At 65.2% G+C, this 57,671-nt stretch carries 50 protein-coding genes (1 of these 50 running past the window's edge); 40 read left to right on the top strand and 10 right to left on the bottom strand.

Going from position 1 to position 57,671, the window contains the following annotated elements:
* Both A5791_RS20940 and A5791_RS20935 read left to right on the top strand, forming a co-directional pair.
* Positions 1–696 carry the 3' portion of a M15 family metallopeptidase gene (locus A5791_RS20940; RefSeq protein WP_067240913.1) on the top strand. Its footprint begins 18 nt before the window's first position, so 696 of the gene's 714 nt are visible here — the last part of the coding sequence; its start codon lies off the left edge, out of view; the stop codon is at positions 694–696.
* A 60-nt stretch (positions 697–756) separates the two neighbouring features.
* Positions 757–1,569, top strand: a complete 813-nt coding sequence (locus A5791_RS20935) for a class I SAM-dependent methyltransferase (protein WP_067240911.1) — start codon at positions 757–759, stop codon at positions 1,567–1,569.
* 401 nt (positions 1,570–1,970) lie between these two features.
* Here A5791_RS20935 and A5791_RS20930 read toward each other — a convergent pair whose 3' ends face one another.
* Positions 1,971–3,494, bottom strand: coding sequence for an amidase (locus tag A5791_RS20930; protein ID WP_067240910.1), 1,524 nt, complete (start codon positions 3,492–3,494; stop codon positions 1,971–1,973).
* A 120-nt stretch (positions 3,495–3,614) separates the two neighbouring features.
* On the opposite strand from A5791_RS20930, the gene A5791_RS20925 reads away from it, so the two are divergent.
* Genes A5791_RS20925 through A5791_RS20910 form a run of 4 tightly spaced genes read left to right on the top strand, consistent with a single transcriptional unit; the run spans position 3,615 to position 7,601 of the window.
* Positions 3,615–5,192 (top strand): methylmalonyl-CoA mutase family protein, encoded by a 1,578-nt coding sequence (locus A5791_RS20925; protein WP_067240908.1) that lies wholly within the window; start codon positions 3,615–3,617, stop codon positions 5,190–5,192.
* Complete coding sequence (locus A5791_RS20920) at positions 5,192–5,629, top strand: cobalamin-dependent protein (RefSeq protein ID WP_067240906.1); 438 nt, start codon at positions 5,192–5,194, stop codon at positions 5,627–5,629. The genes A5791_RS20925 and A5791_RS20920 overlap by 1 nt, the downstream gene beginning before the upstream one ends.
* Positions 5,614–6,570 (top strand): LLM class F420-dependent oxidoreductase, encoded by a 957-nt coding sequence (locus A5791_RS20915; protein WP_067240904.1) that lies wholly within the window; start codon positions 5,614–5,616, stop codon positions 6,568–6,570. Before A5791_RS20920 ends, A5791_RS20915 begins: the two co-directional genes overlap by 16 nt.
* A complete protein-coding gene (locus tag A5791_RS20910) occupies positions 6,567–7,601 on the top strand; it encodes a CaiB/BaiF CoA-transferase family protein (protein WP_082967053.1) in 1,035 nt (344 codons plus the stop codon). The genes A5791_RS20915 and A5791_RS20910 overlap by 4 nt, the downstream gene beginning before the upstream one ends.
* 172 nt (positions 7,602–7,773) lie before the next feature.
* Here A5791_RS20910 and A5791_RS20905 read toward each other — a convergent pair whose 3' ends face one another.
* Positions 7,774–8,088: a DUF4286 family protein gene (locus tag A5791_RS20905; protein WP_067240901.1), complete on the bottom strand. Its 315-nt coding sequence runs from the start codon at positions 8,086–8,088 to the stop codon at positions 7,774–7,776.
* Between the two features lie 29 nt (positions 8,089–8,117).
* A complete protein-coding gene (locus tag A5791_RS20900; RefSeq protein WP_067240938.1) occupies positions 8,118–8,441 on the bottom strand; it encodes a 2Fe-2S iron-sulfur cluster-binding protein in 324 nt (107 codons plus the stop codon).
* Between the two features lie 122 nt (positions 8,442–8,563).
* Between A5791_RS20900 and A5791_RS20895 the strand changes: the two genes are divergently transcribed.
* Genes A5791_RS20895 through A5791_RS20880 form a run of 4 tightly spaced genes read left to right on the top strand, consistent with a single transcriptional unit; the run spans position 8,564 to position 12,697 of the window.
* Complete coding sequence (locus A5791_RS20895; protein WP_067240899.1) at positions 8,564–9,967, top strand: class I adenylate-forming enzyme family protein; 1,404 nt, start codon at positions 8,564–8,566, stop codon at positions 9,965–9,967.
* Positions 9,945–10,853, top strand: coding sequence for an acyl-CoA dehydrogenase family protein (locus tag A5791_RS20890; RefSeq protein ID WP_067240897.1), 909 nt, complete (start codon positions 9,945–9,947; stop codon positions 10,851–10,853). Before A5791_RS20895 ends, A5791_RS20890 begins: the two co-directional genes overlap by 23 nt.
* Positions 10,840–11,928, top strand: coding sequence for an acyl-CoA dehydrogenase family protein (locus A5791_RS20885; RefSeq protein ID WP_067240895.1), 1,089 nt, complete (start codon positions 10,840–10,842; stop codon positions 11,926–11,928). Before A5791_RS20890 ends, A5791_RS20885 begins: the two co-directional genes overlap by 14 nt.
* Before the next feature lies 1 nt (position 11,929).
* Complete coding sequence (locus tag A5791_RS20880; protein WP_067240893.1) at positions 11,930–12,697, top strand: enoyl-CoA hydratase/isomerase family protein; 768 nt, start codon at positions 11,930–11,932, stop codon at positions 12,695–12,697.
* Positions 12,698–12,733: 36 nt separating this feature from the next.
* Here the strand turns inward: A5791_RS20880 and A5791_RS20875 are convergent, their stop codons facing one another.
* Complete coding sequence (locus tag A5791_RS20875; protein ID WP_067240891.1) at positions 12,734–13,603, bottom strand: proline iminopeptidase-family hydrolase; 870 nt, start codon at positions 13,601–13,603, stop codon at positions 12,734–12,736.
* A 197-nt stretch (positions 13,604–13,800) separates the two neighbouring features.
* Between A5791_RS20875 and A5791_RS20870 the strand changes: the two genes are divergently transcribed.
* Both A5791_RS20870 and meaB read left to right on the top strand, forming a co-directional pair.
* Positions 13,801–14,940: a thiolase family protein gene (locus A5791_RS20870; protein ID WP_067240889.1), complete on the top strand. Its 1,140-nt coding sequence runs from the start codon at positions 13,801–13,803 to the stop codon at positions 14,938–14,940.
* A 28-nt stretch (positions 14,941–14,968) separates the two neighbouring features.
* Positions 14,969–15,841, top strand: a complete 873-nt coding sequence (gene meaB / locus A5791_RS20865) for a methylmalonyl Co-A mutase-associated GTPase MeaB (protein ID WP_067240887.1) — start codon at positions 14,969–14,971, stop codon at positions 15,839–15,841.
* Positions 15,842–15,856: 15 nt separating this feature from the next.
* Here meaB and A5791_RS20860 read toward each other — a convergent pair whose 3' ends face one another.
* On the bottom strand, positions 15,857–17,464 hold the full coding sequence (locus A5791_RS20860) for an FAD-dependent oxidoreductase (RefSeq protein ID WP_067240884.1): 1,608 nt from the start codon (positions 17,462–17,464) through the stop codon (positions 15,857–15,859).
* Positions 17,465–17,477: 13 nt separating this feature from the next.
* Entirely contained in the window at positions 17,478–18,143 is a 666-nt protein-coding gene (locus tag A5791_RS20855) for an IclR family transcriptional regulator (RefSeq protein WP_067240881.1), read from the bottom strand.
* A 138-nt stretch (positions 18,144–18,281) separates the two neighbouring features.
* Here A5791_RS20855 and A5791_RS20850 point away from each other — a divergent pair, with 138 nt between their 5' ends.
* The 12 genes from A5791_RS20850 to A5791_RS20795 all read left to right on the top strand — a co-directional run bounded on the left by A5791_RS20850 (position 18,282) and on the right by A5791_RS20795 (position 32,838).
* Complete coding sequence (locus A5791_RS20850) at positions 18,282–19,139, top strand: alpha/beta fold hydrolase (RefSeq protein ID WP_369828113.1); 858 nt, start codon at positions 18,282–18,284, stop codon at positions 19,137–19,139.
* Positions 19,139–20,851: a bifunctional 3-(3-hydroxy-phenyl)propionate/3-hydroxycinnamic acid hydroxylase gene (locus A5791_RS20845; protein WP_067240877.1), complete on the top strand. Its 1,713-nt coding sequence runs from the start codon at positions 19,139–19,141 to the stop codon at positions 20,849–20,851. The genes A5791_RS20850 and A5791_RS20845 overlap by 1 nt, the downstream gene beginning before the upstream one ends.
* Positions 20,799–21,716, top strand: a complete 918-nt coding sequence (locus tag A5791_RS20840) for a 3-carboxyethylcatechol 2,3-dioxygenase (RefSeq protein WP_067240875.1) — start codon at positions 20,799–20,801, stop codon at positions 21,714–21,716. The genes A5791_RS20845 and A5791_RS20840 overlap by 53 nt, the downstream gene beginning before the upstream one ends.
* Positions 21,713–23,452, top strand: a complete 1,740-nt coding sequence (locus tag A5791_RS20835) for an FAD-binding protein (RefSeq protein WP_067240873.1) — start codon at positions 21,713–21,715, stop codon at positions 23,450–23,452. Before A5791_RS20840 ends, A5791_RS20835 begins: the two co-directional genes overlap by 4 nt.
* On the top strand, positions 23,452–24,771 hold the full coding sequence (locus A5791_RS20830) for an LLM class flavin-dependent oxidoreductase (protein ID WP_067240871.1): 1,320 nt from the start codon (positions 23,452–23,454) through the stop codon (positions 24,769–24,771). Before A5791_RS20835 ends, A5791_RS20830 begins: the two co-directional genes overlap by 1 nt.
* A 27-nt stretch (positions 24,772–24,798) precedes the next feature.
* Positions 24,799–25,626, top strand: a complete 828-nt coding sequence (locus A5791_RS20825; protein ID WP_067240868.1) for a coniferyl-alcohol dehydrogenase — start codon at positions 24,799–24,801, stop codon at positions 25,624–25,626.
* Positions 25,614–26,606: a cyclase family protein gene (locus A5791_RS20820; protein WP_067240865.1), complete on the top strand. Its 993-nt coding sequence runs from the start codon at positions 25,614–25,616 to the stop codon at positions 26,604–26,606. Before A5791_RS20825 ends, A5791_RS20820 begins: the two co-directional genes overlap by 13 nt.
* On the top strand, positions 26,603–27,424 hold the full coding sequence (locus tag A5791_RS20815; RefSeq protein WP_067240863.1) for an alpha/beta fold hydrolase: 822 nt from the start codon (positions 26,603–26,605) through the stop codon (positions 27,422–27,424). Before A5791_RS20820 ends, A5791_RS20815 begins: the two co-directional genes overlap by 4 nt.
* Positions 27,425–27,633: 209 nt before the next feature.
* A complete protein-coding gene (locus tag A5791_RS20810) occupies positions 27,634–29,028 on the top strand; it encodes a wax ester/triacylglycerol synthase family O-acyltransferase (protein ID WP_067240936.1) in 1,395 nt (464 codons plus the stop codon).
* A gap of 46 nt (positions 29,029–29,074) precedes the next feature.
* Positions 29,075–29,626 carry a nuclear transport factor 2 family protein gene (locus A5791_RS20805; RefSeq protein WP_067240861.1) on the top strand — a complete coding sequence of 184 codons (552 nt, stop codon included), beginning with the start codon at positions 29,075–29,077 and terminating at the stop codon, positions 29,624–29,626.
* Between the two features lies 1 nt (position 29,627).
* On the top strand, positions 29,628–31,280 hold the full coding sequence (locus tag A5791_RS20800; protein ID WP_067240858.1) for an AMP-binding protein: 1,653 nt from the start codon (positions 29,628–29,630) through the stop codon (positions 31,278–31,280).
* 10 nt (positions 31,281–31,290) lie between these two features.
* Positions 31,291–32,838, top strand: a complete 1,548-nt coding sequence (locus tag A5791_RS20795; RefSeq protein WP_369828112.1) for an FAD-binding protein — start codon at positions 31,291–31,293, stop codon at positions 32,836–32,838.
* Between the two features lie 286 nt (positions 32,839–33,124).
* On the opposite strand, the gene A5791_RS20790 is transcribed toward A5791_RS20795, so the two are convergent.
* Positions 33,125–34,555: a wax ester/triacylglycerol synthase family O-acyltransferase gene (locus A5791_RS20790; protein ID WP_067240854.1), complete on the bottom strand. Its 1,431-nt coding sequence runs from the start codon at positions 34,553–34,555 to the stop codon at positions 33,125–33,127.
* A gap of 169 nt (positions 34,556–34,724) precedes the next feature.
* On the opposite strand from A5791_RS20790, the gene A5791_RS20785 reads away from it, so the two are divergent.
* The 4 genes from A5791_RS20785 to A5791_RS20770 all read left to right on the top strand — a co-directional run bounded on the left by A5791_RS20785 (position 34,725) and on the right by A5791_RS20770 (position 38,989).
* A complete protein-coding gene (locus A5791_RS20785) occupies positions 34,725–36,329 on the top strand; it encodes an acyl-CoA synthetase (protein WP_067240852.1) in 1,605 nt (534 codons plus the stop codon).
* Entirely contained in the window at positions 36,326–37,303 is a 978-nt protein-coding gene (locus tag A5791_RS20780; RefSeq protein WP_231995971.1) for an alpha/beta hydrolase, read from the top strand. The genes A5791_RS20785 and A5791_RS20780 overlap by 4 nt, the downstream gene beginning before the upstream one ends.
* On the top strand, positions 37,300–38,097 hold the full coding sequence (locus tag A5791_RS20775) for an SDR family oxidoreductase (RefSeq protein WP_067240849.1): 798 nt from the start codon (positions 37,300–37,302) through the stop codon (positions 38,095–38,097). Before A5791_RS20780 ends, A5791_RS20775 begins: the two co-directional genes overlap by 4 nt.
* A 121-nt stretch (positions 38,098–38,218) precedes the next feature.
* The gene (locus tag A5791_RS20770; RefSeq protein ID WP_067240847.1) at positions 38,219–38,989 is read left to right on the top strand and encodes a glucose 1-dehydrogenase; all 771 of its coding nucleotides are present in this window, start codon (positions 38,219–38,221) and stop codon (positions 38,987–38,989) included.
* A 238-nt stretch (positions 38,990–39,227) separates the two neighbouring features.
* Here the strand turns inward: A5791_RS20770 and A5791_RS20765 are convergent, their stop codons facing one another.
* Positions 39,228–40,409, bottom strand: a complete 1,182-nt coding sequence (locus tag A5791_RS20765) for a serine hydrolase domain-containing protein (RefSeq protein ID WP_067240845.1) — start codon at positions 40,407–40,409, stop codon at positions 39,228–39,230.
* A 193-nt stretch (positions 40,410–40,602) separates the two neighbouring features.
* Between A5791_RS20765 and A5791_RS20760 the strand changes: the two genes are divergently transcribed.
* Positions 40,603–43,875, top strand: a complete 3,273-nt coding sequence (locus A5791_RS20760) for a LuxR C-terminal-related transcriptional regulator (protein WP_369828114.1) — start codon at positions 40,603–40,605, stop codon at positions 43,873–43,875.
* 303 nt (positions 43,876–44,178) lie between these two features.
* Positions 44,179–45,057, top strand: a complete 879-nt coding sequence (locus A5791_RS20755; RefSeq protein ID WP_082967049.1) for a PPE family protein — start codon at positions 44,179–44,181, stop codon at positions 45,055–45,057.
* An 8-nt stretch (positions 45,058–45,065) separates the two neighbouring features.
* On the opposite strand, the gene A5791_RS20750 is transcribed toward A5791_RS20755, so the two are convergent.
* Positions 45,066–45,827 carry an SDR family oxidoreductase gene (locus A5791_RS20750; protein ID WP_067240931.1) on the bottom strand — a complete coding sequence of 254 codons (762 nt, stop codon included), beginning with the start codon at positions 45,825–45,827 and terminating at the stop codon, positions 45,066–45,068.
* A gap of 151 nt (positions 45,828–45,978) precedes the next feature.
* On the opposite strand from A5791_RS20750, the gene A5791_RS20745 reads away from it, so the two are divergent.
* Both A5791_RS20745 and A5791_RS20740 read left to right on the top strand, forming a co-directional pair.
* The gene (locus A5791_RS20745; protein ID WP_067240841.1) at positions 45,979–46,785 is read left to right on the top strand and encodes an SDR family NAD(P)-dependent oxidoreductase; all 807 of its coding nucleotides are present in this window, start codon (positions 45,979–45,981) and stop codon (positions 46,783–46,785) included.
* A gap of 130 nt (positions 46,786–46,915) precedes the next feature.
* The gene (locus A5791_RS20740; RefSeq protein WP_067240839.1) at positions 46,916–47,743 is read left to right on the top strand and encodes an SDR family oxidoreductase; all 828 of its coding nucleotides are present in this window, start codon (positions 46,916–46,918) and stop codon (positions 47,741–47,743) included.
* 68 nt (positions 47,744–47,811) lie between these two features.
* Here the strand turns inward: A5791_RS20740 and A5791_RS20735 are convergent, their stop codons facing one another.
* Complete coding sequence (locus tag A5791_RS20735; protein ID WP_067240836.1) at positions 47,812–48,204, bottom strand: nuclear transport factor 2 family protein; 393 nt, start codon at positions 48,202–48,204, stop codon at positions 47,812–47,814.
* Between the two features lie 261 nt (positions 48,205–48,465).
* On the opposite strand from A5791_RS20735, the gene A5791_RS20730 reads away from it, so the two are divergent.
* From A5791_RS20730 to A5791_RS20695, 8 genes are all read left to right on the top strand, one after another.
* Complete coding sequence (locus A5791_RS20730; RefSeq protein ID WP_067240833.1) at positions 48,466–49,122, top strand: TetR family transcriptional regulator; 657 nt, start codon at positions 48,466–48,468, stop codon at positions 49,120–49,122.
* A gap of 10 nt (positions 49,123–49,132) precedes the next feature.
* Positions 49,133–49,327: a ferredoxin gene (locus tag A5791_RS20725; protein ID WP_067240830.1), complete on the top strand. Its 195-nt coding sequence runs from the start codon at positions 49,133–49,135 to the stop codon at positions 49,325–49,327.
* A gap of 5 nt (positions 49,328–49,332) precedes the next feature.
* Positions 49,333–50,586 (top strand): cytochrome P450, encoded by a 1,254-nt coding sequence (locus A5791_RS20720; protein ID WP_067240929.1) that lies wholly within the window; start codon positions 49,333–49,335, stop codon positions 50,584–50,586.
* A gap of 161 nt (positions 50,587–50,747) precedes the next feature.
* A complete protein-coding gene (locus A5791_RS20715) occupies positions 50,748–51,809 on the top strand; it encodes an amidohydrolase family protein (protein WP_197504748.1) in 1,062 nt (353 codons plus the stop codon).
* Positions 51,810–51,874: 65 nt separating this feature from the next.
* Positions 51,875–53,053: a Xaa-Pro peptidase family protein gene (locus A5791_RS20710; RefSeq protein WP_197504747.1), complete on the top strand. Its 1,179-nt coding sequence runs from the start codon at positions 51,875–51,877 to the stop codon at positions 53,051–53,053.
* Positions 53,043–54,161, top strand: coding sequence for a Xaa-Pro peptidase family protein (locus A5791_RS20705; protein ID WP_067240823.1), 1,119 nt, complete (start codon positions 53,043–53,045; stop codon positions 54,159–54,161). Before A5791_RS20710 ends, A5791_RS20705 begins: the two co-directional genes overlap by 11 nt.
* Complete coding sequence (locus tag A5791_RS20700) at positions 54,162–56,585, top strand: CoA transferase (RefSeq protein ID WP_067240820.1); 2,424 nt, start codon at positions 54,162–54,164, stop codon at positions 56,583–56,585.
* A gap of 84 nt (positions 56,586–56,669) precedes the next feature.
* Entirely contained in the window at positions 56,670–57,476 is an 807-nt protein-coding gene (locus tag A5791_RS20695) for an SDR family NAD(P)-dependent oxidoreductase (RefSeq protein WP_067240818.1), read from the top strand.
* Positions 57,477–57,671: the final 195 nt, after the last annotated feature.

The raw sequence follows: 57,671 nt of genomic DNA, 5'->3' as shown, positions 1-57,671 counted from the left end.
GTGCTTCTGGTTTTGGTCTGCGTGGGACCGATTGCGCCGCTGGCTCTGTCGGTTGTCGCTGCTGATCCCTCGGGTCCCGGTGTACCGCCGGTGAGCGACGCGGCGCACGCTGCCGGGCTCGTCGACGTCCGCACTGTGGTTCCCGACGCCATCGTCGATTTGCGTTACGCCACCACGAACAATTTCACCCACACGCAGCTTTATCCCGCCGACGCAAGATGCCTCGTGCACGAATCGATGGCCCCCGGTCTGGCTGCCGCCGCGACGGCGCTTCGCCCGCAGGGGCAGAGGCTGGTGTTCTGGGACTGCTACCGGCCGCATGACGTCCAGATCAAGATGTTCAACGTCGTCCCCAACCCAGCCTGGGTGGCACGTCCCGGACCGTATGCGCACAGCCACGAAGCGGGCCGGTCAGTGGACGTGACATTCGCCTTCCCGCAGACACCATGCCCGCCGGAGCGTCAAGAGCCGGACGGGCCCTGCCTGGCCGACATGGGCACCGACTTCGACGACTTTTCCTCACGCGCAAACGCTTTCGCGACACAGGGTATGAGCGCAGCGGCCGTGGCGAACCGCAAGCGGCTGCGAGACGCGATGAACTACGGGGGACTGACCGTCTATCAGGGTGAGTGGTGGCATTTCGACGGGCCCGGCGCCGGCGTCGACCGGCCACATCTCAACGCGCCGGTGGACTAGCGATCTCATATAATAAGATAGCTATCCCAAGATACGGGTAAGAGGCGGTAAGCTCACGCCATGAACGAGCAGCCCCGGGCTACCTACACGCACGGACATCACGAGTCGGTGCTGCGTGGTCACCGGCAACGCACGGCAGAGAATTCCGCCGGCTACCTGCTCCCCTGCCTACGGCCGGGGATGTCCCTGCTCGACATCGGTTGTGGCCCTGGGACGATCACTGTCGACCTCGCCGACCGGGTCGCACCGGGATCGGTGACGGCCGTCGAGCCGACTGACGCCGCACTGAACCTCGCCCGCGCCGAGGCGCAGGCGCGAGGCGTATCGAACGTGTCGTTCGTGATCTCCGACGTGCACGCGCTCGATTTTCCGGACGACACTTTCGACGTCGTCCATGCTCACCAGGTGCTGCAGCACGTGGCCGACCCAGTGCAGGCGCTGCGCGAGATGCGACGGGTGTGCGGCCCGGGTGGAATCGTGGCCGCCCGCGACGCCGACTATGCGGGTTTCATCTGGTTTCCGCAGCTTCCGGCTCTCGATCGCTGGTTGGATTTTTATCGACGCGCGGCTCGCGCCAACGGCGGCGAACCGGACGCGGGCCGGCGACTGCTGTCCTGGGCGCGTGCGGCCGGCTTCGACGACATCACGCCCACCGGCAGCATGTGGTGCTACGCAACGGATGAAACCCGCGAATGGTGGGGCGGGATGTGGGCGGATCGCGTTCTTCAGTCCGACTTGTCGCGTCAACTGATCGAATCGGGTATGGCGTCTGTTGCTGACCTCGAAGAGATCTCCGCGGCGTGGCTGGCCTGGGCCGCTGCGCCAGACGGCTGGCTGGCGATTCCCAACGGCGAAATCCTGTGCCGGGCTTAGCGGCACGAGCTCGGCGCGTTTGAAGCGCTCGCGCCGCAGCAAACTCTGCACCGCGGCAGATTGGACAGCCCGAGCGTTCATTCCGTCGCACACAGCCAAAATTGCTTGCATTGAAGCGAAAACCGTTGCAGCAACAGCGATTAGTCGCTCAGAGGTGGACAGAGAAGTCACACACTCTCCTCCCGCGATTACAGTGACAGGTGAGGTTGGCGCTCGGCCGCGGCGCCAGTCGTAGTCTCGGGCTTTGGTTGTGAATCCACGGCTTCGGTTGTGAATCCACGGCTTCGGTTGTGAATCCTGGGCGGAAATCCGAGCCGAATCCCGTCCTACATTCACACTGAAAACCCTCAGTACACAATGAAAGCCTTCAGTGCACACTGGAATCGGCCGCGCGCCGTGCGCTACGGACTGGGGAAGCCGCCGCAAAGAGTTTCAAACGCATCGGCGACCGTCAGCAGGGTGGCGTCGTCGAATCTCTTGCCCACCAGCATCATTCCCACAGGAAGACCACCGACCAGGCCAGCGGGAACCGAAATCGCCGGATGCCCGGTGACATTAAACGGCGAGGTGTTGAACGCCTTGCCGAGCGCGCGTTCGAGCAGTGCGAAATCCGAAGGGCTGCCCTCGGGCAACGTGTCGGCCGTACCGGGAACGGTGGGCATCATCAGTACGTCGTGTTGCGTCAGCGCCGCGTCGTAGGCGGCACGCAAGTGCGGCAACAGATTACGCGCCTTCGCATAGGACACACCGCCAAGCTGGTTCAGGCCGTAATAACCGGCCACCGCTGTTGCCTTGATCGTGACTGCGCATTGATCGGACATACTGGCCCGCCGGCTTGCGAAGTGCGCCATCAGTTCTGGGTCGTAGAGTCCGTCTACGCCCAATCCGTAACCGTTGCCCTCGAGCATCTGGTAGGTGGCACCGTCGGTGAAGATTACCGCGAAGACGTGAAGTGCCTTCCGGTGCCACGGAACGCTGACTTCGCTTACCGTGCAGCCGATCTCGGTCAACCGGTGGGCCGCCGACCGGACCAGCTCGTCGACCTCCGGCAGCGCACCCGGCTGCCCGAAACCCTCGACGAGAAGGCCCACCCTCAACCCGGTCACATCGCCGGTCAGCGCGGCCCTGTAGTCGACCGCGGGCAGGTCAACCCCCTGACGTGGGTCGTGCCCGTCGGGACCGGCAAGCACCGTGAGCAGAAGGGCGGCGTCCGCCACCGTGCGAGTCATCGGGCCCAAGTGATCGAGCGTCCGCTCGATCGGAAACGCTCCCGTGTACGGCACCAGGCCATATGTGGGCTTGAGCCCGACGATGCCGCACAGCGACGCCGGAATCCGAACCGAGCCGCCCTGGTCACCTCCGAGAGCCAGCTCCACGGCACCGCTGGCCACCAGAGCGCCACTGCCGCTGGACGATCCGCCCGCCTCACGCTTGCGGTCCCAGGGGTTGCGCACCGGCCCGCTGGCCGAGGTGAAGCTGGATCCCGAGCAGCATAAATCCTCGCAGACGCTCTTGCCGGCAATCATCGCGCCGGCATCGAGCAGCCGTTCTACAACGGTCGCGTCGCGGCTGGGAATGAAGCCTTCCACCACGCGAGATCCGTTCATCATCGGAATCCCTGCGACGGCGATGTTGTCCTTGATCGCCACTGCTCGGCCGGACAGCGGGCCCTCGGCGCCCGAGGCGATCTCGGTGGTGACATACCAGGCTCCGAGCGGATTGTCGGCCGGCGCGGGGAATCGATAGCCACGCTCGGGGGGCTGGGGGCGGGCGACCTTGTCGTAGAGCTGGTCGACTACGTCGTACGACATCAACGTGGTCGCCATGACCGCTGCGTAGTTCCGTCGCCCGTCCGCGTCTAGGTGGAAACCGAAGTGCCTGACCGCGGCGTCGATGTCCGCTTCGGATGGGTGGGATACCGCCATGTCGACCTCCGTTGTCAAGAGCAGCCTAAAGGGGCGCTGGCGGCTGCTGCATTGTGGTGTTTGTCCAGGTCAGCGATACGGTATTGGCATTCTCTTTTTTTGCAAGTACGTTATCCACTGATGGATAATGCAGCCCAGACGGCGTCGGGCATTCCGCTGGCGCCGGTATACGGCCCGGAGGACCGCAGGACCGAGCCTCCACCGCCGGGGGAGTTCCCCTTCACCCGGGGTAACTTCGCGTCCGGGTACCGCGGCAAGCTCTGGACGTTCCGGCAGTACTCCGGCTTCGGGACCGCCGAGGAATCCAATCGCCGCTACCGCTACCTGCTGGAACAGGGCGGCACGGGGCTATCGGTGGCGCTCGACCTGCCCACCCAGTGCGGGTTCGACTCCGACGATCCCGAGGTGAGCGAGGAAGTCGGGCGCGTCGGCGTGGCGGTGGACACGCTGGCGGACTTCGAGATCCTCTTCGACGGCATTCCGCTGGACAAGCTCAGCACCAGTATGACGATCAACGGCACGGCGGCGATCCTGCTCGCGTTCTACGTGGCAGCCGCCGAACGCAAAGAGATCCCGCGGGCCAAGCTCACCGGCACCATTCAGAACGACATCCTCAAGGAGTACGCCTCGCGCGGTACCTGGATCTGGCCGCCGGAGCCGTCGCTGCGGTTGATCGCCGACACCATCGAGTTCTGCGCGGCCGAGGTGCCCAAATTCAACGCGATCTCGGTGGCCGGGGCGCACTTCCGCGACGCCGGGGCTACCGCGGTCCAGGAGATGGCGTTCACTCTGGCCGACGGCGTCACCTATTGCGACACCGTGGTGGAACGCGGTCGCATGACGATCGACCAGTTCGCCCCGCAGATCTCGTTCTTCTTCTACACGCATGGCGACTTCTTCGAAGAAGTCGCAAAATACCGTGCGGGACGGCGGCGTTGGGCAACCATCGTGCGAGAACGCTACGGCGCGACGACGGACAAGGCGTCGATGTTCCGCTTCGGTTGCGTATGCGGCGGCGCATCGCTGTATGCCCCGCAGGCACAGAACAACCTGGTGCGAGTGGCTTACGAGGCGATGGCGGCGGTACTGGGCGGCGTGCAGTCGATGTTCACCGCTGCCTGGGACGAACCGTTCGCGCTGCCCACCGAGGAGTCCACCACGCTGGCGCTGCGCACCCAACAGATCCTGGCCCACGAAACCGGTGTCGCGCGCGTCGCCGACCCGCTCGGCGGTTCGTATTTCGTCGAGGCGCTGACCGACGCCACCGAGGCCCGCATCATCGAGATCATGGATGACCTGGAACGCCACGGCGGGATGGTCAACGCGATCGAGGATGGCTACCTGCAGGGCCTGATCGCCGACGAAGCCTACCGAATGCATCAGGAGATCGAGGGCGGTACCCGGCCGGTGGTCGGAGTCAACCGGTTCGTCTCCGAGGAGCCTGAGCCCGACATCGTCACCTACGAACTCGACGCCGAAGGCCGCGACTTGCAGCTCAAGCGCCTCTCCAAGGTGAAGGCCGAAAGAAACAGCGGCGCAGTGCAATCCACCTTGGCAGCCCTGGCGCGCGGCGCCGAGGCAACCGACAATCTGATGCCCAAGCTGATCGACTGCGCCAACGCCTACTGCACGATCGGTGAGATGGTTTCCGCGCTGAAGGACGTGTGGGGCGAATTCCAGCAACCGGTGGTGTTTTGATGGCGGTTCGGATTCTGGTGGCCAAACCCGGACTCGACGGGCACGACCGTGGCGCCAAGATCGTCGCGCGCACCTTGCGCGATGCCGGGTTCGAGGTCATCTACACCGGTATCCGCCAGCGCATCGAAGACATCGCGTCGATCGCCGTTCAGGAAGACGTGGCCGTCGTGGGCCTGAGCATCCTGTCCGGCGCTCACCTCGCGCTCACCGCGCGCACCATCGAGGCGTTGCGCGCGGCCGACGCGGCAGACATAGCCGTCGTCGTCGGCGGGACCATCCCGCATGCCGACGTGCCCAAGCTGCTATCCGCCGGCGCCGCAGCGGTATTCCCCACCGGGACATCGCTGGACGACCTGGTGCGCGACATCCGCGCGTTGACCGGCACGGCAGAACCCGCTTCGCAATCAGCCCCGGAGGAATCGTGCGCATCGGAGTAATGGTCGGCCCGGAACGCGGTGATTCGGCGCGCAAGGTCACCCGGATGCTGGCAGACATTGACTGGGCCGAAACCGCGGGCCTGGACAGCGCCTGGATTCCGCAGATCCCCAACGACTTCGACGCGCTGGTGGCGGTGGCCCTGATGGGTGCCCGCACCAGCCGGATCGAACTGGGCACCGCCGTCGTACCGCTGCAGGCCCAGCATCCAATTGCCTTGGCTCGTCAGGCCTTATCGGTGCATGCCGCCACCGGCGGCCGTCTGGTGCTCGGCGTCGGGCCATCGCACCACTGGATCGTCGACGACATGCTCGGCATTCCCTACCAGCGGCCCGCCGCCTACACCCGGGATTATCTCCAGGTGCTGCACGCCGCCTTCGCAAATCCAGGTCCAGTCGACGTCGAGAACGACACCTTCAGGGTGCACAACCCGCTCGACCTCGCCCCGGTGGCGCCGCTGCCGGTCTTGGTTGCGGCGCTCGGGCCCGTGATGCTCACCATCGCCGGCGAGCATGCCGATGGCACCGTGCTGTGGATGGCCGACGAACGCGCCGTGGCCGAGCACGTGGTGCCACGCATCACCAAGGCCGCCGACAACGCGGGACGCCCGGCCCCACGCATCGTCGCCGGAATTCCCGTCTGCCTCTGCAGCGCAACCGAAGTCGACGCCGCCCGGGAGCGAGCCAACCGGATCCTGGGGGAGGCCGAGGTATCGCCGAACTATCAACGGTTGCTCGGCTACGGCGACGCGAAAGACGTCGGCGACATCTGCGCGGCTGGTGACTCGGAACAGATTCTGCGGCGATTCCGTTCGTTCGCCGACGCCGGCGTCACCGACCTGTCGGTGCGGCTCTTGCCGATCGGCGACAACCGTGACGAACTCGTCGCGTCCAAACGCCGGACGCGGGAGATGATCGCCGCGCTCGCAACGGAGTTGCGGTGACATCCAGCGCGCCGCTGGCGGGCATCCGGATCCTCGAGGTTGGCACCATGCTCGCCGGACCCTATGCCACCATGCTGCTCGCCGACCTCGGCGCAGAGGTGATCAAGATCGAGCCGCCCGGCGGCGAGATCTCCCGCAGCGTAGGAGACAGCTACTTCGCCAGCCTCAACCGCAACAAGTCCAGCATCTGCCTCGACCTGAATTCCGATGCGGGACAACAATGCCTGGGTGAGCTGGTGACCGATGCACAGGCGCTGCTGGTGAACCTCAAACCGTCCGCCATCCACCGACTGGGCCTCACCTACGAGGCGTTGCGGCGCTGGAACGAGCGGATCGTCTGTGTGGCGATCACCGGCTTCGGTCTGTACGGCGGCGACGATCCGGCATTCGACTATGTGGTTCAGGCGGCGGTCGGAACCGCCGCACTCACGGGAGAACCGGACGGTCCGCCGACGCTGCCTGGTTACTCCTCGGCCGACAACTCCACCGGAATGACCGCGGCGCTGGGGCTTTTGGCCAAGATTGTCTCCGGCCAGGGCGGCCAAGTGGACGTCTCACTGCGCGACGTCATGCTCTCGCAGCTCAACTACCATGCCGCCGCCTACCTCAACGACGGTACCGAGCCGCAGCGCCGGCCATACGGTGCGCATTCATATTATGTTCCGGCGCAGCTCTTCCCGACCGCTGACGGCTACCTGGCGCTGTTCATCACGCACGACGGGTTCTGGAAATCATTTGCCGCCGAGGCGAATATCGACGGCTTCCAAACGATGACCCAACGGGTGGCCAACCGCGACGAAGTCCTGGCGCTGGTCGCCGCGGCGCTGGCCACAGACACCGCCGTCGGCTGGGAGCGGCGCTTGCGTCCGCTCGGCGTGCCCGCGGCCGCCGTACGGACGCTGCCCGAAGCACTCAAAGCGACACCGGAAGTGGTTGTGCAGGCAGGTGATTTCCGGCTCGTCGGCAACCCGATCCACGTGGGCGGCTATCAGCCCGAGTATCGGCCGCCGCCACAGCTGGGCGTGGATTGAGCTGAACCCCCAGCTTTGATTGTGAGGCCCCGGCTTTGATTGTGAGGCCCAGGCTTTGATTGTGAAGCCTGGGCTTTGGCGGTGAAGCCTGGGCGGAAAGCTGGCCGGAATCCCGCCCAGGCTTCACCGCCAAAGCCCAGGATTCACATCCAAAGCCCAGGATGCACGCGGGTCAGCGCCGGTACTCCGTCGTCACCTCGAGTAACCGCATCACCGGCGGCGGATCCAGCTGCAAGGCGTCGGACATGTGCAGCCGCCGTGCGTTGGCCCGCATGTTGTCCAGGATCGCCTGCAGGTCATCGCCCTCGATCTCGTAGAGCGCGAGGTAGGGTCCGTCGCCGTCGACCGGGCGCAGCCGACGCGCCGAGACGAATCCGTCCAGCGCCACGAGTTCGGGAAGGTGTACCTCGTTGTACCAGGTGTTGTATTCCTGATCGCGATCGGGCGAACTGGGTCGAGTCTCGACGTGGATGATCCCCTTGGCCATTTCGCCGCCTCTCTGCGACTGCTCTTCGACTACTCGTAGTGCACCGTGATCGAAGGCGTATCGGGTACGCCTTGGCACGTCAGAATGTAGCCGTCGGCCACCTCGTCGTCTTCGAGTGCGTCGTTGACCCGCATCGTCGCGTGGCCCTCGCTGAGCCTGGCGATGCAGGTGCCGCAGTTACCGGCCTCGCAGTTGAACGGCGGGTCGAGGCCGGCCCGCCGCGCGCTTTCCAGCAGCGTCTCGCCGGGAACAAGCGGGACCGTCACCTTCTTGCGGTCGAGGTGGATCGTTACGGTGCCGCCGTTCAACGGAGCTGTCACCCGTGGCGTCTCCTCGATGATCAGGGTCGTCACCGAGACCACCCCTTCCCGTACTTGCGTTCTTCAGTATAGAGAATAGTATTCTCTCTCAGCGATAGTATCTTCTCAAGAGTAGGGATGTCGGGACAGCCAGGCCTGCCGAGGAAGGACGGGACGTGACTGAGCCGACTGTGCTGGTGTGCGGCGAGCGGCGTTTCAGCATGCCCGAGCTCGATGCATTGGCCGACGGGCTCGTCTCAGCGCTGGCCAGGATGGGCGCGGGCGCAGGCAACCGGGTCGCGGTGATGGCCTCCAACCGGCCGGAGTTCGTCGCAGTCGTGCTGGCAATCTGGCGGCTCGGCGCAGCAGCGGTGCTCCTCAGCCCCGCATGGAAGCGCGACGAGGTGGACCATGCGTTGGCGCTGACGGACCCCAGCCATGCGGTCGGCGACCATCCGGTGCTGGCCGGCTTGATGCCGATGCTGCACCTGGACGAACCGGTCGCCGCCGCAGGACCTCCTGCTGCGTCCCCGCCGCCGGACCGTGACGCGTTGCTGGTGTTCAGTTCCGGCACCACCGGTCTGCCCAAGGCCGTCCGTCACACCCACGTGTCGCTGGACGCGGCCGTACGGCATTGGCGCGGGGCGCTGGAGCTGACCGACCGTGACCGTATCCAGATCGCCACGCCGCCGTCACACATTCTGGGCATGCTCAACATCCTCACCGCGCTGCGCACCGGCGCCTGGATGCGGCTGCACCGGCGATTCGACCTCGAGCGGATGCTGCGATGCATCGAAAAGGACCGCATCACGGTAGAAATGGCGGTTGCTCCAATCGCCCTGGCCATCGCCTCACACCCGGATCTGGAGTCCTACGATCTCTCGTCGTTGCGATTCATCATGTGGGGCGCGACGCCGGTCAGCGCAAGCATCGCCGAAACGGTGACACGGCGCACGGGCATCGGCTGGGTGCCCGCGTACGGCACCACGGAACTCCCGGTCATCGCGTGCAACCCGCTGGATAAGGCGCGCCTGGACACCGTCGGACCAGCGGTGCGCGGTGTGCAGTTGAGGGTGGTGTCGCTGAAAACCGGTGCGCCGGTAGGGCCCGGCGAGGTCGGCGAGATCCAGGCAAGGTCGGATTCGCTGATGGCCGGCTACCTGCCGGCCGAGGCGACCATGGAGTCGATGTGCGATGGCTGGTACCGGACCGGGGACGTCGGCTGGCTGGACGCCGACGGCTGGCTGCGGATCACCGACCGCCTCAAGGAGATGATCAAGGTGCGCGGCTTCCAGGTGGCGCCGGCCGAAATCGAAATGGTGCTGCACGGCCATCCGGCCGTCAAAGACTGTGCGGTGTTCGGTGTTCCGGACGGGGAAAACGGGGACGCGGTTGTCGCTGCGGTCGCGCCGCGCGCGCCCGTCGAGGCCGCCGAGCTGATGGCCGTGGTGGACCAGAAGCTGGCATCCTACAAGCGCCTGAGCCGCGTCGTGTTCGTGAACGATATTCCGCGCCTGCCCTCAGGCAAGGTGCTGCGCCGACTTCTCAAGGAGCGCTATGGATGTACGTCTGACAGCTGAACAGCAGCAGTTACGAGACGCCGCCGCAAAGCTGGCCGACGATCTTGGACCCGCTGCGGTGCAGGATCTCGACGACGCGGCTCGAATCACCCGGCTGGACAGGCAGATTGCGACTACCGGCTGGCGAGCATTGCGCTCCGACGGGGCCTCCGGCGTCGAAGTGGCAATAGTCGCAGAGGAATTCGGGCGCCGGCTGGTGGACGCCCCGTTCCTCGGACCGGTGCTCGCCGACGATCTGGCCCGCCACATCGGGGCGGATGCCACGCAGCCGACGACCGTGGCTGTCGACGATCGCGCGATCGACGCTCGCGGGTCTCGACGCGTACTGCTGCTCTCCGGTGCCACCGTCCTGGCCGCCGATCTGGACACCGCTAGTGGCGGCGCGGATTTGACCAGAGCCGAGGCGGTCATCGCGGGAACGCCGCAGGCCATCGGCGAGGTATCCGAAGAGGCGGCCGGGCGGTGGCTGGCCCTCGCGCTGGTGGCCACGACGGCGGATCTGGTCGGCGATGCGCGTGGTGCGCACGCCTTGGCCTGTGACTACGCGAAAATCCGCGAGCAGTATGGCAATACGATCGGGTCGTACCAAGCGATTGCCCATCTACTCGCCGAGTCTTTGGCGTTGATCGAAGGTGCGGTGAGCGTGCTGCGCCATGCGGCCTGGGCGGTCGACGAACTGGAACCGGCCGAAGCCATCCGGGCCGCGCGGGTGGCGAAGATCTACTGCGCGCGCGCCGCCCGAACCGTCTGCGAGACCGCCGTGCAGGTGCACGGCGGGATCGGCAACACGTGGGACTGCCTGGCGCACGTCTATTTGCGCCGCGCGCTGACGTCGACCGAACTGTGGCCGGTAACGCTGAAGGAGATCGACCTTGGACTTTCGTGACTCGGCCGACGAGGCCGCCTTCCGCGAACGGCTACGATCTTGGCTTTCGTTGCACGCCAAGGAGTTCTCCGGCTCCGGCGACGAGTATTGGGTGCGGATGGCCGACTGGCATAGGGCCCTCTACGATAACGGCTTCTTCGGGTTGTCCTGGCCCCGCGACTACGGCGGGCAGGAACTGCCGCCGGTATACGACGTCATCGTCGACGAAGAGCTGGTACGCGCCGGCGCTCCGCCCCGCCCCAGCGTCGGCTACCTGGTCTACGGCATCGGCCGCCACGGCAGCGACGAACTACGCCGGCGCTTCCTGCCGGGCATCATCAACGGCAGCGAGCGGTGGTGTCAGGGCTTCAGCGAGCCCGGCGCCGGCTCGGATCTGGCGTCGCTGACCACCACCGCCACCCGCGAGGGCGACCATTATGTGGTGCATGGGCACAAGATCTGGACCAGCTATTCCGACGTCGCCGACTGGTGCCTGTTGCTGGCACGCACCGACCGCGAAGCCAAACGGCACCGCGGGCTGTCAGCGTTCGTGATATCAATGAAACAGCCTGGCATTCAACAACGTCCGCTGCGCATGATGAACGGTGTGACCAACGAGTTCGGCCAGGTGTTCTTCGACGGCGCGACGGTACCCGCGGACCGGATGGTCGGCGCTCCCGGTGACGGCTGGGCGGTTGCCATGACCGTCGTCGGCCACGAACGCGAACCGTCCACCCTTGGCTACGCGGCAAGATACGGCAAGCTCGTCCGAGACCTGTTGGCGCGTAATGAAGGCCCGGTACCCGAAGAACTCGCATGGGCAGCGGTCCAGTCCGAGATGCTGACTCATCATGTCCGCAGGCGGCTGTCCGAACAGCTGGACGGCGTCTCGCATGGCCCCGAGGGATCGCTCGACAAACTGCTGATGACCTGGGTCGAACAGTCCGTCGGGCACGCCGCTGTGGCGGTCGCCGGAACCCGAGACCCGGACCTGCTCAGCGCTTACCTGTATAGCCGGGCGCAGAGCGTCATGGGCGGGACATCGCAAATTCAGAAGAACATCATCGCGTCGCGGATTCTGGGACTGGGGGTCTGAAATGTACGACATGCCAAGTGAAATCGATGTGCGCGCCGATGGCGGGCTGCGGATCATCACCCTCAACCGGCCGGACGCCCTGAATGCGGTCAACGACAATCTGCACGTCGGACTGGCACGGCTCTGGCAGCGGTTGACCGACGATCCGACGGCCCGTGCGGCGGTGATTACCGGTGCGGGCCGGGCATTCTCGGCCGGTGGCGACTTTTCCTATCTCGCCGAACTGGCACAAGACGCCGATCTGCGAGCCAAGACCATCCGCGACGGGCGCGAGATCGTGTTGGGCATGGCCCGGTGCCGAATTCCCGTGGTGGCTGCGGTCAACGGTCCGGCGGTGGGACTCGGCTGCAGCCTGGTGGCCCTCAGCGATATCGTCTATATCGCCGAAGATGCCTACCTCGCCGACCCACATGTCCAGGTGGGACTGGTGGCCGCCGACGGCGGACCACTGACCTGGCCGCTGCACATCAGCCTGATGCTGGCGAAGGAATACGCGTTGACCGGCACGCGAATTCGCGCCGAACGGGCCGTCGAACTCGGCCTGGCCAACCATGTGGTCGCCGATCCGGTCGCCGAGGCGATGGGCTGCGCGAAGCGCATCATGGAGCTGCCGCAGCAAGCTGTGGAAGCCACCAAGCGGGTGCTCAACATTCACCTGGAGCGCGCCGTGCTCGCCAGCCTGGACTATGCCCTGTCGGCCGAGCATCAGTCGTTTACCACCGACGACTTCAAGTCGATCATCACCAAGCTGAACTCGTCGAAGAACTGAGCTTGCCCGCTTGGAGGATTCCAGCTGCTCGCGCGATCAAAAGTCGTGCTGCCGCAGGAACTCTCGCATCACCTGATCGAAGCGGTCCGGCTCTTCGATGAAAGGCATGTGCGAGCTGGATTCGAACAACTCGAACCGGGACCCTTTGATCCGCTCGTGCATTTCCCACATGTGCTCCGGCGCGCACTGATCGAACCTGCCCGCGATCAGCAGTGTGGGCAGGGCGATTTCGCTCAGCCGGGCGAACACGTCCCAGTCACGGATCGTTCCGACGATGTGAAAGTCGCTCGGCCCGAACAGGGTTTCGAAGACCTCGGTTCCCATGCCTCTGTAGGCTTCCTCGAGTTCGTCGGGCCAGGGCCACAGCCGGCACAGGTATCTCTCGTTCCAGGTTCTGATCGCGCTTTGGTATTCGGGGGACGCGGTGGTTCCGGCGGCTTCATGATGGTCGATCGCGGCTTGGGTTGCCGGATCCAGCCCAGACTTCAAGCGGGCCACCATATCCGAGAACTTCGGTATGGACGCAATGCTGTTGGAGATGACGAGACTCGCGGCCCTGGGCGCGGCGTCCAACACATACTGCTGTGCCAGCATACCGCCCCACGAGTTGCCGAAGATGTGAAAGCCGTCGAACCCGAGACCATCTGCCACCGAGCTCATTTCGGCCACCGAGCGTTCCATTGTCCAGAGCGACGCGTCGGTTGGCCATTCGGATTTCCCGCAGCCGAGCTGATCCCAGAGGATGATTTCCCGCTCGTCGGCCAGGCGTTCCAGTGCAGTTATGTAGTTGTGGGGTAAGCCCGGCCCGCCGTGCACCGCGAGCAGTGGGCGACCGGCGCCGCCGCCGACCCGTTTGAACCAGACATTCCCACCGGGGACCGCGATCGTTCCTTCCCGCTGAGCCATGGCAGCCAGTATGGCGAGCAGACGCAAAAGCTCCTCATTTGGGCACGAAATGGGGCTTTTGCGTCTGCTCGCCCAGAAACGTGCCCCGCCTTGCAACTCATACTCTCAGCCTGAGAGAATAGTGTTCTCATAATCTGCGGATGGCTCTGCGCCCCCGCACATGCACATTGAAGTGCCCGCCGAAGTGGAGAAGACCTGTGCCTGAAGCTGTCATCGTGTCCGCGCTGCGCACCCCCATCGGAACCGCCCGAAAGGGAACCTTGCGCGACACCACCGCGTTCGACCTGGCCAACCACGTGATTACGGAAGCCGCGCAAGATCTGGACCCGGCGCAGGTCGACGACGTGATCCTGGGAGAAGGCCTGTACGGCGGCGGCGTGGTCGCCCGGCATGCGGCAATCACCGCCGGCCTGCCGACGGTTCCCGGCCTAGCCAACAATCGGCACTGCGCGGCCGGCCAAGCGGCGGTGCAGAGCGCGGCGGCCAGTGTGCGCGCGGGCATGGATCAGCTGATCATCGCCGGCGGGGTGAACTCGGCGTCCACGACACCGCGGTCTCGGTTTCAGGTGGACGGTGAGTGGGTCGATTGGTTCCCACCGACCCATCCCGACCGGCCCGACGCGCCCAACATGGACATGTCGATCACCGTGGGCTGGAATGCCGCGGTCAAAGCCGGCGTAACCCGTGAGGAAATGGACGCGTGGGCGTTGCGGTCGCATCAGAACGCCATTACCGCGATCGACGAGGGTCGCTTCAAGGAGGAGATAGTCTCAATCGAGACGCCGCACGGGCTGTTCTCGGTCGACGAGCACCCCCGTCGCGACACCAGCATGGAGAAGCTGGCCGCCCTCAAACCGCTGCATCCCGAAATCGACGGCTTTTCCATCACCGCCGGTAACTCCTGCGGCGCCAACGACGGCGCCGCCGTCCTCACCATTGCCAGCGACCAGCTGGGACTGCCCGCCCTGGCTCGGGTGGTGTCCTGGGCCTCAGTCGGTGTCGATCCCGCGTCGACGGGCTTGGCGCCGGTGGATGCGATCCCGAAAGCGCTTGGCAGGGGCGGTCTTTCGATCTCCGACGTCGATCTGTTTGAGATCAACGAAGCGTTCGCGGCAATGTGTGTGGCTACCGTCAAGATGCTCGACCTGGACCCCGACAAGGTGAATGTCAGCGGCAGCGGCTGCTCGCTGGGACACCCAGTGGCGGCAACCGGTGCCAGGATGCTCGTCACCCTCGTGTACGAGCTACGTCGCCGCGGCGGCGGAATCGGGGTCGCGGCGATGTGTGCGGGCGGCGGCATGGGATCCGCCTCCGTCATCGAGGTAGCTGCGCCCTAAGGGGACAATTGGGCACGATGGACCCGAAATGGAGATAGCCGATCTAATTGCCAATGCGCGCAACGGATCCCCGCGCGCAGCGGGTCGGCTGCTCAGTCTCGTCGAGGGCGACCGCCGCGACGAGGTATTGCAAAGCCTCAGTGCCCCCGATATCCGCGACGCCCGGGTTATCGGTATCACCGGGCCGCCGGGCGCGGGCAAGTCGACGACGATCGCGGCCCTGGTCGGCGCCTACCGGCAGCGTGGCTGCCGGGTCGCCGTGCTCGCCGTGGATCCGTCGTCGCCCTTCAGCGGTGGCGCGCTGCTGGGCGACCGGATACGAATGGCCGCACACATCAACGACTCTGACGTACTGATTCGTTCGGTTGCGACTCGCGGCCATATCGGCGGTCTGGCGGCCGCGGTTCCTGCGGCCATCCGCCTGCTGGGTGCGATCGGGTACCACGTCGTCCTGTTGGAGACCGTGGGGGTGGGGCAGTCGGAGATCGAGATTGCCGCCGTTGCAGACCCGACTGTCGTCGTCCTCAACCCTGGGGCCGGCGACGCTGTCCAGGCCGCCAAGGCGGGTGTGCTGGAAGTCGCCGACATCGTGGCGGTCAACAAGGCCGACCGGGACGGCGCCGAGCAGACGGTACGTGACCTGCGAGCCGAGACCAAAGCCCCGATCGTCAGCCTGGTCGCTGCCCGCGGAGAAGGCATTGCGGAGTTGATGGCCGCGATCGACGACCATCACCGCGCCGACAGCCGCGCCCGCCGGCTGGCCAGGGCCCGGGCGCAGATCCTGTCGCTTGCCCAAACCCTGCTGCGGACCAGTACGGATCTCGATCGGCTCGCTGAGTCGGTGGTCGACGGCCACGACGATCCCTATACCGCCGCCGAACGGCTGGTCTCCGGACCATAGGGCGTCAGTTCGGCGCTACCCGTCCACCGACTTCCCGGTGGCGGCGGCGTGCCCTGCGCGGTACCCGAAAACCATTGCCGGGCCGATGGTTCCACCAGCGCCGCCGTAGGCGCGGCCGGTCACACCGGCCATCGCATTGCCGGCGGCGAACAAACCCGCTATCGGTTCGCCATTGACGTGCAGGACGCGGCCGTCATGGTCGGTGCGCGGTCCGCCCTTGGTACCCATCGCGCCCACCCGCACCGGCACCGCGTAGTAGGGGGCGGTGTCGATCGGGCCGAGTGTCTTGCCGGCCAGCGTGGTGGCTTGGTCGTCACCCCAGTAACCGTCGTATGCACTTGAGCCACGCCCGAATTCGGGATCCGAGCCCGCTTCGACATGGCGATTCCAATCCTCGACGGTGCGCGTGAGGCCGCCGGCGTCGATACCGGTCTTAACCGCCAACTCGGCAAGATCAGCGGACTCGCAAAACCAGTCCGGCACGGGTTCCCCAGCGGCTACGCCCAGAAATCCATAGCGTCGCAAGTGAACTGAGTCGAAGACGATCCACGCGTTGTCGTTGACGTATCCACCTCGGGGATCGAGATAGTGGAAGGCGCCGGCCATCGAGTTGTAATCGCAAGCCTCGTTGACGAATCGGCGTCCGGCGCGGTTGACCATGATGCTTCGTGGGCGCGTTCGTTCCAGTCGCACACTGCGGCTGCGCTGCCGGCCCGAAATGGTGTCGCCCGGGATCTGCACGATAGGCACCCACCACGCTTCGCCCATGTTCGCCAGGTCGGCCCCGTGGGCCATCGCCATGCGCAGCCCGTCGCCGGTGTTGTTCGGCGGCGACACCGCGCCGTGCATGGGGCCGCGCAGAAACGCTTGCACCAGAACAGGATCCCACTCGAACCCACCGGTGCCCAGGACGACGCCGCGACGCGCGCGCACGTTACCGTGCGGTCCAGCGAAGCGAACTCCGGTGACCACTCCGTCGTCGACGATGAGCTCTTCGGCCCGTGCGTTCGTCCGCGGTGCGACCCCTCGATCCAGCAGACCCTTCAGCAGGCCGGCGATCAGGGCGGTCCCGGCCACGCACAGGTCGCCGGATTGCTCGTCGACATCAGCATGTAAACGCGCGCGGGTTTCGGCGTCGAAACCGACGTTCGACCAATCCGCCGGAAACGAAGTGATCCGACCGGCCCATTCGCCGAGCTGACTGATGTCGAAGGGAACTGCGCTCAGCGACCGGCCACCGCTCGGTTGGCCGCCCGGCAGCTCGGGTTGATAGTCGGGAAAGCCCGAAGCGATCTCGAAGCGCAGATCACTGTGCTTCTCGACGAAGTCGAGCATCGCGGGGCCGGTGTGTACGAATGTTTCGACCAACGCATCTTCCATCGAACCGAAGGACTGTGCTCGCAGGTATCGCAATGCGTCGTCGACCGTCAATTCCCGGTCGGGACAACGGTTATGGGCAGGGATCCATACGATGCCACCCGAGACCGCGGTGGTTCCGCCGACGGTCGGGGCCTTCTCGTACACCTCCACCGACACGCCGGCAACCGCGGCTGTGAGTGCGGCGGTGAGTGCGGCGCCACCGCTGCCGAGCACGACAACATCGGCTTCGTGGTCCCACGACATGGCTGCTATCCCTTCAGCTCAGCAAGGCGGACAGGTGCTTTGCGGCTTTGATCACCGCATCCTTGCCGCGTAGTACGACGTCTTCACGGTGGGAAATGAGGTTGATGCAGGTCGGTGGTGACGGCGCCCGCCGATGTACGGGCACAGCCAATCCATAAGTATTCGGTTCGATCTCGCCGTACGTCATCACCCAGCCGCGCTCTCGCGCGCGCACCACCAGCTCACGTTCCCCCGGCCGCGGCGGCATGCTCGCCAGCAGGGCGATCCCCGCGGCACCGCGGTCCAGCGGATAGCGGCTGCCTTCGTGGAACGAAAGTTGATAGGCCACGTGCGTCGGCACGATCACCGCGATCGCCACTTGCTGGTCTCCCTCGGCGACGAGCAACGAGACGGTGGTGCCGAGTTCGTCGGCCAGCGCGCGCAGGGTCGGCAGACTCAGTTGTCGCACGTTGTGGTCGAACGACGCACCCAGCGCGGCCAGGCCGGAGGCCGGCCGGTAACGCCCGTCCTCACCCTTGGCGACCAGCCGGAACTCGGCCAACGTCGACAGCAACCGATAGGCGATGGTGCGGTGTACCCCGACGCGCCCGGCAAGCTCTTGCACGGTCAGGCCGGTTGCCGATTCCGCAACCAGCTGGAGCGCGGTCAGCCCCCTGGCCAGGGTTTGCGAACCCGTCATGGTCTTGACAGACCCCCACCCGAGAGCGAAGCTCTATATATAACGCACATTAGTGTGCGATATTAGCACACGGGATATTCGGAATACGAGAGCCGGAATCTCATCGGCAGGAGCCAGAGAGGTACCCCAGAAGGAATCGTGTTCGAAAGCATCTGGAGCGATCTGCAAGGCGTCGAGTTCTCGCAGGGCTACCTTTCGGCCGGGGGAGTTCGGACCCGTTACCTGCGTGCCGGCGATCCGGCCAAGCCGGTCCTGATGCTGTTGCACGGGTCCGCCGGGCACGCCGAGGCCTACGTGCGCAACCTGGCCGCACACGCCGAACATTTCTGGACCTGGTCCATCGACATGCTCGGCCACGGCTATACCGACAAGCCGGGGCATCCGCTGGAGGTCAACCACTACGTCGAGCACCTGATGGCCGTCCTGCGGACCATCGGCGCCGACCGTGCGCACATCAGCGGTGAGTCGCTCGGCGGTTGGGTGGCCGCCCGTGCCGCGATCGACCGTCCCGACGTGGTCGACCGGCTCGTCCTCAACACGGCCGGCGGTTCGCAGGCCGACCCGGCGGTGATGCAGCGCATTTTCACGCTGTCCATGGCGGCCGCCGAGAACCCGACCTGGGAGACGGTCCAGGCGCGCATCAAGTGGTTGATGGCGGACAAGTCCAAGGGTTACGACGACCTGGTCGCCAGTCGCCAACGGATATATCGCCAACCAGGATTCGTCGCCGCGATGAGCGACATCATGGCGCTGCAAGATCCGGAGATCAGGGCCCGAAACATCCTGGGACCGGCCGAATATGGCGCGATCACCGCGCCCACGCTGGTGCTGTGGACCAGTGACGACCCGACCGCCGATGTGGCTGAGGGCCGCCGCATTGCTTCGATGATTCCCGGGGCGCGGTTCGAGGTCATGCCGGGCTGCGGCCACTGGCCGCAGTACGAGGACGCCAAGACTTTCAATCGGCTGCATCTCGACTTTCTGCTGGAGCGTTGATGAGCGAGGCCGGGCAATACAGCAGCGCCGACGTTTTCGATGTTGTCGTTGTCGGCGCCGGCCCGGTCGGGCTTACCCTGGCGAATATCCTTGGCCTGCAAGGGGTGAGGACGCTGGTGGTCGAGGAGCGGGCGACGCTCATCGACTACCCGCGCGGCGTCGGGCTGGACGACGAGGCGCTGCGCACCTTCCAGTCGATCGGTCTGGTGGACCGTGTCCTGCCGCATACCGTGCCGAACCAGATCCTGCGCTTCTACGACGCCCAGCGTCGCATCCTCGCCGAAATGGCACCGCCCGACGCACGTTTCGGCTGGCCCAAGCGCAACGGGTTCGTACAGCCGCTGGTCGACGCCGAATTGCTCAGCGGTTTGAACAGATTCGACCATGTCGAGGTCTGGTGGGAACGTCCGATGATGTCGTGCCGACAGACCGCCGATGTGGTGACGGTCGAGCTCGGCGGCGACGGTGAAGCCCGCAGTGTGCGGGCGGGTTACGTCGTCGGCTGCGACGGCGGCCGCAGCATTACCCGCCGGATGATGGACGTGTCGTTCGACGGGACCACGTCGTCGACGCGGTGGCTGGTCGTCGACATCGCCAACGATCCGCTGGGCCACCCCAACAGCGAGGTGGGCGCCGACCCGGAGCGCCCCTATGCCTCCATCTCGATTGCGCACGGTATTCGCCGGTTCGAGTTCATGATTCACGCCAACGAGACCGACGAGCAGGCCGAGGACCCCGCGTTTCTGACGCGGATGCTGGCGCGGATGGTCCCGCACCCCGACCGGGTCGACGTGATCCGCCGCCGGGTCTACACCCACCACTCGCGAATCGCCGGCGCCTTCCGCAGCGGCCGGCTGCTGCTGGCCGGGGACGCCGCGCACCTGATGCCGGTCTGGCAAGGGCAGGGCTACAACAGCGGCATTCGGGATGCGGCCAACTTGGGCTGGAAACTGGCGGCGGTGGTGACCGGCCGTGCGAACGCGGAATTGCTGGACAGCTACGACTTGGAGCGGCGCAAGCACGCCCGCGCCATGATCGACCTCTCCACCATGGTGGGGCGTGTCATCTCGCCGACCAACCGCCGGGTCGCCGCGGCGCGGGACCTGGTGGTGCGATCAGCGTCAATTGTGCCCTCCCTCAAGCGCTATGTGCTGGAAATGCGGTTCAAGCCGATGCCGCGTTACGAGCACGGGGCCGTCGTCCATGCCGAACCGCGCCAACCGGGCTCGCCGGTCGGCACCCTGTTCGTGCAGCCCCGCGTCGATACCAGAACACGACGTGATGTGCTATTGGACGATGTACTGGGCGACTGGTTCGCCGTGCTGTGCTGGAACAATAATCCGCACAAAATTCTCGGCGAGCAGGCGTTCGAGAAGTGGAAGGCGTTGGGTACCAGGTTCGTTGCGCTGCGCCCACTGACGCAACTGCATTGGACTGGCGACGACGATTCCGACGTGGTGATCGTCGGGGACCGCAGTGGTGGTCTCAAGGCCTGGTTCGACGGTCACCAGGAGTCCGTGTTATTCCTGCGGCCTGATCGCTGCATCGCGGGAGCCTGCATTGCTCAGCTCGCACCGGAGCTGAGCGCGTCGCTGCTCGACACCCTCGCGCTGACGCCGGGAGGGGGTGAGTTGCCAAGTGCCACTGGCTCTGTGCTGTATGTCCCACAGCCCGCTGCTGAATCTACCGGGGCCGTCGCGGGACCTGCTTGACGACGTCGAGGCCGCGATCGCGCAGGCGCGAGACTTCGTCTCCGATTACGACCCCGAACTTGTCGCCATCTTTTCTCCGGACCATTACAATGGGTTCTTCTACAAGGTGATGCCGCCATTCTGTATCGGTATGCAGGCTAAGGGAATTGGCGACTACGGCACCCACCTGGGTGAGCTGGACGTGCCCGAAGACATTGCGGTCGACTGCGCGAAAGTCGTTCTGGGATCCGGCGTCGACGTGGCGGTCTCGGCGGGCATGGACGTCGACCACGGCACCGTGCAGCCGCTGGAAAAGCTTCTTGGGGAGGCCACGGCGCGCCCGGTGATCCCGATTTTCATCAACGCGATCGCCGCGCCGCTGGGGCCGCTACACCGTTGCCGGGCATTGGGTATCGCCGTGGGTGACTACCTGGCGACCCTGGACGAGCGCGTCCTGGTGATCGGATCCGGTGGACTGTCCCATAGCCCGCCGGTGCCGACGCTGGACACGGCCGACCCGGCTGTCCTGCGGCGAATTGTCGAAGGCGAACCGATGACGGCGGAGCAGCGCCAAGCGCGGCAGACCGCGGTGATCGACGCCGCCAAGAGTTTCGCCGGCGGGGAGAGCAAACTGCAACCCCTCAACCCGATGTGGGACCACCGCTTCCTGGAGATCGTCGACGCGGGACGGCTCGATGAGCTCGATCAATGGTCGAACTCCTTCGTATTGCACGAGGGCGGTAGCTCGGCGCACGAAATCAGAACGTGGGTGGCGGCTTTCGCGGCACTGGCCACCGCGGGGCCGTACCAGACGACGGTGCGCTACTACAAGCCGGCCGCCGAGCTGATCGCCGGCTTCGCCATCAGAACGGCGGTGCCGAAATGAGCGGCGCTGACAACCTTGTCGACGTCTTGATCGTCGGCTCCGGTGGTGGCGGCATGACCGCTGCCCTCACTGCCCATGCGTGCGGGCTGGATGCGCTGGTGGTGGAGAAGTCGCCCCAATTTGGCGGTTCCACCGCGCTCTCGGGCGGCGGCATCTGGGTGCCCGGGGCGCCCGCCCAGCGCCGGGAGGGTTACGTCCCGTCGCCCGACGGTGTGGTCGAGTATCTGCTGCGGATCACCGACGGCTTGGTCAGCGACGCCCGGATACGCCAGTACGTCGAATCAGCCCCAAAGATGCTGGAGTTCTTGGAGGGACTCTCCAGCTGGCTCGAGTTCGTCTGGAAGCCAGGCTATGCCGACTACTATCCGGAGCTGCCGGGCGGCTCCGAACTCGGCAGCACCATCAACGTGCCGCCCGTCGACCTGCGCACGCTGGGCGCCGACGAGCGGAACCTGCTTCAGCCGCTGGCGCTCGCCCCCAAGGGAATCTGGCTGGGGCCCAAGGAACTTCGGTCGTTCTACCGAATCAGGCAGTCGTGGGCCGGGAAAGTCGTCCTGCTGAAACTGATTTCGCGGATGGTCAGGGCCAAGGTATTCGGTGAGCGGATGGCGGCGATCGGCCAATCGCTGGCGGCTCGGCTGCGGTTGGCGATGAAGGAACGCGGTATCCCGCTATGGCTGAACTCCCCTATGACCGAGCTGATCACCGATCCCGACGGAGCGGTGACCGGTGCCGTGCTGGAACGAGAGGGCAGGAGTCAGCGGATCGTCGCGCGCCGCGGTGTCATCCTGGCCTCCGGGGGCTTCGACCACGACCTCGCGTGGCGAAAGGAACAGCTGCCCGTCTTGGACCGGGATTGGAGCTTCGGCAATCCCGCAGCCATGGGCGACGGGATACGCGTCGGCGAAAAAGTGGGCGCGGCAACCGATTTACTCGACGAGGCCTGGTGGTTTCCGGCGATGCAATGGCCGGACGGCCGAATGCAGTTCATGCTCAACGAACGGATGATGCCAGCGCAGTTCATCGTCAACGGCGACGGCAAGCGCTTCATCAACGAGGCAGCGCCATACATGGATTTCGGTCACGCGATGATCGAGGGCCAGAAGTCCGGCGTCACCCACATCCCTTGCTGGCTCATCACCGACCACCGGTCCTGGAATCGCTACGTCATCGGTGGTCATCTTCCGATACCCAAAATCCCTGGCGCACCGGTTCCCACCGGCCGCAAGGTTCCGTGTGCCTGGCTGGAATCCGGTGTCGTCAAGGCGGCCACGAGTTGGGACGAGATGGCAGCCAAGATCGGTGTTCCGGCACCACAACTTTCCGAGACCGCCCGCCGTTTCAACGAGCTGGCACGCAAGGGTCACGACGACGACTTCAACCGCGGGGACAGCGTGTACGACAACTACTACGGCGATCCGACGCTGCCGAACCCCAACCTGTATCCGCTGGGTGACCCGCCGTATTACGCGTTCCGGATCGTCCTCGGGGATCTCGGAACGTCCGGTGGCCTGCGGACCGACGAGTACGCCCGGGTGCTGCGGGCAGATGGCACGGTGGTGCCCGGTCTGTACGCGGTGGGCAACACCTCTGCGCCGGTGATGGGCCGCAGTTACGCCGGCGCGGGCGCGACTATCGGCCCGGCGATGACCTTCGGCTTCGTCGCCGCAAAGCACATTTCTGATCAGGCGGCCCAGCAGGCCGAACAGACCCTTGATTCCCACGGGAGGTATTGATGAAAATTTCGCTGTTCTACGAGTTTGCCCTGCCCCGCCCCTGGGCGCCGGACGACGAACGGATCATGCTGCACGACTGCCTGGACGAGGTCGAGGCCGCCGACAAGGCCGGCTTCTCCACCGTCTGGCTTACCGAACATCACTTCCTCGAGGAGTACTGTCATTCCACCGCACCGGAGATGTTCCTGGCGGCGGCCAGCCAGCGAACAAAGAACATCCGGCTCGGGTTCGGCATCATGCACATGCCGCCCGCGGTCAATCACCCGGCCCGAGTCGCGGAACGCATTGCCACCCTTGATCTGATCTCCGACGGACGCGTCGAGTTCGGCACCGGAGAATCGTCTTCGGTCGGTGAATTGGGCGGATTCAACATCGATCCCGCCGACAAGCGCGCGCAGTGGGAGGAAGCGCTCGAGGTCGCGATCCGTTGCATGATCGAGGAGCCGTTCACGGGCTTCAAGGGCGAGCACATCGAGATGCCCGCGCGTAACGTGATTCCCAAGCCGATGCAAAAGCCGCACCCGCCGGTCTGGGTGGCCTGCACGCGTCCGGCGAGCGTGCAGATGGCTGCCCAAAAGGCCATCGGCGCCTTGAGTTTCGCTTACACCGGACCAGGGCCCCTGACCGAACGGGTCAATGGCTACTACAAGGAATTCGAGGAGAACGGTGTCCCGGTAACGCCCGCGATCAACCCGAACATCCTTGCCATCGGTGGTGACTTGTCGATGATGGTCGCCAAGACCGACGAGCTCGCACTGCAACGCCTCGGACAAGGCGGTGGATTTTTCTCGTTCGGCATCATGCACTACTACATGACCGGTGTGCACACCCCGGGCCGGACCGGCGTGTGGAAACGCTATCTCGAAGAGGTGGAGAAGGATCCGACGCTGGCCTACGGGCCGGGTCGCGGCGCCATCGGCTCTCCGGCCACTGTGCGTGAGTTCCTGCGCGGTTACGAGGAGAGCGGTGTCGATGAGATCATTCTGCTGCTCAACCCGCGTAGCCACGAGGGCACGATGGAATCCATCGAGCTGATGGGCAAAGAGGTGCTACCCGAATTCATCGAGCGCGACGAAAAAGCAGTGGCCGACAAGGCGGCCCGGCTGGCGCCGGTCATCGAGAAGGTCGAGGCGCGGCGGCCGGAGACACGACCTTTTGAAGCACCGCAGTTCGACGAGAGCTACTCCTTCGGCGGGCTGCCCACCGGCCGCGGTGGGAAGTTCACCGCGAGCGAGATCCCCGAAGCAATGGCCGAGATCAACGAGGGACGCGTCCAGGCGGCACAGCGCGAGAAGGAGCTGAAGGAACGGGGCAAGTGACACCGGAACCCGACTGAATCGCCGGAGATGTCGGAGAACATCGACGAATTGTGGCGCTATGACGGTCGCCACGCGGTGGTGACCGGTTGCGCGTCGGGCATCGGCGAACATGTGGTACGACAGCTCACCGCCCTCGGCGCCGGCGTGACCGGACTCGACAAACGCCGGCCGACCTTTGAACTCAACGACTTTCACGAACTCGACCTCGCCGACCCGGTCGCGATCGATCGCGCGGTCACCGGTATAGGCCAGGTCGACTCGCTGTTCAACGTCGCCGGTGTCTCGTCGGGAATCGGCGATCCGCAACTCGTCGTCACGATCAACTTCCTTGGTCTGCGGCATCTGACCGAGGCGCTGATCCCGAAGATGACGGCAGGGTCATCCATCGTCAGCGTGTCCTCACTGGCCGCCTCCGGATACCGGGAGCATCTGCACGCCGTGGCGCCGCTGCTGAACACCTCGACCATGCGCGAGGGCACCGACTGGTGTCGACGCCACCCCGATGAGCTGACGGGCGGCGGTTACCAGTTCTCCAAAGAGGCGGTCATCCTTTACACCATGCAGAACGTGTCACGTCTCGGCGCCAAAGGCATCCGGATCAACTGCACCGGGCCCGGCGTCACCGAAACGCCGATACTCGATCAGCTCAGGACGGCGTACGGACAGGAATTCCTCGACGGCATCCCCAAGCCATTGGGCCGGGTTTCCGCCCCAGCTGAACAGGCCGCGGTGCTGACATTTCTGAATAGTCGTGCAGCCAGCTATATTTCCGGTCAGGTGGTGTGGGTCGACGGTGGAAACATCGCCGCTGCGATCGCCGGTGAACTCGGGGAAGGAGCCTCGTGGCCAGCTTGACCGACTTCCGCAGACTCGCACGCGAGGTCTCCAACTGGGGACGCTGGGGAGACGACGACGAGCTCGGCACGCTGAACTTCATCACCGCGGACAAGGTCGCGCACGCCGCCAGTCTCGCCCGGCACGGCCGGGTGTTCTCCCTCGGTGTTGACTTCGGCGCGTCAGGACCGCAGGGCGCCTTCGAGTTTCGGCACAACCCCGTACACGTGATGACGGTGGACGGTGGCGACGTCAGGACACTGGCCAAGTACGGGCCCGGGTGGGAGCGTAACCCGTTGGCGCACCAGCTAAGCGGCTACATGACCGCCGAAAACCCCTTCCGCTTCAACGACGACATGATCATCATGCCGCTGCAGGCGGCCAGCCAATGGGATGCGCTGTCGCACGTCTACTACGACGACAAGCTCTACAACGGCTTCCCGGCGGATTCGGTGACCAGTATGGGCGCCTACCACTGCGGCATCGATAAGGTCGACGCCAAGGGCATCACTTCCCGCGGTGTGTTGCTTGACCTGGTTCGCCATCGCGGCGCGGAAGTCTTTCTCGAGGCCGGCAATCCGATCACGCCGGAAGAACTGGACGAGGTCGTACGAGCCCAAGGTGTGACCGTCGGGCGCGGCGACATTGTGCTGATCCGGACCGGTTGGTGGACAAGGTTTCTCATGACTGGTAACAAAACAGAGGGCTACTCCGGGTTGGACTGGCGATGTGCCCAATGGCTGCACGAGCTCGAGATCGCCGCCGTCGCGGCCGACAACCTGCAAGTTGAAGACCTGGTATCCGGAGTCGAGGGGACAACTTTCCCGTTGCACATGCTGTGCCTGCGCGATATGGGGATGATGTTCGGCGAGTATTGGGACCTCGCCGCGCTGGCAGACGACTGCGCCGCCGACGGCGTCTACGAGTTCCAGCTGATCGCGCCGCCGCTGAGAGTGGTTGGCGCCGTTGGTTCCCCGGTTAATCCGATCGCAATCAAGTGACCCAGATACATCGCAGGACCATCTTGGTCGACGCGCTGGTCACCAGCTATCTGGAGGCCGGTGACGGTGACCCGGTGGTGCTGCTGCACGGCGGCGAGTTCGGTGCGAGTGCCGAACTCGGGTGGGAACGTAATATCGCCGCACTCGCTCGGCACTATCGGGTGCTGGCACCAGACCAGCTGGGGTTCGGGCAGTCGGCGAAGGTCGTCGATTTCGTCGACGGGCGCGGAATGCGGATCCGGCATGTCGCCCGGTTCTGCGAGCTGCTCGGCATCGCCTCGGCGCATTTCGCAGGCAACTCGATGGGTGCCATCAACCTCCTGACCGATGCCACATCGGAGGCACCACAGTTGCCGATTCGCAGCATGGTCATCGTCTGCGGCGGCGGAGAGATCCAGCAAAATAAGCACTTTCAGGCCCTCCAGCAGTACGACGCGACGCTGCCGGCAATGCGGCGCATCGTCGAGGCGCTGTTCTACGACCCGCGTTATCCGGCGGATGAGGAGTACGTGCGGCGCCGCTATGAGTCGAGCACAGCGCCCGGCGCGTGGGAGGCGGTGGCCGCGGCCCGTTTTCGGCGTCCTGACGCCCCGGCGCCGTCGACGTCCACCACCGCACGACCCTACGAGCGGATCGCCGTGCCGACGTTGGTCGTCGAGGGAGGGAATGACAAGCTGCTGCCCTCCGGTTGGGCCGCGCAGATCGCGAAGCAGATCGAGGGTGGGCGTTGGGCCGTCGTCGAGGGCGCCGGTCATTGTCCGCAGATCGAGCAGGCATCTACCGTCAACGACATGCTGCTGGACTTCTTTCGCCACTAGCACCAACAGTGCTGTCGACTCTGCGCCTACGGCGAGAAAGAGCGAGTAGGCCGCGCCCTCACCGCAGAATCAACAGCTTCATCACACACTCGAGCGAGCCGACGCGCTCCACCGTCTCATCCATCGGGAGACATTCGCCAGTAGCCCGACGCGGACGGTTACGTTGGCGTCTGGTCGCGGATGAACCGCGAATGAATGGAGTCTCAGTCGTGAAGCGACTATCCGGTATGGACGCGATGTTTCTGTCGATGGAAGGCGCCACGGCGTGGCCCCAGCACACGCTGGGGTTGATGATCCTGGACCCCGGCTCGGTGCCCGGGTTCGGCTTCGACACGTTGCGTAGCCACGTTCAGAGCAGGCTGAAGTACCTTCCGCAGTTTCGGCGCCGCATCCAGGAGGTGCCGTTCCGGCTGGACAAGCCGGTGTGGGTCGACGATCCCGACTTCAGGCTCGATGCGCACCTGCATCGGGCGGCCTTGCCGTCGCCGGGCGGTCCCGCCGAACTCGCCGAGATCATCGGCGTAATACTTGCCCGTCCGCTGGACCGGCGTCTGCCACTGTGGGAGGGCTGGTACCTGGAAGGCCTCGAGGGCGGCCGGGTCGCTTTTGTTGCCAAGACGCATCACGCAATGGTCGACGGAGTGTCGGGGGCCGGCCTGTCCGACGTATTGTGCGACCTGACACCCGACGCATCGCGGCCGGCAGCGGAAAGCGTTGACAGCCACGCGGCGCCGCGCCGATCGAGTGTCGAGCTGCTGGCCCGGGGAGCCCTGAGTGCGGCGGTGTCGCCGCCCAAGCTTGCGCAGTACCTGCGCCAGACAGTAAGCGGTGCCGTCACGACGATCAGCCATCTGCGCCGGCCCGAGCCGCCGCCGCGGCCGCTCAGCGCGCCGCGAGCTTCGTTCAATGGGGCCCTCGGCCCGCGCCGCAAATTCGCTTACTGCTCTTTGGCTTTGGACGACGTCAAGCATGTGAAGAATCACTTCGGCGTCAAGGTGAACGACGTGATCCTTGCCGTCGTCGCCGGCGCGATTCGTGACTACCTGGTCAAGCGTGACGCGCTTCCGCAGCGCCCGCTGCTGGCCACCGTCCCCATGTCTACCCGCTCGCCCGAAGACTTGGAACTCGGCAACCTGGTGCATCCGATGGTCGCATCGCTGGCCACCGACGTCGGCGACCCGGTAGCCAGGTTGACGGCGATCCACCGCGGCATGAACAGTGCTAAGAAACTGGCCGAAGCTCTGACGACGAACCAGACCGTCGGATTGACCGACATCGCACCGCCGATGCTGTTCGGCGCTCTGCTCCGTGCCTACCAGGCGGCCAACCTCGAGCAGCGAATGCCGTTGAACACCAACCTGATCGTTTCCAACGTGCCGGGCCCGCCGTCGCAGCTGTTCCTGGCCGGTGCACGCATCGAGCACATCGTCCCGGTGGGGCCATTGGCGGTCGGTATGGGTATGAATGTGACGGTGTTCAGCTACGGCGATCATGTCGACGTCGGCGTTCAGGTCGACCCCGAATTGGTCGACGACGCATGGGAACTCGTGTCGCATGCCGCCGAGGAACTCGATCGGCTGGTGGCCGCGACCGCTGAGGTTTGAGCCCGCCCTATCTCACGTAGAAATTTCGCACCCAAGGGAGCAGTCCATGGCAGTAATCGATCCCACCCGGACCTGGCAACCGCTGGAGAAACGGCTGGCGGACACCACGGACGAACGTCAGCGCGTAGTCCTCAACGCCGTGATCGAACACATGAAGGCCGAAGCCGCACCGGATTTCGCACGACTCATGGCCACCCTGTCCCCGAACCCCGACTATCACTTCTGGGGTGCCGACGGGGATATCGGTCCGAAGACCACCGAGGGCGTGCGGGAGTACTACACCCAATTTCTTGCCACCAGGACCAACATCCTCGAATACGAGGTCCAACGGCTCGTCGTCGACGACCACTGCGTAGTCACCGAAGGTCTGCTCAAGCAGATCTATCCCGGCGCCGAGGCGCAGCGAATCGGCATTCCCGTCGACGACCTCGACGCCGACTACCTGATCGTCTTCCGCCAGTTGCTGCTGTGGCCCGTCGACGAGAACGGGCTGATCCAGGGAGAAGACTCCTACAATCCAGGGGTGGTCAGCATCACCAAACTGTCCCGCGAAGATCTGCCGCAGCAGTACGTCGACCTCGTGCATCCGCTCGCCTGACATGCGTGCCGACATCGCGACCATGTTGCTCGATCGTCTCGGCGACGAGCATCTCGGGCTGCGCACCCGCGAACGGGAATGGTCCTGGGACAACGTGGTTCGCGAATCGGCCGCGCGCGGGGCGCTGGCCCGGTCCCAACGGCGTGCCGGGCCGTTCCATATCGGCTTGCTGCTGGAGAACGTGCCCGATTTCCTGTTCTGGCTGGGTGGCGCCGCGCTGGCCGGCGCGACGGTCGTCGGCATCAACCCGACCCGGGGCGCCGAAGTCCTGGCCACCGAAATCCGCCATGCAGACTGCCAACTGATCGTCACCGATTCCGCGGGCATGGAGCGACTGCGCCGTCTGGACATCGGACTGGAGCCGGACCGATTCCTGAACATCGACGATGCAGCCTACGGCCGGCTCGTGGATGCGAATCGTGTCCAGCCAGCGATTTCCGCTGGCGTCGGGCCGGATTCGTTGCTGCTGTTGTTGTTCACCTCGGGCACCACGGGGTCGTCCAAGGCGGTCAAGTGCAGCCAGGGCCGGCTGGCCCGGATCGCGTACGCGGCGAGCGAGAAATTCGGTCACCATCGTCAAGACGTGGAGTACTGCTGCATGCCGTTGTTTCACGGCAACGCGATCATGGCGCTATGGGCGCCGGCGCTTGCCAACGGGGCTACCGTCTGCCTGACTCCCAGTTTTTCGGCATCGCGGTTCCTGCCCGACGTGCGCTACTTCGGCGCGACGTTCTTCACCTACGTCGGCAAGGCCCTCGCCTATTTGATGGCCACACCAGAGCGCCCAGACGATCTCGACAACCCACTGGTGCGCGGTTTCGGCACCGAAGCCTCACCTGACGACCAAAGGGAGTTTCGCCGCCGCTTCGGTGCGGAGCTGTTCGAGGGGTACGGGTCCAGTGAGGGCGGGGCGGTAGTGGCCCGCGATCCCGAGTCCCCACCCGGCGCGCTGGGCCGACCGGCGCACGCGGGCGTCGCCGTGGTAGACCCGACGACGTTGCGGGACTGTGCGCCAGCGGTTCTCGACCAGCACGGGCGAGTATGCAACCCCGACGAGGCCGTCGGAGAGATCGTCGACAAGTACGGCAGCCGCAACTTCGAGGGTTACTGGCGCAACGACGCCGCCGACGCCGAACGCATCCGCAACGGCTGGTACTGGACCGGGGATCTGGGCTACCTCGACTCGGCAGGCTTCATGTACTTCGCAGGGCGGCGTGGCGACTGGATCCGGGTCGACGGCGAGAACATCTCCGCGCTGACCATCGAGCATGTTCTGCGTCGTCACCCGCGGGTGGTCGCCGCCGGGGTATACGCCGTTCCGGACCCGCGCTCGGGCGACCAGGTGATGGCGGCCATCGAGGTCGCCGACCTCGAGCACTTTGACGCCAACGAGTTGGCCGGCTACCTGTCTGGACAGGACAACTTGGGGCGCAAGGGGTTTCCACGCTTGCTGAGGGTCTCTGCGAGCCTGCCGGTGACCGGTTCGAACAAGGTGCTGAAGCGAGAGCTGCAGCGGCAGCGTTGGCATACCGTCGAGCCGGTGTACCGCTGGACGGGGCGTGGCGGAACGCCTGCCTACCATCGGATGAGCAACGACGAAAAGCGGTCACTCGACGCCGAGTTCGCGCGACATGGGCAGCAGCGTTACACGTAGGAGTACCAGGGTGATTCGGTGGGACGAACATTGCGACGTGCTGGTGGCCGGCTCCGGTGCCGGCGGCGTAACCGGAGCGTACACCGCGGCTCGGGAGGGACTCGACGTGCTGCTGGTGGAGGCGACCGACAAATTCGGTGGCACCACCGCATACTCCGGCGGCGGCGGTGTGTGGTTCCCGTGCAACCCGGTGCTCATGCGCGCCGGTGTCGAGGACACGCTCGAGGACGCGCTGGAGTACTACCACGCGGTGGTCGGTGACCGCACCCCCTATGAACTACAAGAAGCCTATGTCCGCGGTGGTGCCCCGCTGATCGAGTACCTCGAGGCTGACGAGTTGCTCAAATTCGAAATGCTGCCGTGGCCCGACTATTTCGGTAAGGCGCCCAAGGCCCGGTTGGACGGCCGACGGCACATTGCCGTGCGACCGCTTCGGGTTTCGAAGGCTCCCCAACTGCGTGACGTGATACGTGGTCCGTTGGATACCGATCGGCTCGGTGCGCCGGTACCCGACGAGTACTTCGTCGGTGGCCGTGCGCTGATCGCCCGGTTCCTCAAAGCAACGGCGCGATATCCGTCGGCGACGGCTCGGTTGAACACCGCGCTGATCCAGTTACTGGTCGGGGCCGAAAGCGACTCGGTGATCGGCGCCATCGTCGAGACCGACGGGCAGCACCGCGCCATACGTACGCGCCGGGGCGTGCTACTGGCGGCCGGTGGATTCGAGGGCAACGAGGAACTCCGCCGGCAATACGGCGTGCCGGGCCAGGCTCGGGACACGATGGGCCCGTGGGGAAATCGCGGCCAGGCGCATCAGGCGGCCATCGCAATCGGTGCGGACACCGATCTGATGGACCAGGCTTGGTGGTCGCCGGGCCTGACCCACCCCGACGGTCGTTCCGCGTTCGCGCTGTGGTTCACCGGCGGGATCTTCGTCAACCAGGACGGCAAGCGATTCGTCAACGAGTCCGCGGCCTACGACCGGATCGGCCGCGTCGTCGTCGACCAATTGCAGGCTGGATCAATCACCTTGCCGTACTGGATGATCTACGACGACAAGGAAGGCCGGGTGCCACCGGTCAAGGCCCCCAACGTGTCGATGGTCGAGCCGGAAAAGTATGTGGCCGCGGGGCTTTGGCACACCGGTGACACGCTAGAGGAGCTGGCCCGCAAAATCGGAGTGCCACCGGCGAACCTGGTCGCTACCGTCGCCCGTTTCAACGAATTCGTCGCCAGCGGCGTCGACGAGGACTTCGGTCGCGGTGACGAGGCATACGACCGCGCGTTCTCCGGCGGGAAATCGCCGCTCGTCGCGATCGACAAGGCGCCTTTCCACGCGGCCGCATTTGGGATTTCCGACCTCGGCACCAAGGGCGGACTGCGCACCGACACCGCTGCCCGGGTCCTGGACACCTCCGGCAGCCCGATCCCGGGCCTGTACGCGGCCGGCAACACGATGGCCGCGCCAAGTGGAACCGCTTACCCGGCCGGCGGCACACCGATCGGCACCAGCATGCTGTTCAGCTACTTGGCGGCCAAAGACATGGTCGACCGGTAGAGCGAGCAGACGCGAGCTTCCGTTTCAAAGCGACTGCTGCATGCCAACTGTTTTGTCGCGATGCGGGAAAGATGGATTCATGTCAACGCGCCCACGGTTCATACTTGTAGCCTCGGGTTTCGTTGTGAAGCCTTGGTTTTGGGTGTGAATCCTGGGCGTTGCCAGTGAATCCTGGGCGGAAATCCGCGCCTATTGCCGCCCTGCGTTCACAACCAAAGCCGTCAGTTCACAACCAAAGCCGTCAGTTCACACTGAAGGCCGAAACTCCCCCAAAGAGCTCCCAACTTCAGTCCGAAACCGGGCTTTTCGCGGGGAGCTCCTCCTGCTCGCTCACGCTAGGCCGCGCCAATGCGGCCAGTTCGTCGAGCGCCCGGGAGATCCCGTCGGCGAGTTCCCAGATGTCGGGCACATGGTCACTGCACGCCTGCATACCGATCGTCATGTCGTTGCCGTAGCTCCAGCCGGTGAAGTTCAAGCCGTACGGATAGACGATCGGGCCCACCGATATCAGCTTCTCGATCGGTGCCCCGGCGAAGTACAAACGGGTCTTCGGTCCCGGGACGTTCGAGGCGATCAGGCTGTAGGTGGGACGCTTCTTTGTCGCAGCCCCGACAATCGGTAGAGCCCGCCCGTAGAACCAGAACAGCGGCCAGTACTCCATCCAGTCCCCGAAGAGCCACAGGTCGCGCTCGTCGTGTACCGCCCTGGCGGCCTTCGTGTTGGCCGAGATTCGTTGCAGCCGTTCAACGGGATCAGCTACGTCGGTGGCCAGCGAGGTATACCAGGTGGTCACCTGATTACCCCAGTCCACCTCCGCACCGGGTGGCCGGACCGCCACCGGCACGACAGCGGACAACGATTCGGCAGTCAGCTCACCGTGACGGTCGAGATATGACCGGACGGCACCGCTGCACGCCGCTAGATACACGTCGTTGACCGTTACCCCGAATGCACTCTTGATCTCCTTGATGACGTCGAGATCGCACGTGATATAAGCGAACTCGCGGCGCGCAGAGAACGGTGCGTTGAAGCGGGCGGTGGGGGCTGCGAAGGCTTCGGCGAAACCGGGGCGGCCGGCCTTGCGCCGCGCGCGTACCGTCTTGACGGTGTGGGCCGAGCGGGCCAGCACGCCGGGGAACTTCGCCGCGGCCGCAGCTTGATGTCTCAACACCGTCCGGTACCAGGCCGCGGCTGTCGGGCGTTGTTCGTCGACCAGTGAGCGTTCGGGTGTGGGCAATGGCTCGGAGGGATCGGAGCTGAAGATGCTTTCGAGTAGCCGCAGCGACGCCATGCCATCGGCGAGGGCGTGATGAAGCTTCAGCACCAACGCAATTCGGCCATCGGCGAGTCCGTCGATGTACCAGAGTTGCCACGAGGGATGTTCGCGGTCAAGCGCGCCCGTATTGATCTTGCCGATCTGCGCCGACAGTTCCCGATCGCCACCGGGCGCTGCCGCGGTCGCGTGCCTGACGTGGTGGTCGAGGTCGATCCGCGGACGCTCGATCCACCAGGGCCGGCCCATGCGGGTCTGCAACAGCTGCCAGCGCAGCGGCTCGACACGTTCGACCATCGCCGGGACGGCCGCGCGGACCGCATCGAAGGTCAGCGGCTGGTGTGCCGCGGCCGGGTCGAGCACGACAGCCTTTATGGTGTGTTGGGGTTGGGTACTTTTCTCCTGTTTGAGAAACAGGTTGTCGACACCAGTAAGACGGCGCATCCGGCTACCTCCAATTCGCTCAGGGACAGACAACCGGCTGCGGCATGGTGTGGCGGCATCTGTTCCCGATGACCGGGAAGGTACACCCAACTGAGCCCTTCGCGCCCCTACCGTAGCGACCGTGAAGAGATGGACCGATCAGTTGGCACCGGGTCGCGCCCGCCAGAAGATGGACAACATGGCCGTGACAATGCAGAGTCTTCGGGTGCTCCGCGAGTCCGGCCTGACCGGGGGCCCGCGCGAGGGACTGCGATCCTTCCTGTGCGCCAAGAAGTATGGGCCGTTCGCCGGAGTCATCGAAAGCGCTGCGCATCGGGATCCCGACAAGGTGGCGATTACCGACGATGCCGGCGACGTGACGTTCGCCCAACTGAATCGGCGAGTGAACGCCCTGGCGCGGGCATGGTCACGGGCGGGAATTGGTTCGGGTACCACGATCGCGGCGTTGTGCCGCGACCACCGCAACCTCATCGTGGTCATCGCCGCTGCAAACAAGGCGGGGGCACGACTGGTGCTGATGAACACCGGATTCGCGAAGCCGCAACTGGCTGATGTTGTTGGCCGCGAGGGTATCTCGGTGCTGGTACACGACTACGAGTTCAGCGGTCTGCTCGACGCGGTCGACCCATCCATTCACAGATTGTTGTCCGATCCGTGGCCCATCCCCGATATCACCGCCGACACCCTGGAACGGCTGGTCTGCTCGACTTCTGATGCACCCGTGGAGGCACCCGCAAAACCTGGCGGGCTGACCCTGCTCACCAGCGGGACTTCCGGTACCCCCAAGGGTGCGCCGCGCGAGAAATCCTCCCCGCTGTTCTCCGCTCAGCTCCTGGACCGGGTACCGCGGCGACGCGGCGAAACCTGCTATGTGGCCGCCCCGGTCTTCCACGGTACGGGGCTGGGCCAGGCGGTGTTGTCGTTGGCGCTGGGCAACCGGTTGGTGCTGCGCCGCAAGTTCGTCCCCGAGGAGGCGCTGCGCGCCGTCCAGGACTATCGGTGCGACGTGCTGGTCGTGGTTCCCACAATGCTGCAGCGCATCCTGGCGTTACCGGATGATGTCCTGGACAAGTACGACACCTCCTCGCTGCGAATCCTTTTCGCGTCCGGTTCGGCGATGGCACCCGACCTCGTCACCCGCGCGATGGACCGATTCGGGCCGGTGCTCTACAACCTCTACGGTTCGACCGAACTCGCGGTGATGACCGTCGCCATGCCGGAGGACCTCGCACACGATCCGGCGACTGCGGGCAGGCCTCCGGTCGGGTGCCGCGTCGCGCTCTTCGACGACTCTGGTAACCCGGTCACCACGCCGGGGACCGTCGGCCGCATCTTCGCCGGCAACATGCTGACATTCGGTGCATACACCGACGGCCGGACAAAGGAAGTCATCGACGGTCTGCTCAGCAGCGGAGACGTGGGCCATTTCGATACCACCGGTCGGCTCTACGTGGACGGCCGCGACGATGACATGATCATCAGCGGAGGCGAGAACGTTTATCCGCTGGAGGTGGAAAACTTGATCGGTGCCTATCCCGACGTCGACGAGGTCGCCGTCGTCGGAGTCTCCGACCCGGACTTCGGGCAACGGCTCAAAGCCTACGTGGTGCTCTCCGAGGGTGCTTCGGTCGGCGCCGACGACATCAAGGATTACGTGCGCGCCAACCTCGCTCGGTACAAGGTGCCCCGCGAGGTGGAGTTCCGGGAAGAACTGCCGCGCAACGCCACCGGTAAGTTGCTGCGCAGCCGGCTCGAGCAAGGGGCGGACAAGTGACTCAGGTTGACGCGGCCGCTGACACCGCGAAACGTGAGACCGCCCAACGTATGGCGGCGGCTTTCGCGTCGATGCGCGACGGCACGGCCGACGCGAAGCAGGTGCGAGAGAGTCTGCGGGCCAGCCGCAAGCCGCGCCGGCACATTCCGGTCGCACGAGTGCAGAATCGCACCGTCCCCGGGCTGGACGGCGGTGGCGAGATCCCTGTCCGCATCTACCATCCGCTCGAAGCCGAGGCATCGGATTCCGGGGTTCCACTCATCGTGTACCTGCACGGCGGTGGGTTCGTGCTGTGCGACCTCGACTCGCACGATGCCTGCTGTCGACGGCTTGCGAATGGTGCTGGCGCCATTGTCGTCTCGGTCGACTACCGCCTTGCCCCGGAGAATCGTTATCCCGCCGCACTCGACGATGCGTGGGCAGCCACTCAGTGGGTGGCTGCGCACGGAGCTGAACTCGGCGGGGACGCAAGTCGTCTCGTGCTGGCCGGAGACAGCGCGGGCGGGAACCTGGCCACCGTCGTGTGCATGATCGCGCGCGATCGTGGCGGGCCGCCGATCGCATTTCAGGTGCTGATCTACCCGGTCGTGGACCAGCGCCGCAAACCCTCCGCGTCACACGCCAGATCGGCGCCCGGGGTGCTGACGATCGAGCACATGCGCTGGTTCACCGAGCAGTACCTGGGCCCCGACGGCGATCGGCTCGATGTGCTGGTGTCACCGATACTGGCCGATCTCGCCGGTTTGCCGCCGGCGCACATCGTTACCGGCGAAATCGATCCGCTCTGCGACGAGGACGAGGAGTTCGCGCGATTGCTGCAAGTCGCGGGGGTGACTGCGACCGTCCGCCGCTACCCCGGTATGTTCCACGGCTTCTTCAACCTGCCCGACGACATCCCCGCCGCCGAGCAGGCCAATGCAGACGTGTGCCTGGTGGTGCGCGAGGCCTTGAAGAACAAGAAGGAAAAGCCATGAGATTGACCAAGACTCGGGTATTGATCACCGGGGCCAGCCGTGGGCTGGGCCGCAGCATCGCGGAGGTGGTGGCCCAACGCGGTGCGGAGGTCGCGCTCGTCGCCCGTAACCAAGAAGCTCTCGAGCTGCTCGCCAAGGAGCTTGGCGGCAAGGCATACCCGACCGACCTCACCGCTCCGGTAGCCGTTGGCCAATTGGTCGAACGAGTGGAGGCCGACGGTCCCGTCGACGTCCTGATCAACAATGCGGGTCTGGACTGCGTTCGGCTGCTTCCGGACACCTCCGCGCAGGAGATGCGAGATCTACTGCAGGTCAACTTGATGGCGCCGATGGAACTATGCCGCCAGCTCATGCCGCTGATGCTGCAGCGCGGCCGCGGACATATCGTCAATGTATCGTCGATGGGAGCGGTCAGCGTCAGCCCCGGGGTCACCGTCTACGCCACATCGAAGGCCGGCCTCAGCCATTTCACGGCCGGCATCCGTCAGGAACTACGGGGCAAGCCGGTAAAGACGACTCTTGTGCAGATCGGTGCGGTCAAGACCGACATGATCGACGGCATCCGCGGATTCGGGCCGGCCAGGCGAGCGATCGAGCGCTCCCAGCGGCTGCACATGCTGCCGCGCGAAGACCTGGAACCCGAAGTCGTCGCCAATGCGATTGCCGATGCGATCGAGCGGGGGCGGCGATATGTCACGCTCCCGCGTCGCATCGCGGCATCGGCGATCCTGACCGAGCTTCCTCGGAAGATGAGTGCGGCAATGCTTTTCGGCATCGACATGTCCGCCGACTAATGGCGAGCTGGGGGCACCTCCCGCTTGCGGGGGAACGCAAAAGCGCCCAATTTCGGTGCGAAAAGGGTGCTTTTGCGTCTGCTCGCGCAAGGTACTGAACGCGAAACGGAGAAGTCGTCACATGAATTCCACTCAATTGTCCGGCAAGGTAGTCCTCGTCACGGGCGGTGCGCGCGGACTCGGCGCCGCATTCGGCAGCCAGATCGTCGGACGGGGCGGCAAGGTGGTGATCGCCGACCTTCTCGACGACGACGGCAAGCGACTTGCCGACGAACTCGGCGAGTCCGCCCGCTATGTGCATTTGGACGTCAGCGATCCTGCGCAATGGGCACAGGCGGTGGACTACACGACCGCCGAACTGGGCCGCCTCGACGGACTGGTCAACAACGCCGGGATTTCGGCCGGACAGTTCATCGAGCACGAACCTGTGGAGCATTTCCGGAAAGTCCTCGAGGTCAACTTGGTGGGCGTTTTCAACGGCATCCAAGCCGTGATTGCGCCGATGCGGGCGTCGGGTGGCGGATCGATCGTCAACATCTCCTCTGCCGCAGGGCTTTTCGGTCTTGCGCTTACGGCGGGCTACGGTGCGTCCAAGTGGGGTGTTCGCGGCCTGACCAAGATCGCTGCGATCGAGTTGGCTGGCGACCGCATCCGGGTGAATTCGGTGCATCCGGGCATGACGTACACCCCGATGACCGAGCAGGTGGGAATCCAAGTGGGGGAGGGCAACTACCCGAACACCCCGATGGGCCGTGTCGGTCTGCCTGAGGAGATCGCCGGCGCGGTGAGCTACCTGCTGTCGGATGATGCCGCGTACACGACTGGCGCGGAGATCGCGGTTGACGGCGGCTGGACAGCCGGCCCTACCGTGAGTTACGTGATGGGGCAGTAGCTTTCCGGCGCGCAAACGTTGGCAGGCTGTGAATCGTCGGCTTTGGCTGTGAATCCTGGGCTTCGGGTGTGCATCCACGGTGGAAAATGAGCCTGAATCCCGCCCTGTGTTCACCCCCAAAACCGTGTGTTCACAACCGAAGCCGTCACTCCACAACGGAAGCCGTCACTTCACAACCGAAGCCGTCACTTCACACCCGACGCCCATGAGCGCGCAGGCCGCCCGACCGGCGGGGAGCTCAGCCAACGGCCTGATAGATCAACCGGGTGTACTTCTGAGTGCGGTCTGACCCGGCGGCGGTGACCTGACCCATCTTGTTCATCACATACGAGAACGTCATCCGGCGGTCGAGATCCATGACAACCATCGATCCACCCCAGCCGCCCCAGAAGCAGATGCGCCCGGCCGGAATATCCGGCACCGCTTCCCGTTTCGGTAATGCGTAGCCGATGCCCCACCGGGCCGGCATGCACAGCACCAGGTCAATACCGTCGGCCTGTTCTCCGAAGATCAGGTCAATAGTGTCCTGGCTCAGTAGACGAACCCCATTCGCACTGCCGCCCAACGAAATTGCCGACAACGCGCGCACCAGCGAGCGGGCGTTGCCGTGCCCGTTGGCCGATCCGATGTCGGCGCGCCGCCAGGCGGTCGTCTGCGCCATCAACGCAGCTTCAGGAGTCGGCGCCATGATGGCGAAGGTCTTTCGCATCGGATGATCCTCGGGCACGGCGTCCAACGGTATGTCCAAGGCCGGCGGCGGGATCAGCTCGGCGATGCGGCTATCGTCCTCGGGTCGCGCGCCGATCTGAAAGTCGGCGCCCAAAGGAACCGCGATCTCCTGACGCACAAATTCTTTGAGAGGCATGCCGGTGATGCGGCGGACGATCTCACCCACCAGGTGACCACTCGTTAGCGCGTGGTACCCGGATGCGGTGCCGGGTTGCCACCAGGGCGGCTGCGACGCGAGCTGCGCAGTGGACTTCTCCCAGTCATAGATGTCGTCGATGGTGAACGGCATCTCCCAGCCCGATATGCCAGAGGTGTGGCTCAGCACATGACGCACCTGGACGTCCTGTTTGCCGTTCGCGGCGAACTCCGGCCAGTATTTGGCGACCGGCGCGTAGGGATCCAGCAGGCCGCGGTCGATGAGCAACAGCGCCGCCAGCGACGTGATGTTCTTGGTGCTGGAGAACACGTTGACGATGGTGTCCTGATTCCATTGCCTGGTCTTGGCGCGGTCGACGTATCCGCCCCACATGTCGACGACCAACTCGCCGTCGACGTCGACCGCGATGGCCGCGCCGAGTTCACCACCCGTGGTGAGCTCGTCGGCAAGTGCCGCGGCCAGGTCGGTAAAGCGCCGGTCGTAGTGTCCGGCAATCACGGCGTCGACCGCTGCCTCGCAGAATTGTTGGGTCATGATGGGGTCTCCTCGCTGGTCGGTCCCTCGACTATGCGGCCGGACAAGCCGAAGATCATTGGCCGGATCGCGTAATTGCGGTGCACTCGCGGCTGCGCCGTTTTGTACGCATTTCCGCTGATGTTGTGCAGCCCTGACCTGTCGCATGCTGGCTAACATGGGTGAATCTGATCACCGCGCGGACACGCCGCCGATGAACTGGAGCGAGCTGGGCGTGAGCGAACTGCCGACCGGAACGGTGACGTTGCTGCTGGCAGACGTCGAAGGCTCCACCGGTCTGTGGCAAAGCAGTCCCGCCGAGATGACCGAAGCCGTCGCACGCCTGGACGCGACGCTGTCGCGGCTGGTGGATGCCCACGGCGGGGTGCGCCCGGTCGAGCAAGGTGAGGGCGACAGCTTCGTGATCGCGTTCGACCGGGCCAGCGACGCCGCCGCGTGCGCGTTGGCGTTGCAGCGTGCGCCGCTGGCTCCGCTTCGCCTGCGCATCGGCCTCCATACCGGGGAGATTCAGCTCCGTGACGCGGCGAATTACGTCGGCCCCACCATCAACCGGGCCGCTCGGGTGCGCGATCTGGCCCACGGTGGCCAAACCGTGCTGACGGCCGCAACCGAGCAGGTCGTCATCGATCATCTGCCGCACGGAGCGTGGCTGTCCGATTTGGGGAGCCACCAACTGCGCGATCTGGCCCGCCCGGAACGCATCCTGCAGTTGTGCCATCCAGACTCGCGCGTCGATTTCCCCGCGCTGCGGTCCGCCAACAGCGCTGCCACACAAGCGGTTCCGGTGCCACTGACGAGCTTTGTGGGGCGCGTCGCCGAAGTCGCTGAGCTCAGGCGGCTGCTCGGGGACCACCGGTTGGTGACGCTGACCGGGGCGGGCGGAGTTGGCAAGACGCGCCTGGCGATCCAGCTCGCAGCAAATCTTGCCGACGAGATCGACGGCCTCGTCAACTACGTCGATCTCGCCCCCATCACCGATCCCGATCTCGTCGAGGGGGCCGTCGCCCAAGCCCTGGGGCTGCCAGATCAGCCGGGCCGCTCAGTCGTCGATACCGTCACCGCGCGCATCGGCGACCATCAGGCGCTGATCGTGCTGGACAACTGTGAGCACCTGTTGGAAGCCGCCGCTGCACTGGCTGTCACATTACTGAGCAGGTGTCCCGCCGTGCGGCTGCTGGCCACCAGCCGCGAACCGCTGCACACCGAGGCCGAGGTGAATTGGCAGGTACCTTCGTTGGCGCTGGCCGACGAGGCGGTCGAGTTGTTCAGCGACCGTGCCCGCCATGTCCGGCCCGACTTCACCCTCACCGACACCAATGTTGCGGTCGTGACAGAGATCTGCCGTCGCCTTGACGGCATGCCTCTGGCCATCGAGCTGGCGGCGGCCCGCATGCGGGCACTGTCGGCCGCCGACATCCGCGACAGCCTGCACGATCGTTTCCAGTTGCTCACCGGCGGCGCGCACACCGCCGTGCGACGCCAGCAGACACTGCGGGCTTCGGTGGATTGGTCGCATTCGATGCTCACCGGCGCCGAGACCGTACTGTTTCGCCGATTGGCCGTGTTCGCCGGGGGTTTCGACCTTGACGCCGCCGTGACGGTGTGCGGCGGTGCAGGTGTGCAGCGATATCAGGTGCTCGACCAGCTGAGCCTGCTCGTGGACAAGTCACTGGTCCAGGCCGACGACATTGCCGACCGCACGCGATACCGCATGCTGGAGACGATTCGAGAGTACGGGCTGGAAAAGTTGGGCGAGTCCGATGAGTCGCAGACCGTGCGTGCCCGGCACCGCGACTACTACGCGGCGCTGGCAGCCGAGCTGAATACCCCTACCCGCAAAGACTTTCGCCGTTGCGTCGCCCGCGTGGAAGCCGATATCGACAACATACGGGCCGCATTCGCCTTTTGCTGCGACAACGACGACGCTGCGGCTGCACTTCAGCTGGCGTCGTCGCTGCAACCGCTTTGGCAAGGACACGGACGGTTGCGAGAGGGACTGAGCTGGTTCGAGTCGGTCCTCGGTGACGACGGATTCAACCCGGGCGCCATGGACCCGGCGATTTATGCAGGCGCGATAGCCGACAAAGCGGTCTTGGATTCCTTTACCGCGGCAATCGACAACCTGCCGATGGCCCAGCGCGCTGTCGAAATCGCGCGCAAACTCGGCGACCCCGCACTGCTGGCCCGAACACTCACCGCCTGCGGGTGCATCGCCGGACTCGATTTCGACGCTGCCGCACTGTATTTCGCTGAGGCATTGGAACTGTGCCGAACAACCGGCGACGATTGGCGGCTCAGCCAAATTCTGGGCCGCCAGGCTTATCTCGCCGCCATGGCGGGCGATCCGGTCGCCGCCAGCGCCCTCGGCGATGACGGGGCCGACCTTGCCGACGCCCTTGGCGACTGGCTCAACCTGCACTTGTGTCGGTGGGCCATGGGCATGGCCCAGATGATGCGCGCAGATCTGGACGGCGCGGTGGACACCTTCCGGGCGGTTTTCGCCGACTGCGAATCCGACAGCGACGTCCTCGGCATGATGTTGTGCCTGATCAGCCAGGGCTGTGCCCTCTCCTACCGAGGTGATGTCGCCGCAGCCCAGAATGTCGGCCGCGTGGCCATGGCAGCGGGAGCCGAACTCGATGTCGTGTTGGAACTTGCTTCCGCGACTGTCATGGCTCTGGCTGCCGCGGTCGACGATGATGTCACCACCGCAGGCGAGCTCAGTACGAAAATCTGGGAGCATCCTGGCGTCCATCGGGGTTCGGTGGCAGCCAGCGCCGTCGCCCTGTGCGCCCACGCCTACGGTGACTTGACCACAGCCAAAGAGGTGGCCGACGAGGCCGTCGCCACGCTGGCCGGGTGGCACAAGATGTGGGCGCTCTGCATTCGCTCTTACATCGCGGCGGACCGGGGTGAGAATGACCAGGCGCGGCGCGACGCCCACCAAGCTCTGTCGATCGCCACAGATACTCAAGGTTATTTGGGTCTTTCCGCGATTCTGGAATGTCTGGCGAGGCTGGCGGTAGACGCCGGTACCCATGCCGACGCGGCCAGGCTTCTCGGAGCCGCAGACGCCATTCGCCACCGCACCAAGGAGATTCGCTTCCCTGTCCACCGAGACGCCTACGAGAAGGCGATCGCAGCCTGTCGCGAAGAGCTCGGGGACGACTTCCCGATCAAATGGGCCGATGGCGAAGCGCTGTCGACCGAGGACGCCATTACCTATGCGTTGCGCGGACGCGGCGAACGCAAGCGGCCGGCCAGCGGATGGGCGTCATTGACCCCGGCCGAACTCGATGTTGCACGCCTGGTCAGCGAAGGCTTGGCGAATAAGGACATCGCCGAACGGCTGTTCGTTTCGCCGCGCACGGTCCAGGCACACCTCACTCACATGTACACCAAATTGGGCTTCACCTCCCGAGTGCAACTCGCGCAGGAAGCGGTACGCCACAACGGCCTTCCTTAGTCAGCTCGCACGAAATATATGAATTATATGAGTGCGGTTACAGCCCGGTTACCGTCCGCGTTTTTGCTTGCCATCACTTCGCCGGCGCTGTTTTCTTGCTTGATGCGTAACGTCGCCTTACCGCCGGGCCACGTGATCACGATTGACTAAACCTCCGCTAACGATCTTGACCGACCCGCTCGGCGATACGCCTATACCGACTGGGGTGCGGTTATGAAGGGCGCCAACGCGATTAACCTCGGGCACCAGAACCAGCCGGCGAACCGACTCAGAAGCCGGGCGGACGCGCGGAGGTAAGACGAAATGGATTTCGGAGCGCTACCACCCGAGATCAATTCGGCCCGAATGTATTCGGGTTCTGGGTCGGAGTCGCTGCTGACGGCCGCGGCCGCCTGGGACAAACTGGCCGACGACTTGTACAGCACCGCAAGCGGTTTCAGTTCGACCATCGTGGCATTGACCGACGAGGAGTGGCGGGGCGATGCAGCCGATGCGATGGTCGCGGCCGTGACACCCTACATTCGCTGGTTGACGAATACCGCTGAGCGGGCCGAGGCTGCCGCGAGCCAGGCCAGGGCCGCTGCGAGCGCCTTCGAGAACGCCTTCGCCGTAACGGTTCCGCCCCCACTGATCGACGCCAACCGCGCTCGGCTGACGTCGTTGGTCGCCGGAAACGTCGTCAACCTGGACATACCGGCGATCACCTCGCTCGAGGCCGAGTACGGCGAAATGTGGGCCCAGGACGCCGCCGCGATGTACCGCTACGCCGGAGCGTCATCGGCCGCTGCGAACCTGACTCCGCCGGCTTCGCCCACCCTGGGTGACGACCTGGCCGGGCTGGTCGGCGCCGACGCCGGCATACCGCAGTTGCTGGCTCAGGCGATGGCCGCGGTGCCGCGGGCGCTGCGATGTCTCGGCCAGCCGGCGCAGGCGGCATCCGCTACCGCGGCGATGACCACCATGGCGCGGCTAAGGCCGTTTCCGCCCTCGGTGAATGCCTTTGCCGCGGCAATCAGTTCACCCGTGAGCATGACCTCGTCGGGCATCTCGACTCTGGCGTCGACGAAGAATCCCGAGACGACGGTGCGGGCGGCCTTCGGTCGCGGTGCGCTGGTCGGCAGGTTGGCAGTGCCGCGCGAATGGGGCGAGATCGCGGTTGGCGGCTTGAGGTCTATCGCCTGACGGCGCGCTCACGTGCGGGCGGCCATCCAGTCACCGAAGCGGGTCGGGTAGATGGCCACGTCTTCGCCGTCTTCGCCTTCCAAGGGGACGATGGTGCGGTCGTCGAGCACCGCACCGTAGTAGCGGGCCGCCGGGTCGGTCACCACCCGACGCGCATCGCCCTTGGCGGCAAACCGATTTCGGATGAAGTCGTCCATGCCGAGCTTTTCCGGGCCGGCGATATTAAGGATCCCGTTGACCGGTTCGCCGGTCGCTGCACGGGTTACCGCCGTGGCGACGTCTGCGGCGGCGATGGGCTGGAACGCCCCGTTCGGTGCACGTACCGTGTCACCGTCGGTCATCGAATCGGCGATTCCGTCAACGAATTCGAAGAACTGAGTCGCGCGCACGATCGAGTATGGGGCTCCGGACTCGACGATCAGTTTCTCCTGGGCGACCTTTGCTCGCATGTAGCCGCTTTGGCTCGCCCGGTCGGCCCCCACGATCGACAGCGCGACGTGGTGCCGCGCGCCGGCCGCGCGCTCCGCCTCGAGCAGGTTGCGGGTAGAGGTGGTGAAGAAGTGCAGCACGTCTTCGTCAGCCCAGGACGGCGAGTTCGACACGTCGATCACCGTGTGCGCACCGTTGAGCGCTTCGGCAACACCTTCGCCCGTGAGTGTGTCGACACCCGACCTAGGGGAGGCGGAGACGGCCTCGTGGCCCAACTCGGCAAGCTGGGCGATGACCTGCGAACCGATTAGCCCACTGCCGCCGATGACTACGAACTTCATGATCACGCCCTTTCAGGGTCCGCCGATGAACTGATTCAGCATCGCACTACGCACCGGACTGCCGAACCGTTGCCTAGATGCGGTCGTCGTCGTCGCTCACGCTTAAATCAACTGCTTGACTTAACCGTGGTTTCGCCGATTAACTCGTCGTGTGGTCAACGAACTTGCCGGCAAAGTCGCGATCGTCACCGGCGGCGCTTCGGGTATCGGGCGTGGCACGGTGGAGCGCTTCGTTGCCGAGGGCGCACGAGTGGTGATCGCCGATGTCGAAGCCGAGCGCGGTCAGGCTCTCGCCGAGGCGCTGGGCAACAACGCTTTCTTCGTCCGGACCGATGTCTCCGACCCCGAACAGGTGGGCGCGCTGGTGGCCGCTGCCGTCGAGAAGTTCGACGGGCTGCACGTCATGGTGAACAATGCCGGAATCTCGGGGCCCCTGCGCCGACTCCTCGATGACGATCTGGCCGACTTCCACCGTGTCATGGCCGTCAACGTTCTAGGAGTGATGACCGGCACCCGAGATGCGGCCCGGCACATGGCCACCCACGGTGGTGGATCGATCATCAACATGACCTCGATCGGCGGAATCCAGGCCGGCGGCGGCGTGATGACCTACCGCGCGTCGAAAGCAGCGGTCATCCAGTTCACCAAGTGCGCGGCAATTGAGCTGGCGCACTATGAGATTCGGGTCAACGCCATCGCGCCGGGCAACATCCCCACACCGATCTTGGCATCCTCGGCCGAGGCCATGGATCCTGCCGAACTCGAGCAGTATGAGGCGCGCATTCGCCAGACCATGCGTGACGACCGTCCGCTGAAGCGCGAGGGCACGCCCGACGACATCGCGGAGGCCGCACTATATTTTGCCGGCGAGCGTTCGCGTTATGTCACCGGCACCGTGCTGCCCGTGGACGGCGGGACGGTGGCGGGCAAGGTAATCCGTTCCAGGAGCAAGGGATAGCGCCGGTTGGCCAGGTCACGCCGAACGTGTACTCACGGCGACATTTTCGCGATTTTTTCGCAGTGTGTGCACGCTCGGCGAAGCTCAGCCGGCCTTGCGGTGGGGAGCTGATGGTGGTGTGGTGGGAGCCATGGACGGGTTCGACGGGAAGGTCGCCGCGGTTAGCGGTGCTGGTTCGGGGATCGGCCGGGCTCTTGCTTTAGAGCTGGCCCGGTCAGGCGCATGGTTGGCAATCAGTGATTTCGACGCTGACGGGCTCGCACGGACCGAGGAGCTCGTCCGCGATGTCGGGGCGGACGTGCGGGCAGATCGGCTCGACGTCACCGAGCGCGAGGCGTTCCTCGCCTACGCCGACTCGGTCAAGGCGCACTTCGGGAAGGTCAACCAGATCTACAACATCGCTGGCATCGCGTTCCTAGGCGACGTCGAAGTCAGCGGGTTCAAGGACATCGAGCGGGTGATGGACGTCGACTACTGGGGTGTGGTCAACGGAACCAAGGCGTTCTTGCCGCATCTCATCGCGTCTGGCGATGGCCATGTCATCAACATGTCGAGCATGTTCGGTTTGTTCGGGGTACCGGGTCAAGCCGCTTACAACTCGGCCAAGTTCGCGGTCCGCGGATTCACCGAGGCGCTGCGCCAAGAGATGATCGCGGCGCGTCACCGAGTTGCGGTGACGGTGGTACACCCCGGGTATGTCAAGACGCCGATCGCGCGCAACGCCGAATGTGTTGAGGGCCTTGACAAAGAGGTCACGGTCAAGGTGTTCGACAAGGTCGCCATCACCAGTGCCGAGCGGGCGGCGCGGATCATCTTGAAGGGAGTTCGTCAGAAGAAGGCCCGCGTGCTGGTCGGCCCCGATGCCAGAGCTTTCAGCCTGCTTGTGCGCGTCTTGCCGGCGGGCTATCAGCGCATCCTTGGGCCGATGACGGTCCGCTTCCAATCCCCGTCGCGTTAGCACCGCGAGCAGACACAAGCGCCCCCGAATTCGGTTGGAATTGGGGGCTTTTGCGTCTGCTCGGCCCGCTAGCCCGCTGCGACCTGCTTCTTGCCGTACACCCGCTCCATCAACGCGGTGTCCTCGTATAGCTGTGCCCGTATCGACTTGCCGTCGCGGAGGGTGAACACTTCAGCGCCATGGCCGGCTTCGCCGCCCACGGTGACGTCACTGAGCACGACGACCGTGTCACCCTCGGCGATGAAGCGAGTCGGCTTGACGGTCATCGGCTTCTCGCCCAGCCGCCTGAAGTAGTCACCGAGTTCGCCCTTGCCGTGATAGGTACCGCTGACGGTGCTGTCGCCCGGTTGGACCCACTCGATGTTGTCGTCGAACAGGCTCATCATCGTTTCCAGGTCACCCGTGGAGAACGCGTCGTAACCCTTCTTGATGACTTCGATGTTCTGTTCTTGCTCAGACATTTCCCGACTCCCTTTGTGCGCATCCAATATTTGGCCGCGACGGCCGTGGCCGGTCTAGGGAGTCACCGCGGTCGGCTCTCGGATCAGTCAGACCATTCGCCGCCGCGGACATTATCCGCTTCAATGCCGGGCGATGGAGGCGATATGGAAGCAATTCACGTCAAGTTCAAAGAAGTCTGTCGGGCTGGTCGGACGGCCCGCGAGGGTTCACTTTAAATCAATCGCTTGACTTAACTACTGCCGCGAGTTTGACTAGACGGCATGACCGCAGCGGCCAGGACCGTGCGCACCGAGCGTGCCAGCTCAACGCAGGAAGCGATCCTTGCCGCCGCCGAGCGGCTGTACGCCGAACACGGCATGTTCGCGGTGTCCAACCGGCAGGTCAGCGAGGCCGCCGGGCAGGGCAACAACGCCGCGGTCGGATATCACTTCGGGACCAAGGCCGACCTGGTCCGTGCCATCGAGCAGAAGCACCGCGGGCCGGTCGAACAGCTGCGCGAGCAGATGGTGGCCGAGCTCGGGGATTCGGCCGACATGCGGGACTGGGTCGCCTGCCTGGTGCGCCCGCTCACCGACTACCTGGAGACGTTGGGGAATCCCAGCTGGTACGCACGCTTCGCCGCACAAGCGATGACCGATCCCGCCTACTACAACATCATCGTCAAGGGCGCCCTCAGCTCGCCGTCGCTGGTACAGGTGGTCGACGGCATCAACCGTTGCCTGCCCAACCTGCCCGCCGAGGTGCGTTTCGAACGCAACGTCATGGCCCGCAACCTGCTGATGCACTCCTGCGCGGACCGCGAACGCGCGCTCGCCGCGGGCGCGTCCATGCACCAATCGTCTTGGCGGGCAGCGGCATCCGGTCTTATCGACGCGATCGTGGGCCTCTGGATGGCCCCCGTGACATCGCACGAGTGAAGGCGCTGCAATGAAAGTGACTGTCGACCAAGATATTTGCGCATCCTCGGGTAACTGTGTACTGAATGCGCCGGAGGTGTTCGACCAGCGGGACGACGACGGCGTTGTCGTGCTGCTCAACACGAACCCGTCGGCTGACCAGGCCGAGGGTGCCCGCCGGGCGGCCGCCGCCTGTCCTGCGCTGGCGATCCACATCGAGGAATGAGAAAGATGTCCGAAACACTGGCCGGCAGTGGTCCTTCCGGAACAGACGCTGCGCCCGAAATTCCCGAATATCCGATGGCCCGAGCAGCCGGCTGCCCCTTTGCGCCGCCTCCCGACGTCATGGCGCTCGCCGACGAGAGGCCGCTGTCGCGGGTCCGGATCTGGGACGGCAGCACACCATGGCTCATCACCGGCTACGAGCAATGCCGCGAACTGTTCTCCGACTCCCGGGTCAGCGTCGACGACCGGGTGCCCGGCTTTCCGCATTGGAATGCAGGCATGTTGGCGACCGTGCACAAACGCCCCCGGTCCGTGTTCACCTCGGACGGCGAAGAGCACACCCGATTCCGGCGGATGTTGTCCAAGCCGTTCACCTTCAAGCGGGTGGAGGGCCTGCGGCCGACCATCCAGCAGATCACTGACGACCACATCGACGCCATGCTGGCCGGCCCCAAGCCGGCCGACGTTGTCACCGCTTTGGCGCTGCCCGTCCCCTCCCTGGTGATCAGCCAGTTGCTGGGGGTGCCCTTCGAGGACGCCGAGATGTTCCAGCACCACGCCTCCGTCGGGTTGGCGCGCTACGCGACCGGCGAGGACACCGCCAAAGGCGCAATCAGCTTGCACAAGTATCTTTCCCGGCTCGTCGAGGCCAAGATGGAAAATCCGGCCGAGGACGCTGTTTCCGACCTGGCCGAGCGGGTCAAGGCCGGCGAGCTCAGCGTGAAAGAAGCCGCCCAATTGGGCACCGGACTACTGATCGCCGGACACGAGACCACCGCGAACATGATCGGGCTGGGCGTGCTCGCACTGCTCGAGCATCCCGACCAGTTGGCCGTCATGCGCGACGCCGAAGATCCCAAGGTCATCGCGAGCGCCGTCGAGGAGCTGCTGCGCTACCTCAGCATCATCCAGAACGGCCAGCGCCGCGTCGCGGTCGAAGACATCCATATCGCCGGGGAGACCATTCGCGCCGGCGAGGGCATCATCATTGACCTGGCCCCGGCCAACTGGGATCCGAATGCCTTCTCCGAGCCGGACCGGCTGTATCTGCACCGCTCGGGCGCCGACCGCAACGTCGCGTTCGGCTACGGCCGCCACCAGTGCGTCGGCCAGCAGCTCGCCCGCGCGGAGCTGCAGATCGTGTTCCACACACTGTTCCGTCGCATCCCCACGCTGTCGCTGGCCGTTCCGGTCGCCGACATCCCGTTCAAACACGACCGGCTCGCCTACGGCGTCTACGAACTGCCCGTCAACTGGTGAGGCCCTGGTAACCCTACGCTCAAGAAGACAGCCCGATTGGAAGGTCAACAATGTCGACGCAGACCAGCACCGTTTCCCTTTATCCGCCGGAAGGCTTTGGCGCACCGAAGAATCGGCGTGGCCATGCCAGCGGACGCGACGTGGGGCTGCCGGAGGGGACCGTGGTGTTCTCCGCGGACAATCACATCTCGCTGGCCGCCGACATCTTCTATGAGCGCTTCCCGGACGACCTCAAGGACAAGGCGCCGCGGATTTGGTACGAGGACGGCGCCTACCAAGTCGGTCGCAAGGGACAGTCGTTCCTGCCCGGCGATTTCAGTGCGGTGCTGATGCAATACGACGACCTTCCGGGAGCCGCGAGCACCAACATCGAGGCCCGGATCCAGGAGCTGCACGACGACGGCGTCGACAAAGAGCTGGCCTTCCCCAACGCGGTCCTGGCACTTTTCCACTACCCGGACAAGAATCTTCGCGAACTCGCCTTCCGCATCTACAACGAGTACATCGCGGCACTGCAAGAACGCTCGAACGGTCACTTTTACGGCGCGGGGTTGATCAACTGGTGGGATCCGCAAGGCACCCGGCGGACGCTGGCCGAGCTGAAATCGTTGGGGCTCAAGACCTTCCTGATGCCGTTGAACCCCGGCAAGGACGACGACGGCAACCCGATCGACTACGCGAGCACGACGATGAGCGCGGTATGGGACGAGATCGAAGCGTCCGGCATTCCAGTGGCGCACCACATCGGGGAGACCCCGCCGAAAAGCCCGTGCGAATTCAACAGCGTGGTGGTCGGGATGATGATCAACATCGACGGGTTCCGGGAGACGTTCTCCAAGTACATTTTTGGCGGCATCCTCGATCAGCATCCAGGTCTGCGGATCGGATGGTTCGAGGGCGGCATCTCCTGGGTGCCATGGGCACTGCAGGACGCCGAGCACCTGGTGGCGTCCTATCGGCACATGTTCAACCGGCCGATGCTGCACGACGTGCGCTACTACTGGGACAACCACATGAGCGCGTCGTTCATGGTCGACCCGTTGGGGCTCGAGCTGATCGACAAGATCGGTGTGGACAGGGTGATGTGGTCGTCGGACTACCCGCACAACGAAAGCACCTACGGCTATTCCGAGAAGTCGCTGGCGGCCGTCGTCGACGCCGTCGGGCCCGAGAACGCGACGCGGATCGTCAGCGGCAACATCACCAAATTCCTGGGCCTGTGACGACATTCGCACAGGTGGGCGGCACCACCGGCCTGGTGATTCCCGAGGTACCCGACCTGGCCCGGATGCGGCGGGAAACCGGGGCACGGCTGCGCTCGGCGATGGCCGAGCGTGGCGTTGACGCGATGATCCTGCTGGGCAACAACGCCGTGGTCTACGCCACCGGGACCAGTTGGCCGCTGGGCGATGCCGGGCTCTCGCATGTCGAGCGACCGGTGGCGGTGGTGGTCGGCGACGACGAGTGGCCGCATCTTTTCCTGCCGTTCCGCGAGGGCGCCGCCCAGGAGTCGGGGCTGCCCGCTGATCACCTGCACGGGCCGGTTTATCTCGAATTCGACGAAGGGGTCGAGGATTTCGCGCGTTTGTTGGCCGGCCTGATTCGGCCGGGAGCGGTCATAGCGGTCGACGAGTGCACCGGCGCCATGTCGCGGGCCGCAAAACGGTTGTTTCCCAGCGGTACTCCCGTCGATGCGGCCGCCGTTGTCAGCGCCGCCAAGGTGATCAAAACTCAGGACGAATTGGCCTGCATGCGCACCGCGATCCGGATCACCGACCAGGCGATGGTCGACGTGCACAAGGCGCTTGCCCCCGGCATCCGCCAGATCGAGTTGTCGGCGAAATTCCTGCGGCGGGCCTTCGAGCTGGGCGCCACGGCCAGCATGCTGGAACCGATTTGGCAGGTGATGCCGCGGAGCAAGGCCGAAGGCGTCTGGACGACGCACGGTGATCTGGCTTTGCCGCTGTTGACCACCGAGCGGGAACTTGCCGAAGGCGACGTGTTGTGGACCGATGTGAGCATCACCTACGGCGGTTACTGCTCGGACTTCGGGCGCACGTGGATCGTGGGCCGTGACCCGACGCCGCGCCAGCAGGCGCAGTTCGAGCGGTGGTCGGAGATCATGACCGCCGTCCTCGGCGTCGCCCGTGCCGGAGCCACCGCGGCCGATCTGGGCAGGGCCGCGACCGCGGCCAACGATGGTGTGCGGCCCTGGCTGCCGCACTTCTATCTGGGTCACGGTATCGGGGTGAACGCAGCCGAAATGCCAATGATCGGGACCGATCTCGGCGACGAGTTCGACGAGAACTTTGTGCTGCAGCCGAACATGGTGCTGGTGCTCGAACCGGTGGTGTGGGAGGACGGCACCGGCGGGTACCGCAGCGAAGAGGTACTGGTGATCACCGAGGAAGGTTGGACACGGTTGACCGATTACCCGTACGACCCGTACGGCGCCCATGTCCGTTGAAGTTTGCCCAGACGACCGGGCGCTGCGTTCGGGCCGCAGGGAGCGGGCGCTGGCCCAAATGGCGGCACACGATCTCGACGTCCTGGTACTCGGGCGGCAGGCCAACGTCCGTTACGTCGCCGGCGCACCGCAACTGTGGGTCGCCGGTACCCGGCCGTTCGGGCCGACGTGTGTACTGGTGCGCGAGACCGGTGCTGTTCATCTGCTGAGCACCTGGGACGAAGGCGTTCCCGACGACATCCCGCACGAAAACCTCTACGGCATCTCGTGGAATCCGGTCAACACCATCGGGGCATTGCAGCGCATCGACGGCGCCGCCACCGCTCGTAGGGTCGGAACAGACGCGCTGTCACCGGTTTTCGCGCGACTGCTGCCGTCGGCGTTTCCGAATGCCGAATTGGTCGACGGGGAATTGGCCATGCGCGCCGCGCGGCGCATCAAGACCGACGAGGAAGTAGAAGCGCTGCGGGATGCCATCGCGGTGGCTGAGGCGGGCTTGGCCGCGGCGGTGGCCGAGCTGCGGCCGGGGGTCGGCGAGCAGACGTTGGCGGCCGTGCTGCTGGAAGCTCTCGCGGCCGGCGGGGTGAGCACCCCGTCGAATCAGGATGTCGCATGGGTGACTTCGGGCGATCACCCTTGGCGGCGGGCCACCTCGGACGGCCGTGTCCGGGCCGGTGACCTGGTGGCGTTTTCGGCCGGCGTGTTGGCCGGAGGCTATATCGGCGAGGTCGGGCGGACCTGGCCCGCGGGCAGCGTCGATCGCGTTTCACCGTTGTACAAGCGCTGGGATGCCTTGTGGTCCAGGCTGATAGCGGCTTGCCGGCCGGACGCCGGCGCAAGCGAGCTGCTCGACGCCTACCAGGCCGCAGGGGAGGCGCCGCCGCCCATGCCGGTGGCCCGCGGGCTCGGTATGGGTTTCGACTCGCCGGTCATATCCACGCTCCTTCCGGCGACCGCGGCCGGCGAGCGCCTGGAACCGGGAATGGTGCTTGCCGTGACGGGCTACGTCTGGGAGCAGGGAGTGGGCGCGGTATTCGGCCGGGAAGCGGTACTGATCACCGCGGACGGTTCCGAAGTGCTGACCTCGAGCCCGTTCTGGCAGGCGTGAGTGGGGGAGCCGCAACCCGAAACGCAAGCACCGCCGCTGGCCGGTTATACCGTCGTCGACCTGTCCACCGGCATCGCCGGCGCGTACTGCACCAAGCTGCTCGCCGACGCCGGCGCCCACGTCGTCAAAGTCGAGCCCCCAGAGGGTGATTCGCTGCGGCGGTGGTCGGCCTCCGGCGCAGCGATCCAACCGGGTAGCGATGCGGCGCTGTTCAGCTATCTGGCGGGTGCCAAGCACAGTGTGGTCGCCGATCCAGATGCACCGGCCGACATTGACCTGGTCACCCGGTTGCTGGCAGCGGCCGACGCGGCGGTGTGGTCGGCCGGTTCGAGAGTTGCTGAGCATGAAGGGTTTACACCCGCTGCGATCCACGCCGCCCATCCCGCGCTGACGGTCACTTCGATCACGCCCTTCGGTCTCGAGGGTCCGTGGCGGGACCGCGCGGCAACCGAGTTCACCCTGCAAGCATGGTCGGGCGGAATCGTCGGACTGGGCCGCGGATTGGCGAACCGGGCACCGGTCTTCGTCGGCGGGCAGGTGGGTGAATACCTGGCCGGCGCCTACGCGAGTGTTGCCACGCTCGCATCGCGGTGTCGCCGAATAAACGGCGGCGCAGGCGAGCTCGTCGACCTGTCCATGCTGGAGACCCAAATCCTATGCCTCACCTATTACCCCGTCACCTACTTCGAGATGCTCGGCCGGCCTTGGCGGGACGCCCGGCGACTCACGGTACCGGGCGTCGCGCAGGCGAAAGACGGTCTGGTCGACCTTGGCTGCGGTACGGCGCAACAGTGGTTCGATCTGTGCGCCATGGTCGGCCATCCGGAGTGGATCGACGAAAAGTCGCCCTTGACGATCACCGAGCAGGCCAACATCCATGCCCACGAAATCTATGCCTGGGTCGAATCCAATCTGGTCGACGAAATCCGGGAGCTGGCAACGGCATTCCGCATCCCCAATGCGCCGGTGGCCAATGGCGCCAACATCGCCTCACTTGACCACTTCGTCGAGCGCGGTTCGTTCCTGCGCAATCCGCGCGACGGGTTTCAGCAGCCGGGTCACCCCTATCGCATGTGGCCGGCGCTACTTCGCCACCCGGCTCCGGCGCCGCGGCTCGGCCAGCACACCGCCCGCTACCGGTCCGCCGCTTTGACCCCCCGCCAGGCACCCACTGAACCGTCGAACCGACTGCCGTTCAGCGGCCTGCGGGTGCTGGATATGACGACGTTCTGGGCGGGTCCCTGCTGCACCCACTTTCTGGCGATGCTGGGCGCCGAGGTGGTCCACGTCGAATCCACCCGGCGACCGGATGGCACCCGCCTGATCGCCGGCGTCCCGGTCAGCGAAGACCAGTGGTGGGAGAAGTCGCCGATCTTCGCCGCGCTGAACACCAACAAGAAGGGCCTGACGCTGGACCTGCGGGACTCCCGCGGGCAAGACCTGTTGCGCCGGCTCGTCGCGACATGCGACGTGGTGGTGGAAAACTTCACCCCGCGCGTACTGGACCAGATCGGACTGAGTTTCGCTGCTGTGCAATCGGTTCGGCCCGATGCGGTCATGCTGCGGATGCCCGGATTCGGGCTCGACGGGCCATGGCGGGACAAACCGGCGTTCGCTTACGCCATCGAGTCCGCGGCCGGCCTGAGCTGGTTGACCGGCTACCCAGACCGTCCACCCTACGAGCCGTATTCCATCGGTGACCCCAACGCCGGCATACATGCGCTCAACGCTCTCCTACTGGCGCTGGAACACCGCCGTCGCACCGGCCAGGGCGTACTCGTCGAAGCCGCGATGGTCGACGCCGCGCTGAGCATCTCCGCCGAACAGGTCATCGAGTATTCCGCCTACGGCGCTCTACTGGAACGAGCGGGCAACCGGGGCCCGACGGCGGCGCCGCAGAACCTCTACCTGACTGCCGATATCGACGAGTTCGGCCGCCTCGACAGCTGGGTCGCTATCGCGGTGGCAACCGACGACCAGTGGGAGCGGTTGTACGTCGCCCTCGGATCGCCCTCCTGGGCAACCGATCCCGTCTTGGCCGAGGCCGTCGGGCGTCGTGAGCATCAGGATCTGATCGACGAGCGATTGACCGCATGGTGCGAGCATCGCAGCGCCGACGACATCGTCGCAACGCTGTGGGACGCGGGTGTGCCGGTGGGTAAGGTGATGCAGCCCCATCGTCAGTCGGAGCTTGAACAGCTCGTGTCGCGTGGGTTCTTCGAAGAGGTCGAGCACCCCATCAACGGCCGGGCTAAGCTCAGCACCGTGCCGATGAAGTTTTCCGGCGTACCCGGCCCGTTCCACACCCAACCGGCGCCACTGCTCGGCCAGCACAATTACGAGGTACTCGGGGGGCTGGGCTTGACCGGGGCAGAGATCGCCGACCTGGAGGCCGCTGGTGTGATTGGACAGTCGCCGGTATGACTCGGCCGAGCAGACGCAGAATCGCACTCCACATGCTGTGCGCGTGCGATTCTGCGTCTGTTCGCGGTAAATATGTAGGGCGACATGGCAATTGATCTGTCGAAAATTCTGCTCAACGATCGCGTGGCGGTGGTGACCGGCGGTGGATCGGGCATCGGCCGCGGAATCGCAGCGGGCCTCGCGGCGTTCGGTGCAAAGGTGGCGGTCTGGGAGCGCGACCCCGACAGCTGTGCTCAGTCCGCTGAATCCATTGGTGCACTGGGAATCACGACTGATGTAAGAGACAGTGCTCAGGTTGACATGGCACTGGAGCGGACGGTGGCCGAATTCGGCACACCGACGATCCTGGTCAACAATGCCGGCGGTGTGTTCTCCTCCCCGCTATTGGAAACGAGCGAGAACGGTTGGGATGCACTGTATAAGGCCAACCTGCGGCACGTGTTGCTGTGCACGCAGCGAGTAGCGCGGCAACTGGTGACCGCGGGCCTACCCGGCAGCATCATCTCGCTGACCTCGATCGAAGGCGTGCGTGCCGCACCGGGTTACGCGGCCTACGCGGCTGCCAAGGCCGGTGTCATCAACTACACCAAGACCGCGGCACTCGAACTCGCGCCGCACGGAATACGCGTCAACGCGATAGCGCCCGACATCACGCTGACCGAAGGTCTTGCCGCGCTCAGCGGAGGTGAGCCGACGACGGCAATGGGTGCGGTGGTGCCGATGGGTCGCCCGGGTCATGTCGACGAAATCGCCGGTGTCGCCGTATTTCTGGCCTCGGATATGTCGAGCTATCTCACCGGGCAGACCATCCACGTGGACGGCGGTACCCACGCGGCGAGTGGCTGGTGCCGCGACCCGCAGACCGGCGAATACCGGCTTGGCCCTGGTTAGGTAGCGCGGGCCGGAGGCGCTGGCCGCGACCTTCGTCGTATCGCGCTTTGGCGGTGAATACTTGGCTTCGGGTGTGAATCCTGGGCTTTGGTTGTGAAGCCTGGGCGGGAATCGACGCGGCGAATTCAAGGGATGACCGCAACACCTGAGTGAAGGGGTGTTGTGTCATGGGTCGGGTTCAGGTTTCTGAGTCGG

Origin of the sequence: Mycobacterium sp. 852002-51163_SCH5372311, from assembly GCF_001667115.1 — a bacterium.
In the GTDB taxonomy this organism is placed as follows: domain Bacteria; phylum Actinomycetota; class Actinomycetes; order Mycobacteriales; family Mycobacteriaceae; genus Mycobacterium.
This window is presented reverse-complemented; position numbering and strand designations above follow the sequence as displayed.

What these genes read in the sequence shown, in the direction of transcription:
- A5791_RS20935 (WP_067240911.1), top strand. Translation starts at nt 757, where the DNA reads ATGAACGAGCAGCCCCGGGCTACCTACACGCACGGACATCACGAGTCG.
- A5791_RS20930 (WP_067240910.1), bottom strand. Translation starts at nt 3,494, where the DNA reads ATGGCGGTATCCCACCCATCCGAAGCGGACATCGACGCCGCGGTCAGG.
- A5791_RS20925 (WP_067240908.1), top strand. Translation starts at nt 3,615, where the DNA reads ATGGATAATGCAGCCCAGACGGCGTCGGGCATTCCGCTGGCGCCGGTA.
- A5791_RS20920 (WP_067240906.1), top strand. Translation starts at nt 5,192, where the DNA reads ATGGCGGTTCGGATTCTGGTGGCCAAACCCGGACTCGACGGGCACGAC.
- A5791_RS20905 (WP_067240901.1), bottom strand. Translation starts at nt 8,088, where the DNA reads ATGGCCAAGGGGATCATCCACGTCGAGACTCGACCCAGTTCGCCCGAT.
- A5791_RS20890 (WP_067240897.1), top strand. Translation starts at nt 9,945, where the DNA reads ATGGATGTACGTCTGACAGCTGAACAGCAGCAGTTACGAGACGCCGCC.
- A5791_RS20880 (WP_067240893.1), top strand. Translation starts at nt 11,930, where the DNA reads ATGTACGACATGCCAAGTGAAATCGATGTGCGCGCCGATGGCGGGCTG.
- A5791_RS20875 (WP_067240891.1), bottom strand. Translation starts at nt 13,603, where the DNA reads ATGGCTCAGCGGGAAGGAACGATCGCGGTCCCCGGTGGGAATGTCTGG.
- meaB (WP_067240887.1), top strand. Translation starts at nt 14,969, where the DNA reads ATGGAGATAGCCGATCTAATTGCCAATGCGCGCAACGGATCCCCGCGC.
- A5791_RS20860 (WP_067240884.1), bottom strand. Translation starts at nt 17,464, where the DNA reads ATGTCGTGGGACCACGAAGCCGATGTTGTCGTGCTCGGCAGCGGTGGC.
- A5791_RS20855 (WP_067240881.1), bottom strand. Translation starts at nt 18,143, where the DNA reads ATGACGGGTTCGCAAACCCTGGCCAGGGGGCTGACCGCGCTCCAGCTG.
- A5791_RS20845 (WP_067240877.1), top strand. Translation starts at nt 19,139, where the DNA reads ATGAGCGAGGCCGGGCAATACAGCAGCGCCGACGTTTTCGATGTTGTC.
- A5791_RS20840 (WP_067240875.1), top strand. Translation starts at nt 20,799, where the DNA reads ATGTCCCACAGCCCGCTGCTGAATCTACCGGGGCCGTCGCGGGACCTG.
- A5791_RS20835 (WP_067240873.1), top strand. Translation starts at nt 21,713, where the DNA reads ATGAGCGGCGCTGACAACCTTGTCGACGTCTTGATCGTCGGCTCCGGT.
- A5791_RS20830 (WP_067240871.1), top strand. Translation starts at nt 23,452, where the DNA reads ATGAAAATTTCGCTGTTCTACGAGTTTGCCCTGCCCCGCCCCTGGGCG.
- A5791_RS20825 (WP_067240868.1), top strand. Translation starts at nt 24,799, where the DNA reads ATGTCGGAGAACATCGACGAATTGTGGCGCTATGACGGTCGCCACGCG.
- A5791_RS20805 (WP_067240861.1), top strand. Translation starts at nt 29,075, where the DNA reads ATGGCAGTAATCGATCCCACCCGGACCTGGCAACCGCTGGAGAAACGG.
- A5791_RS20800 (WP_067240858.1), top strand. Translation starts at nt 29,628, where the DNA reads ATGCGTGCCGACATCGCGACCATGTTGCTCGATCGTCTCGGCGACGAG.
- A5791_RS20790 (WP_067240854.1), bottom strand. Translation starts at nt 34,555, where the DNA reads ATGCGCCGTCTTACTGGTGTCGACAACCTGTTTCTCAAACAGGAGAAA.
- A5791_RS20785 (WP_067240852.1), top strand. Translation starts at nt 34,725, where the DNA reads ATGGACAACATGGCCGTGACAATGCAGAGTCTTCGGGTGCTCCGCGAG.
- A5791_RS20775 (WP_067240849.1), top strand. Translation starts at nt 37,300, where the DNA reads ATGAGATTGACCAAGACTCGGGTATTGATCACCGGGGCCAGCCGTGGG.
- A5791_RS20770 (WP_067240847.1), top strand. Translation starts at nt 38,219, where the DNA reads ATGAATTCCACTCAATTGTCCGGCAAGGTAGTCCTCGTCACGGGCGGT.
- A5791_RS20765 (WP_067240845.1), bottom strand. Translation starts at nt 40,409, where the DNA reads ATGACCCAACAATTCTGCGAGGCAGCGGTCGACGCCGTGATTGCCGGA.
- A5791_RS20760 (WP_369828114.1), top strand. Translation starts at nt 40,603, where the DNA reads ATGAACTGGAGCGAGCTGGGCGTGAGCGAACTGCCGACCGGAACGGTG.
- A5791_RS20755 (WP_082967049.1), top strand. Translation starts at nt 44,179, where the DNA reads ATGGATTTCGGAGCGCTACCACCCGAGATCAATTCGGCCCGAATGTAT.
- A5791_RS20750 (WP_067240931.1), bottom strand. Translation starts at nt 45,827, where the DNA reads ATGAAGTTCGTAGTCATCGGCGGCAGTGGGCTAATCGGTTCGCAGGTC.
- A5791_RS20740 (WP_067240839.1), top strand. Translation starts at nt 46,916, where the DNA reads ATGGACGGGTTCGACGGGAAGGTCGCCGCGGTTAGCGGTGCTGGTTCG.
- A5791_RS20735 (WP_067240836.1), bottom strand. Translation starts at nt 48,204, where the DNA reads ATGTCTGAGCAAGAACAGAACATCGAAGTCATCAAGAAGGGTTACGAC.
- A5791_RS20730 (WP_067240833.1), top strand. Translation starts at nt 48,466, where the DNA reads ATGACCGCAGCGGCCAGGACCGTGCGCACCGAGCGTGCCAGCTCAACG.
- A5791_RS20725 (WP_067240830.1), top strand. Translation starts at nt 49,133, where the DNA reads ATGAAAGTGACTGTCGACCAAGATATTTGCGCATCCTCGGGTAACTGT.
- A5791_RS20720 (WP_067240929.1), top strand. Translation starts at nt 49,333, where the DNA reads ATGTCCGAAACACTGGCCGGCAGTGGTCCTTCCGGAACAGACGCTGCG.
- A5791_RS20710 (WP_197504747.1), top strand. Translation starts at nt 51,875, where the DNA reads ATGCGGCGGGAAACCGGGGCACGGCTGCGCTCGGCGATGGCCGAGCGT.
- A5791_RS20705 (WP_067240823.1), top strand. Translation starts at nt 53,043, where the DNA reads ATGTCCGTTGAAGTTTGCCCAGACGACCGGGCGCTGCGTTCGGGCCGC.
- A5791_RS20695 (WP_067240818.1), top strand. Translation starts at nt 56,670, where the DNA reads ATGGCAATTGATCTGTCGAAAATTCTGCTCAACGATCGCGTGGCGGTG.